Annotated in this window: 50 protein-coding genes (2 of these 50 cut by a window edge); 32 read left to right on the top strand and 18 right to left on the bottom strand. The window is 67.3% G+C overall.

What is annotated here, in order from left to right; translation table 11 throughout:
• Together NMB43_RS19850 and acuI are read right to left on the bottom strand one after the other, a co-directional pair.
• Positions 1–703: the 5' portion of a cysteine hydrolase family protein gene (locus tag NMB43_RS19850; RefSeq protein ID WP_494349907.1), read on the bottom strand. The gene continues 158 nt to the left of window position 1, outside the view; the window shows 703 of its 861 coding nt (coding positions 1–703); the start codon lies at positions 701–703; the stop codon falls past the left edge of the window.
• Positions 704–806: 103 nt separating this feature from the next.
• A complete protein-coding gene (gene acuI, locus NMB43_RS19845; RefSeq protein ID WP_494349906.1) occupies positions 807–1,790 on the bottom strand; it encodes an acrylyl-CoA reductase (NADPH) in 984 nt (327 codons plus the stop codon).
• A gap of 523 nt (positions 1,791–2,313) precedes the next feature.
• Between acuI and NMB43_RS19840 the strand changes: the two genes are divergently transcribed.
• The 8 genes from NMB43_RS19840 (at position 2,314) to NMB43_RS19805 (ending at position 11,784) form a co-directional block, all read left to right on the top strand.
• On the top strand, positions 2,314–3,552 hold the full coding sequence (locus NMB43_RS19840) for a GTP cyclohydrolase II (RefSeq protein WP_494349905.1): 1,239 nt from the start codon (positions 2,314–2,316) through the stop codon (positions 3,550–3,552).
• The gene (locus tag NMB43_RS19835) at positions 3,549–4,799 is read left to right on the top strand and encodes a DUF1688 family protein (RefSeq protein ID WP_494349904.1); all 1,251 of its coding nucleotides are present in this window, start codon (positions 3,549–3,551) and stop codon (positions 4,797–4,799) included. Before NMB43_RS19840 ends, NMB43_RS19835 begins: the two co-directional genes overlap by 4 nt.
• A gap of 12 nt (positions 4,800–4,811) precedes the next feature.
• Positions 4,812–5,456, top strand: coding sequence for a uracil phosphoribosyltransferase (gene upp, locus NMB43_RS19830; protein ID WP_494349903.1), 645 nt, complete (start codon positions 4,812–4,814; stop codon positions 5,454–5,456).
• Positions 5,457–5,608: 152 nt separating this feature from the next.
• A complete protein-coding gene (locus tag NMB43_RS19825; RefSeq protein WP_494349902.1) occupies positions 5,609–6,295 on the top strand; it encodes a TetR/AcrR family transcriptional regulator in 687 nt (228 codons plus the stop codon).
• A gap of 213 nt (positions 6,296–6,508) precedes the next feature.
• Positions 6,509–7,504 carry a BMP family protein gene (locus NMB43_RS19820; RefSeq protein WP_494349901.1) on the top strand — a complete coding sequence of 332 codons (996 nt, stop codon included), beginning with the start codon at positions 6,509–6,511 and terminating at the stop codon, positions 7,502–7,504.
• Positions 7,505–7,762: 258 nt separating this feature from the next.
• The gene (locus NMB43_RS19815; protein ID WP_494349900.1) at positions 7,763–9,307 is read left to right on the top strand and encodes an ABC transporter ATP-binding protein; all 1,545 of its coding nucleotides are present in this window, start codon (positions 7,763–7,765) and stop codon (positions 9,305–9,307) included.
• Complete coding sequence (locus NMB43_RS19810) at positions 9,297–10,364, top strand: ABC transporter permease (protein ID WP_494349899.1); 1,068 nt, start codon at positions 9,297–9,299, stop codon at positions 10,362–10,364. The genes NMB43_RS19815 and NMB43_RS19810 overlap by 11 nt, the downstream gene beginning before the upstream one ends.
• Before the next feature lie 463 nt (positions 10,365–10,827).
• Entirely contained in the window at positions 10,828–11,784 is a 957-nt protein-coding gene (locus NMB43_RS19805; protein ID WP_494349898.1) for an ABC transporter permease, read from the top strand.
• A 17-nt stretch (positions 11,785–11,801) separates the two neighbouring features.
• Here NMB43_RS19805 and NMB43_RS19800 read toward each other — a convergent pair whose 3' ends face one another.
• A complete protein-coding gene (locus NMB43_RS19800) occupies positions 11,802–12,770 on the bottom strand; it encodes a LysR family transcriptional regulator (protein WP_494349897.1) in 969 nt (322 codons plus the stop codon).
• Positions 12,771–12,903: 133 nt separating this feature from the next.
• Between NMB43_RS19800 and NMB43_RS19795 the strand changes: the two genes are divergently transcribed.
• The 5 genes from NMB43_RS19795 (at position 12,904) to NMB43_RS19775 (ending at position 17,956) form a co-directional block, all read left to right on the top strand.
• Positions 12,904–14,052 (top strand): iron-containing alcohol dehydrogenase, encoded by a 1,149-nt coding sequence (locus NMB43_RS19795; RefSeq protein WP_494349896.1) that lies wholly within the window; start codon positions 12,904–12,906, stop codon positions 14,050–14,052.
• 182 nt (positions 14,053–14,234) lie between these two features.
• The gene (locus NMB43_RS19790; RefSeq protein ID WP_494349895.1) at positions 14,235–15,665 is read left to right on the top strand and encodes an MFS transporter; all 1,431 of its coding nucleotides are present in this window, start codon (positions 14,235–14,237) and stop codon (positions 15,663–15,665) included.
• 44 nt (positions 15,666–15,709) lie between these two features.
• A complete protein-coding gene (locus tag NMB43_RS19785; protein ID WP_494349894.1) occupies positions 15,710–16,903 on the top strand; it encodes an aldo/keto reductase in 1,194 nt (397 codons plus the stop codon).
• Complete coding sequence (locus NMB43_RS19780; protein WP_494349893.1) at positions 16,900–17,097, top strand: hypothetical protein; 198 nt, start codon at positions 16,900–16,902, stop codon at positions 17,095–17,097. The genes NMB43_RS19785 and NMB43_RS19780 overlap by 4 nt, the downstream gene beginning before the upstream one ends.
• 187 nt (positions 17,098–17,284) lie before the next feature.
• On the top strand, positions 17,285–17,956 hold the full coding sequence (locus NMB43_RS19775; protein ID WP_494349892.1) for an alpha/beta fold hydrolase: 672 nt from the start codon (positions 17,285–17,287) through the stop codon (positions 17,954–17,956).
• A 6-nt stretch (positions 17,957–17,962) separates the two neighbouring features.
• Here the strand turns inward: NMB43_RS19775 and NMB43_RS19770 are convergent, their stop codons facing one another.
• The 3 genes from NMB43_RS19770 to NMB43_RS19760 all read right to left on the bottom strand — a co-directional run bounded on the left by NMB43_RS19770 (position 17,963) and on the right by NMB43_RS19760 (position 19,989).
• A complete protein-coding gene (locus tag NMB43_RS19770) occupies positions 17,963–18,589 on the bottom strand; it encodes a LysE family translocator (protein WP_494349891.1) in 627 nt (208 codons plus the stop codon).
• Between the two features lie 7 nt (positions 18,590–18,596).
• Positions 18,597–19,553 (bottom strand): 4-hydroxy-tetrahydrodipicolinate synthase, encoded by a 957-nt coding sequence (gene dapA / locus NMB43_RS19765; protein ID WP_494349890.1) that lies wholly within the window; start codon positions 19,551–19,553, stop codon positions 18,597–18,599.
• Positions 19,554–19,701: 148 nt separating this feature from the next.
• Positions 19,702–19,989 carry a hypothetical protein gene (locus NMB43_RS19760; RefSeq protein WP_494349889.1) on the bottom strand — a complete coding sequence of 96 codons (288 nt, stop codon included), beginning with the start codon at positions 19,987–19,989 and terminating at the stop codon, positions 19,702–19,704.
• Between NMB43_RS19760 and ybeY the strand changes: the two genes are divergently transcribed.
• Together ybeY and NMB43_RS19750 are read left to right on the top strand one after the other, a co-directional pair.
• The gene (gene ybeY, locus NMB43_RS19755) at positions 19,988–20,446 is read left to right on the top strand and encodes an rRNA maturation RNase YbeY (RefSeq protein WP_494349888.1); all 459 of its coding nucleotides are present in this window, start codon (positions 19,988–19,990) and stop codon (positions 20,444–20,446) included. The genes NMB43_RS19760 and ybeY overlap by 2 nt on opposite strands.
• A 100-nt stretch (positions 20,447–20,546) precedes the next feature.
• Positions 20,547–21,377, top strand: coding sequence for a CorC family transporter (locus NMB43_RS19750; RefSeq protein ID WP_494349887.1), 831 nt, complete (start codon positions 20,547–20,549; stop codon positions 21,375–21,377).
• Between the two features lie 76 nt (positions 21,378–21,453).
• Here the strand turns inward: NMB43_RS19750 and NMB43_RS19745 are convergent, their stop codons facing one another.
• A complete protein-coding gene (locus tag NMB43_RS19745) occupies positions 21,454–22,446 on the bottom strand; it encodes a TRAP transporter substrate-binding protein (protein ID WP_494349886.1) in 993 nt (330 codons plus the stop codon).
• 292 nt (positions 22,447–22,738) lie between these two features.
• On the opposite strand from NMB43_RS19745, the gene NMB43_RS19740 reads away from it, so the two are divergent.
• The 5 genes from NMB43_RS19740 (at position 22,739) to NMB43_RS19720 (ending at position 27,215) form a co-directional block, all read left to right on the top strand.
• Positions 22,739–23,467, top strand: a complete 729-nt coding sequence (locus NMB43_RS19740) for a CerR family C-terminal domain-containing protein (protein WP_494349885.1) — start codon at positions 22,739–22,741, stop codon at positions 23,465–23,467.
• Positions 23,454–24,416 carry an HlyD family secretion protein gene (locus NMB43_RS19735; protein WP_494349884.1) on the top strand — a complete coding sequence of 321 codons (963 nt, stop codon included), beginning with the start codon at positions 23,454–23,456 and terminating at the stop codon, positions 24,414–24,416. Before NMB43_RS19740 ends, NMB43_RS19735 begins: the two co-directional genes overlap by 14 nt.
• Positions 24,416–25,342 carry an ABC transporter ATP-binding protein gene (locus tag NMB43_RS19730; RefSeq protein WP_494349883.1) on the top strand — a complete coding sequence of 309 codons (927 nt, stop codon included), beginning with the start codon at positions 24,416–24,418 and terminating at the stop codon, positions 25,340–25,342. The genes NMB43_RS19735 and NMB43_RS19730 overlap by 1 nt, the downstream gene beginning before the upstream one ends.
• Positions 25,343–25,432: 90 nt before the next feature.
• The gene (locus tag NMB43_RS19725) at positions 25,433–26,068 is read left to right on the top strand and encodes an HAD family hydrolase (RefSeq protein WP_494349882.1); all 636 of its coding nucleotides are present in this window, start codon (positions 25,433–25,435) and stop codon (positions 26,066–26,068) included.
• A gap of 10 nt (positions 26,069–26,078) precedes the next feature.
• Entirely contained in the window at positions 26,079–27,215 is a 1,137-nt protein-coding gene (locus NMB43_RS19720) for an ABC transporter permease (protein ID WP_494349881.1), read from the top strand.
• 16 nt (positions 27,216–27,231) lie between these two features.
• On the opposite strand, the gene NMB43_RS19715 is transcribed toward NMB43_RS19720, so the two are convergent.
• Complete coding sequence (locus NMB43_RS19715) at positions 27,232–28,182, bottom strand: Nudix family hydrolase (protein ID WP_494352171.1); 951 nt, start codon at positions 28,180–28,182, stop codon at positions 27,232–27,234.
• Positions 28,183–28,294: 112 nt separating this feature from the next.
• Between NMB43_RS19715 and NMB43_RS19710 the strand changes: the two genes are divergently transcribed.
• Positions 28,295–28,903 carry a tetratricopeptide repeat protein gene (locus NMB43_RS19710; RefSeq protein ID WP_494349880.1) on the top strand — a complete coding sequence of 203 codons (609 nt, stop codon included), beginning with the start codon at positions 28,295–28,297 and terminating at the stop codon, positions 28,901–28,903.
• Between the two features lie 19 nt (positions 28,904–28,922).
• Here NMB43_RS19710 and NMB43_RS19705 read toward each other — a convergent pair whose 3' ends face one another.
• Positions 28,923–30,557 (bottom strand): methyl-accepting chemotaxis protein, encoded by a 1,635-nt coding sequence (locus NMB43_RS19705; RefSeq protein WP_494349879.1) that lies wholly within the window; start codon positions 30,555–30,557, stop codon positions 28,923–28,925.
• A gap of 424 nt (positions 30,558–30,981) precedes the next feature.
• On the opposite strand from NMB43_RS19705, the gene NMB43_RS19700 reads away from it, so the two are divergent.
• Positions 30,982–32,346: a TrpB-like pyridoxal phosphate-dependent enzyme gene (locus tag NMB43_RS19700; protein ID WP_494349878.1), complete on the top strand. Its 1,365-nt coding sequence runs from the start codon at positions 30,982–30,984 to the stop codon at positions 32,344–32,346.
• 212 nt (positions 32,347–32,558) lie between these two features.
• On the opposite strand, the gene polA is transcribed toward NMB43_RS19700, so the two are convergent.
• A complete protein-coding gene (polA, locus tag NMB43_RS19695; protein WP_494349877.1) occupies positions 32,559–35,321 on the bottom strand; it encodes a DNA polymerase I in 2,763 nt (920 codons plus the stop codon).
• Between the two features lie 103 nt (positions 35,322–35,424).
• Between polA and NMB43_RS19690 the strand changes: the two genes are divergently transcribed.
• Positions 35,425–36,153, top strand: a complete 729-nt coding sequence (locus NMB43_RS19690; RefSeq protein WP_494349876.1) for an LOG family protein — start codon at positions 35,425–35,427, stop codon at positions 36,151–36,153.
• An 82-nt stretch (positions 36,154–36,235) separates the two neighbouring features.
• Positions 36,236–36,676: a hemerythrin domain-containing protein gene (locus NMB43_RS19685; protein WP_494349875.1), complete on the top strand. Its 441-nt coding sequence runs from the start codon at positions 36,236–36,238 to the stop codon at positions 36,674–36,676.
• 13 nt (positions 36,677–36,689) lie between these two features.
• Here the strand turns inward: NMB43_RS19685 and NMB43_RS19680 are convergent, their stop codons facing one another.
• Positions 36,690–37,136 carry a CBS domain-containing protein gene (locus NMB43_RS19680; RefSeq protein ID WP_494349874.1) on the bottom strand — a complete coding sequence of 149 codons (447 nt, stop codon included), beginning with the start codon at positions 37,134–37,136 and terminating at the stop codon, positions 36,690–36,692.
• 118 nt (positions 37,137–37,254) lie between these two features.
• Positions 37,255–37,851 carry an LON peptidase substrate-binding domain-containing protein gene (locus tag NMB43_RS19675; RefSeq protein WP_494349873.1) on the bottom strand — a complete coding sequence of 199 codons (597 nt, stop codon included), beginning with the start codon at positions 37,849–37,851 and terminating at the stop codon, positions 37,255–37,257.
• 57 nt (positions 37,852–37,908) lie between these two features.
• On the opposite strand from NMB43_RS19675, the gene NMB43_RS19670 reads away from it, so the two are divergent.
• Together NMB43_RS19670 and NMB43_RS19665 are read left to right on the top strand one after the other, a co-directional pair.
• Positions 37,909–39,099 (top strand): class I SAM-dependent methyltransferase, encoded by a 1,191-nt coding sequence (locus NMB43_RS19670; protein WP_494349872.1) that lies wholly within the window; start codon positions 37,909–37,911, stop codon positions 39,097–39,099.
• Between the two features lie 217 nt (positions 39,100–39,316).
• Positions 39,317–40,111 (top strand): hypothetical protein, encoded by a 795-nt coding sequence (locus tag NMB43_RS19665; RefSeq protein WP_494349871.1) that lies wholly within the window; start codon positions 39,317–39,319, stop codon positions 40,109–40,111.
• 114 nt (positions 40,112–40,225) lie between these two features.
• Here the strand turns inward: NMB43_RS19665 and NMB43_RS19660 are convergent, their stop codons facing one another.
• The 3 genes from NMB43_RS19660 to pyrE all read right to left on the bottom strand — a co-directional run bounded on the left by NMB43_RS19660 (position 40,226) and on the right by pyrE (position 41,956).
• Positions 40,226–40,417, bottom strand: a complete 192-nt coding sequence (locus NMB43_RS19660; protein ID WP_494349870.1) for a hypothetical protein — start codon at positions 40,415–40,417, stop codon at positions 40,226–40,228.
• 272 nt (positions 40,418–40,689) lie between these two features.
• The gene (locus NMB43_RS19655; RefSeq protein ID WP_494349869.1) at positions 40,690–41,313 is read right to left on the bottom strand and encodes a hypothetical protein; all 624 of its coding nucleotides are present in this window, start codon (positions 41,311–41,313) and stop codon (positions 40,690–40,692) included.
• 4 nt (positions 41,314–41,317) lie between these two features.
• Complete coding sequence (pyrE, locus tag NMB43_RS19650; protein ID WP_494349868.1) at positions 41,318–41,956, bottom strand: orotate phosphoribosyltransferase; 639 nt, start codon at positions 41,954–41,956, stop codon at positions 41,318–41,320.
• Positions 41,957–41,987: 31 nt separating this feature from the next.
• On the opposite strand from pyrE, the gene NMB43_RS19645 reads away from it, so the two are divergent.
• The 3 genes from NMB43_RS19645 to NMB43_RS19635 all read left to right on the top strand — a co-directional run bounded on the left by NMB43_RS19645 (position 41,988) and on the right by NMB43_RS19635 (position 48,869).
• Positions 41,988–42,782 carry an exodeoxyribonuclease III gene (locus NMB43_RS19645; protein WP_494349867.1) on the top strand — a complete coding sequence of 265 codons (795 nt, stop codon included), beginning with the start codon at positions 41,988–41,990 and terminating at the stop codon, positions 42,780–42,782.
• 50 nt (positions 42,783–42,832) lie between these two features.
• Positions 42,833–44,863 (top strand): diguanylate cyclase, encoded by a 2,031-nt coding sequence (locus tag NMB43_RS19640; protein ID WP_494349866.1) that lies wholly within the window; start codon positions 42,833–42,835, stop codon positions 44,861–44,863.
• Positions 44,864–44,942: 79 nt separating this feature from the next.
• Positions 44,943–48,869, top strand: coding sequence for a DUF3683 domain-containing protein (locus tag NMB43_RS19635; RefSeq protein ID WP_494349865.1), 3,927 nt, complete (start codon positions 44,943–44,945; stop codon positions 48,867–48,869).
• Between the two features lie 63 nt (positions 48,870–48,932).
• Here the strand turns inward: NMB43_RS19635 and NMB43_RS19630 are convergent, their stop codons facing one another.
• Positions 48,933–49,919, bottom strand: coding sequence for an SGNH/GDSL hydrolase family protein (locus NMB43_RS19630; RefSeq protein WP_494349864.1), 987 nt, complete (start codon positions 49,917–49,919; stop codon positions 48,933–48,935).
• 254 nt (positions 49,920–50,173) lie between these two features.
• Here NMB43_RS19630 and pdxH point away from each other — a divergent pair, with 254 nt between their 5' ends.
• Positions 50,174–50,803, top strand: coding sequence for a pyridoxamine 5'-phosphate oxidase (gene pdxH, locus NMB43_RS19625; protein ID WP_494349863.1), 630 nt, complete (start codon positions 50,174–50,176; stop codon positions 50,801–50,803).
• Here the strand turns inward: pdxH and NMB43_RS19620 are convergent, their stop codons facing one another.
• Both NMB43_RS19620 and NMB43_RS19615 read right to left on the bottom strand, forming a co-directional pair.
• The gene (locus NMB43_RS19620; RefSeq protein ID WP_494349862.1) at positions 50,804–52,327 is read right to left on the bottom strand and encodes an EAL domain-containing protein; all 1,524 of its coding nucleotides are present in this window, start codon (positions 52,325–52,327) and stop codon (positions 50,804–50,806) included. It lies immediately after the preceding gene.
• A 246-nt stretch (positions 52,328–52,573) separates the two neighbouring features.
• Positions 52,574–53,698: an ABC transporter ATP-binding protein gene (locus NMB43_RS19615; protein ID WP_494349861.1), complete on the bottom strand. Its 1,125-nt coding sequence runs from the start codon at positions 53,696–53,698 to the stop codon at positions 52,574–52,576.
• 88 nt (positions 53,699–53,786) lie between these two features.
• On the opposite strand from NMB43_RS19615, the gene NMB43_RS19610 reads away from it, so the two are divergent.
• On the top strand, positions 53,787–55,415 hold the full coding sequence (locus NMB43_RS19610) for an ABC transporter permease (protein ID WP_494349860.1): 1,629 nt from the start codon (positions 53,787–53,789) through the stop codon (positions 55,413–55,415).
• Positions 55,416–55,500: 85 nt separating this feature from the next.
• Positions 55,501–55,568, top strand: the start of a protein-coding gene (locus NMB43_RS19605) for a sensor domain-containing diguanylate cyclase (RefSeq protein ID WP_494349859.1). It continues 1,618 nt past the right edge of the window; 68 of the gene's 1,686 nt are visible here — the first part of the coding sequence; its start codon is at positions 55,501–55,503; the stop codon falls past the right edge of the window.

Here is a 55,568-nt window from a genome sequence, read left to right as displayed (position 1 = left end):
GGCCGAAGCATTCCGCGATGTGCTCGGTCGTCGCCTTCACGCAGTGACTGCTCGCCTCGCCGGCGATGAAGACCTGGTCGGCCCCGGCCAGCGAGGCGATCAGTGCGGCGTTGAGCTGGGTAGATGGGTCGGCCGGGTCCGGCACCTCCGCCTTGACCGCGCTGTAGTGCTCGGTCCACGGGTTCGTGCCCTTGAGCACTTTGGCGACCGTGCGGCCGCAGGCGGTCTCCCACTGGTTGTAGGCCGCCACCAGCGCGGGGTGCACGCCGTGGCCCCAGGTGCCGATCTCGCAATGCACCGGCCATACCATGTGGGTGTAGCGGCCGGTCGCCTCCAGCGCCTCCAGGTAGGCCTGGCAGCGTGTCTGCGCAGCGGCCTCGCGTGGCCGGTACTGGCCGGTCCGCAACTGGGCGGCGCTGATCTGGGTGAAGGGCGCCACCGGCGCGCCATCGCCTTGCTGCCAGAAACCCGGGTGGGCGATGTCGAGGTGCTGGTGCGAGTCCAGCGTCACGGTGATCTCGCTGAGCCCGCTGCCGGCCTCGCGCACTACCTCGGCCAGGCGCAGCATGTCGGCATGCGCGCCGCCCACCGGCAGCGCGGGCGCACAGCGCCGGCCGGCGATCTCCGGGCAGTAGTCGGCGGGCAGGTCGCAGAAATCGTTCTGCGGGTCGATGATCAGCAGGTGCAGGGTCTGGCGGGGCATGACGGGCGCGGAGGGCGGATAGGGAGCGTGGCGGACGGTGACGTCATCCTACTCCGGAAGCCTGCTCCGGGCGGCCCTGTCGCGCCACAGGGCTAGGCCGGGATCAGCGATTGACGTCCACCACCACGCGCCCGCGCAGCCGGCCTTCCATCAACACCTGGGCGGTGGCGATGGCCTCCGACAGGCCGATCTCATGCGCGATGCTGCCCAGCCGCGCGAGATCGAGGTCGCGCACCAGGCGGTGCCAGGCCTCGATGCGCAGTTCGCGCGGTGCCATCACGCTGTCGATGCCGGCCAGGGTGATGTTGCGCAGGATGAAGGGCGCCACCGTCGACGGGAAATCCATGCCACCGGCCAGACCGCAGGCGGTGACCACACCGCCGTAGCGCGTGCTGGCGCACAGGTTGGCCAGCACATGGCCGCCCACCACGTCCACCACGCCGGCCCAGCGTTCCTTGGCGAGCGGCTTGCCGGGGCTGGCGAAGGCGGCGCGGTCCAGTACCTCGGCCGCGCCCAGCGCCTTGATGTAATCGGCCTCCTCGGCACGGCCGGTGATGCCCACCACGGTGTAACCCAGCTTGGACAACAGCGCGACCGCCACGCCGCCGACCCCGCCGGCGGCACCCGAGACGGCGATCTCACCCTTGTCCGGCGTCACGCCGTGGCGCTCCAGCGCCATCACGCACAGCATCGCGGTGTAGCCGGCGGTGCCGATCTCCATGGCCTGGCGCGGGGTGAAGGCCAGCGGCAAGGGGATCAACCACTCACCTTTGAGGCGGGCCTTTTGTGCCAGCGTGCCCCAATGCACTTCGCCCACACCCCAGCCATTGAGCAGCACTGCGTCGCCGGCTTTCCACTCCGGGTGGCTGCTCGCTTCCACCACGCCGGCCATGTCCACGCCGGGCACCATCGGGAACTTGCGCACCACCGGGCCCTTGCCGGTGATGGCCAGGCCGTCCTTGTAGTTCAGCGTGGAGTACTGGATACGCACGGTGACGTCGCCTTCGGGGAGGCTGGCTTCGTCCAGCTCGCACAGGCTCGCGCGATACCCGGCCTCGTCTTTCTCGATCAGGATGCCCTTGAACATGTTGTGCTGCCTTTCTGTGTCATGGCGGAAAGCCGGTCAGCGCCGGCGCGATCGGTTTCAGCGTAGCAGCATGCTAGCGGGATGCGTTATGTCCGGGCGCAAGGAAGGGGCCGCTGCCCGGCCAGTGTGGATAAGTCGTTGGGTCCCTGCCTGCGCAGGGACGACGGTGGCGGGGGCGCCGCAATGGTTCCGTCATTCCTGCGCAGAGCCTGCCCTCGACCCGATCGGGGGCAGGCATCCCGTGACTTTGGCATTCTGGCCATGCCCGCTGTGGTCTTGTCGCAGGCACCAAATCCGTACGCAGCACTCGTAAGCGGCATTGTGTCGGTGCATGCCGGATGGGCGAAGGCGATGGGATGCAGGCCGTGTTATGCGGTGGGGTGAATGGCCGCAGAGCCGCTGGATGCCTGCCTTTGCAGGAATGACGGCGTGGGTGGTGGTGGGGGGCTTTCATGGGCTGGCACGCAACTGGCTTTTATGTCGGTGAAAGCTGACCAATCGGTCAGGTTTTGCGGAGATGAAGATGGACCACATCGTGCTGACCTCCCACCCGCGCAGCGGGAAGGGCAACCTGATTCCCGCCGTCCACTGGGGTGCGGCCGACCCGGCCGAGCGCGGCCCGCTGGTGGCAAGCCTCACGCAGCCTGCGCTGCGCAACGTGATCGGCACGCACTCGGGCTCGTACTCGGTGTATCGCGCGCTGGCCGTGGCGGCCGGCCATCTGCAGCGCGACCACAAGCCGGACCTCACCAACACCACGCCGGTCGAATCCATCGGCCCCTTCGCGCAATGGGGCGACCCGCACAAGATCGTGTCGCTGGACCCCTGGGGCCACAAGGTGGCCGAGGTCTTCGGCGGGCAGATTGCGGCGGGCATCGACGTGCGCCCCACCATCGCGATCACCAAGGCGCACATCAACATGCCGGAACTGGTGGCGGCCATCGCGGCCGGGCGACTCAAACCGGACGGCGACATCCTCGAAGCCAATGGTGACGTGCGCGTGACCAAGGCAGCCATTGAGCCGGTGTGGTACCTGCCCGGCGTGGCGGAGCGCTTCGGCATCAAGGAAAGTGCGCTGCGCCGCGCGCTGTTCGAGCAGACCGGCGGCATGTTCCCGGAGCTGGTGACGCGGCCTGACCTCAAGGTCTTCCTGCCGCCCATCGGCGGCATGACGCTGTACTTCTTCGGCGACATCGACAAGCTCGGCAAACCGGAGACGAAAGTCGCCTGCCGCCTGCACGACGAGTGCAACGGCTCCGACGTGTTCGGCTCCGACATCTGCACCTGCCGGCCCTACCTCGCGCACGGCATCGAGGTGTGCATCGAGATGGCGCAGCAAGGCGGCGTCGGCATCGTCATCTACAACCGCAAGGAAGGGCGCGCGCTGGGCGAGGTCACCAAGTTCCTCGTCTACAACGCACGCAAGCGCCAGGTCGGCGGCGACCGCGCCGAGACCTACTTCGAGCGCACCGAGTGCGTGGCCGGCGTGCAGGACATGCGCTTCCAGGAATTGATGCCTGACGTCTTCCACTGGCTGGGCATCACTCGCATCGACCGCTGGGCCTCGATGAGCAATATGAAGCACGGCGCGCTGACCGCACAGGGCATCGAGGTCGTGGAGCGGGTGCCGATTCCGGATGAGCTTATTCCGGCCGATGCCAAAGTGGAGATGGATGCCAAGAAGGCGGCCGGCTACTTCACCGACAAGGTGCCGGAGATCACCGAGCTCTCCATCGCCAAGGGTCGGGGGTTGCACGAATGAACGCGCCACTTGCCACCGGCTGGCATACCCCGGTGCCGCCAGATCATCCGGCCAGCGCCCTGCTGTCGGCGCGTGCGGTGCGTGCCCGCTGTGCGGCGGTGATGGGCTGGGTCGAGCAGGGCGCCTCGCCTCACTTCACCTGGCATCCGGACCGACTGCCCGAGGTGGCGGCGTATGTGGCCGACACCATCCGCCAGCGCTACCCGGAACTGACGGTGCCCTACCATGCGCGCAAGCGTCACTTCGAGGCCGGCAGCGTGGACCGTTGGGCGCAGCTCGTGCATGCCCATGGCCTGGCGGGCGATCCGGCGGAGTGTGCGCGGGTCGCCATCGACCTGACCATTCCCAGCGTGCTGCTGGATGCGGGCGCGGGGCCGGACTGGAAGTTCTTCGATGCCGCCACCGGGCAGACGCATGCGCGCTCCGAAGGCCTGGGCGTGGCGAGTTTCCGCCTGTTCGAGAGCGGCGCCCTGTCGGTTGATGTGCGCCACCCGCTGCGCTGCGATGCGCGCGCGCTGCAATCCTTCACCGAAGAGAAACTCGCGGCCGCGTTCCAGGTCGGCGCCGGCAATCCTCTGGTGGGCCTGCCCGGCCGCGTGGCGCTGTTGCGTGCGCTGGGCAAGGTGAGCGGGGCCACGCCGGCGGTGTTCGGCAAGCCGGCACGCCTGGGTCATCTCTACGATTACCTGCTCAGCCTGTCACATGATGGACGCATTGAAGCCAGCGTGGTGCTCGATACCCTGTTGCGTGCGCTCGGACCGGTCTGGCCGGGGCGTGCCGAGCTGGATGGTGTGCCGCTGGGCGACTGCTGGACACACCCGGCATTGACCGATGGCTGGGTGCCCTTCCACAAGCTCACCCAGTGGCTTACCTATTCGCTGCTGGAGCCGCTGGAGGCAGGCGGGCTCACCGTCACCGGGCTGGACGCGCTGACCGGCTTGCCCGAGTACCGCAACGGTGGCCTGCTGCTCGATGGCGGCCTGCTCGTGCCCAAGGATGCGACCTTCGCCCGCAGCCCCTGGCAGGTGCATGACGAGGCCATTGTCGAATGGCGCGCGGTCACCGTGATCGCCCTGGACCGCATCGCCGAGGCAGTGCGTGCCGAACTGGATCTGAGCGCTGCCGATTTCCCGCTGGCGCGCGTGCTGGAAGGCGGCAGCTGGGCCGCCGGCCGCCGCATCGCCGCCGAGCTGCGCCCCGGCGGCGGCCCCCCGCTGACGCTGATCAGTGACGGAACCGTTTTCTAGAAGGAGAGCCCCATGCCCGCGACAGACTTCACCAACCTGACCGTCATCGACCATCCGCTGCTGCAGCACAAGCTCTCGTACATCCGCAGCGAGGACACGACGACCGACAACTTCCGCCGCCTGGTGCGCGAGATCGCGCAGATGATGGCCTACGAGATCACGCGCGATCTGCCGACCGAGAAGATCACGGTGAAGACGCCGCTGACCAGCTTCGAGTCGCCCGTCATCAGCGGCAAGAAGCTGTGCCTCGTCTCCATCCTGCGCGCCGGCACCGGTATGCTCGACGGCATGATCGACCTGCTGCCGGGTGCGCGCGTGGGCCACATCGGCCTCTATCGTGACCCCGAGACGCTGCAGGCGGTGGAGTACTACTTCAAGGTGCCGGAAGACATCCATGAGCGCCTGGTGATCGTGCTCGACCCGATGCTCGCCACCGGCCACTCGGCCACCGCGGCGGTCGACCGCCTCAAGGAGATCGGCGTGACGAGCATGAAGCTCGCCTGCCTGATCGCCGCACCGGAGGGTGTGCATGCCTTCCAGACCGCGCACCCCGATGTGCCGTTGTGGCTCGCCTCGCTGGACTCGCACCTCAACGACCACGGTTACATCGTGCCCGGCCTGGGCGATGCGGGGGACCGCATCTTCGGGACGCGCTGATGGCGCGCACTGCGCTGCAATCCCCTCTCCCGCTGGCGGGAGAGGGTGGCGCGAAGCGCCGGGAGAGGGGGCTACGCGAAGCGACCCCCAACCCCGCGCTCCGCGCTCCACGGTCGGCCCTGCATGGCCGACCGGCTGCGCAGGCGGATGGCATGCCATCCGAAACCCCCGCTCGCCCCGTCCGCGACGGGAGAGGGGAGCATTCAGCGGCTGCGCCGGTTGTAAAGCCCGGGCGCATCCGCCAGGCGCAGGAGAGCACCATCCTGCAGGCGGCCGAGCAGGTGTTCGCCCGCGCGGGCTTCGCCGGTACCAGCATGAGCGAGCTGGCGTTGGCGGCGGGCCTGCCGAAATCCACGCTGCTGTACTACTTCGGCAGCAAGGAGGCGATCTACCGCGCGGTGCTGGCCAACATCCTCGCGCTGTGGCTGGAGGGAGCCGACGCCATCCAGGTGGGCGCCGAGCCACGCGAGGCCTTGCGCGCCTACATCCGTCACAAGATGCGCCTCACCCGCGAACGGCCGGACGCCTCGCGCGTGTTCGCCAACGAGCTGCTGCACGGTGCGCCGCAGATCGGCGACATCCTGCGCAGCGAGCTGCGTGCACTCGTGGCCGCCAAGGCACGCGTGATCGAGGGCTGGATCGCCGCCGGCCGCATGGCGCCGGTGGACCCGGTGCACCTCTTCTTCAGCCTGTGGGCGATAACCCAGACCTATGCCGATTTCGAGCCGCAGGTTGCGGCGGTGCTGGGCACCTCGCAGCCGCTGTCGGCGCGCGCGCTGGGCCGTGCCGCCGCGCATGTGGAGGATTTCGTGTTGCGTGCCTGTGGCCTGAACGAATGAGCGCCATCGCCCGTCGTTCCTGCGCAGAGCCTGCCCTCGACTTGATCGGGGGCAGGAATCCAGTGTCTTTGCGAGTCTTCCCGCCCCCTGAACCTGAGCGCAAAACCACCCTATTTGCGCCACGCCATAGGCGTGCGCGCTCAAGCCGTCTAAGCTCCAGAGGCTTCTTCGCCTGAGCATGCCCTGTCTCACTTCATCAAGAAAGGACTGTCGATGAACACCCTGTCTCGCCGCGGCCTGCTGTGCGCCGCATTGGCTCTCTCCGCCTCCCTGCTGGCGCCGCTGCCGGCACTGGCCCAGCAGAAACTCAAGGTGGCCGCGATCTATACCGTGCCGGTTGAGCAGCAATGGGTGTCGCGCATCCACAAGGCACTGAACGCAGCCAAGACGCGCGGCGAGATCGAGTACGTGTTCTCCGAGAACGTGGCCAATGCCGACTATGAGCGCGTGATGCGCCAGTACGCCGAGCAGGGTAACGGCCTGATCGTGGGCGAGGCATTCGCGGTCGAGACCGCCGCCCGCAAGGTCGCCAAGGATTATCCGAAGACGGCCTTCCTGCTGGGTTCCTCGGGCAAGCCGCAGGCACCCAACTTCTCGGTGTTCGACAACTACATCCAGGAACCGGCGTATCTCACCGGCATGATCGCGGCCGGCATGAGCAAGAGCGGCCACATCGGCATGGTTGGTGGCTATCCGATCCCGGAAGTGAACCGCCTGATGCACGCCTTCATGGATGGCGCCAAGGAGATCAATCCCAAGGTGAAGTTCACCGTCAGCTTCATCGGTTCCTGGTTCGATCCGCCCAAGGCCAAGGAAGCGGCCTTCGCCATGATCGACAAGGGGGCGGACGTACTCTATGCCGAGCGCTTCGGCGTCTCCGACGCGGCCAAGGAGAAGGGCAAGCTGGCCATCGGCAACGTGATCGACACCCAGCCGCAATACCCCGACACCGTGGTCGCCTCCGCGCTGTGGAACATGGAGCCCACCATCGACGCCGCGCTGAAGAAGGTCAAGGAAGGCAAGTTCGCGGCCGAGGACTACGGCCAGTTCTCGACCATGAAGTTCAAGGGCTCCGAGCTGGCGCCGCTGGGCACGTTTGAGAAGAAGGTCCCGGCTGACATCGTCGCCAAGGTGAAGGCCAAGGAAAAGGCCATCCTCGACGGCAGCTTCAAGGTGAAGGTGACGGAGACCGAACCGAAGTCGAACTGAGGCGTTGGCACCATCGCTCCGTCATTCCTGCGAAGGCTGGAATCCAGTGTCTTCTGTGAGGTCGCGGGATGAGTGGAAGTCCGCAAAGCCACTGGGCCCCTGCCTGCGCAGGGGCGACGGCATTGAGTCAGTTCGGTGGTCAACGACGTCATTCCTGCGCAGGCAGGAATCCAGCGTCGTTGAGCTGTGTACCAAAGTCGCTGAGTGCCTGCCTTTGTAGGACGGACGCCGTGTGAAGTTGATTGAATCTGTAGTGTCATGACCCAAACCCCCCCGGCCCTGCGCCTGACCCACATCACCAAGCGCTTCGGCAGCCTGGTGGCGAACGACGACATCTCGCTGGAGCTGGCGAGTGGCGAGGTGCTGGCCTTGCTGGGCGAGAACGGCGCGGGCAAGAGCACGCTGGTCAGCATCCTGTTCGGGCATTACGTGGCCGACGAGGGGCAGATCGAAGTCTTCGGCCAGTTGTTGCCGCCGGGCGATCCGCGCGAGGCGCTGGCGGCCGGTGTGGGCATGGTGCACCAGCATTTCACGCTGGCCGACAACCTGTCGGTGCTGGACAACGTGATGCTCGGCAGCGAGCCACTGTGGCAGCCCTTCTCGCGCCAGCGTGCGGCGCGCGACAAGCTGCTCGCTACCGCCCAGCGCTTCGGCCTGGGCGTGAATCCCGATGCCCGCGTCGGCAGCCTGTCGGTGGGCGAGCGCCAGCGGGTGGAGATTCTCAAGGCGCTCTATCGCGGCGCGCGCACCCTCATCCTCGACGAACCCACGGCGGTGCTGACACCGCAGGAAAGCGAATCCCTGTTCGACACGCTGGGTCAGCTCGTCACGCAGGGGCTGTCCATCATTTTCATCAGCCACAAGCTGGACGAAGTCTTGCGCGTGTCGCAGCGTGTGGCCGTGCTGCGCAATGGCAAGCTGGTCGCCACGCGTGCGACGCACGAGACGGACAAGGCCGAACTGGCCGAGCTGATGGTGGGCCGCAGCGTGAGCCTGCCCAGCCGTGAAGCGCGCAGCCAGGGAGAGGCGGTGCTGAGTCTGAGTGGTGTCCAGGCGCGGCATGCTGGGCGCAAGCTGCTCGATGCGCTGGACCTCGATGTGCATGCCGGCGAGATCGTCGGGATTGCGGGCGTCTCCGGCAACGGTCAGCTCGCGCTGGCGCAGTTGCTGTGTGGCACCCTGGCCGCCAGCGCGGGCAGCGTGCAGTTGAAGGGCCGCGTGATGCAGGCCAATCCGCGCCACTGGGTCGGCGAGGGCGTGGCGCGCATCCCCGAGGATCGGCATGCCGTGGGCGTGGTCGGCGATCTGCCGGTGTGGGAGAACGCGGTGTCCGAGCGCCTGCACACCGAGGCCTTCTCCAAGTTCGGCCTGGTGCGGCGTGCCGCGGCACGCGAGTTCACGCGGCGCCTGGTCGAGAAGTTCGATGTGCGTCTGTCCAGTATCGAAGCACCGGCGCGTGTGCTGTCCGGCGGCAACATGCAGAAGCTGGTGCTGGGCCGCGCGCTGTCGGTGGCCGGGGAGGGCGGCACTCCGACCCTGATTCTCGCCAACCAGCCGACCTGGGGGCTGGACATTGGTGCCGTCGCCTATGTGCAGCGCTGCCTGCTCGATGCCGCGCGGCAAGGGGCGGCGGTGCTGCTGATCTCGGAGGACCTGGACGAATTGTTCGCCATTGCCGATCGCATTGCCGTGATGTTCAAGGGCCGGCTTGGGCCGGCGCGACCCACCGAGGCGTGGACCCTGGCCGACATCGGCCTGGCCATGGCCGGCACACCGGCCGGAGAGGCGCGCGATGCGGCTTGAGGCGCGGGGCGAGGTCTCGCGGGCGGCGCTGATCGCGGCGCCCTTTGTGGCCGTGCTGTTCACCTTCGTCGTGTGCGCCTTGCTGGTGGCCTGGGCCGGCGCACCGGTAGGCCGCACCTATGCCTTGTTGCTGGATGGCGCCTTCGGCTCGCGCTTTGCGATCTCCGAGACGCTCACGCGCGCCACGCCGCTGATCCTCACCGGGCTGGCGGCGGCCGTGGCCTTCCGCGCGCATCTCTACAACATCGGTGCCGAGGGCCAGCTCTACCTGGGCGCCCTGGCGGCGGTGGCGTTGGGCGGCCTGCATGGCGGCAGCGGATTCGAGTTGCCTGCCTATGTGCTGTTCCCGGCGATGCTGCTGGCCGGTGCGGCGGCGGGCGCCCTGCTGTTGCTGGGGCCAGCCTGGCTCAAGAGCCGGCTCGGTGTCGACGAGGTGGTCACCACCTTGCTGCTGAACTTCATCGCGCTGCTGTTCGTGTCGCTGATGCTCGATGGCCCGATGAAGGACCCGATGGCCATGGGCTGGCCGCAGTCGGTGGCGATCAATCCCGAGCTAGAGTTCGCCAAACTGATGGAGCGCTCGCGCGTGCACAGCGGCCTCATCCTTGCACTGGTGCTGGCGGTCGCGGTGTGGGCCATGGAACGCTTCACCACCTTCGGTTTCGCGCTCCGCGCGGTGGGCGCCAACGCGCGCGCGGCAGCCTTCGCCGGCCTGCCGGTGCGGCGCACGGTGCTGCTGTGTGCACTGATCTCGGGCGCGCTGGCCGGCCTGGCCGGTGTCGGCGAGGTGGCCGGTCGCGCCGGTTACGTCACCCTCGACATGTCGCCGAGCTACGGCTACGCCGGCATCGTGATCGCCATGCTGGCGGGTCTGCATCCGCTGGGCGTGGTGCTGTCGGCCGTGTTCGTCGCCGCCGTGCTGGTCGGCGCCGACAGCATGAGCCGCGCCATCGGCGTGCCGAACTACATCGCGGACGTGATCGTCGCCGTCGCTCTGCTGGCCATGCTGGTCGCGGCGCTGCTGACGCGCTACCGCTTGCGCTGGGGGCGGGCATGAACATGCACCCCCGTACTGCTCCGTCATTCCTGCGCAGGCAGTCGCGTAGGGTGGGTTCGCGCAGCAACCCACAGCCAGCGCAGGCAGTCGTGCCAGCGGTGGTAGTCGTGATGGCGGTTCGCGCGGGTTTGCGGCGGTGGGTTGTCGCTGCGCGCCGAACCCACCCTACGGTGAGCTTGCTACAACCGGCGAAGCCGCAGCCCGCTCCCCTCGCCCGCTTGCGGGGCGAGCAGGGGTTTCGGACAGCATGCTGTCCGCCTGCGCAGCCGGTCGGCCATGCAGGGCCGTCCGTGGAGCGCGGAGCGCGGGGCTGGGGGAGAGGGAATTGCCAGGGATCCAGCGACTTTGTCTTTTCTCGCGACCAGCGCATGGATCAACGACACTGGATTCCTGCTTTCGCAGGAATGACGGTGCGAAGTGCGAGCTCCTGCGCGGAAATGACGGCAAGGAGCGGAGGGCGGGCATGATGGATTTCCTCTCCACCCTGTTCGACATGCTGGGCAGTGCGTCCTTCTGGATCGCCACGCTGCGCATCGCGACGCCGCTGATCTTCGGCACCCTGGGCGTGCTGATCTGTGAGCGCGCCGGCGTACTCAATCTGGGTATCGAGGGCATCATGGTGGCCGGTGCCTTCACCGGCTGGCTGGCGGTCTATCACGGCGCCGACCTGTGGACCGGGGTGCTGGTGGCGGCCCTCACCGGCGCGGTGTGCGGCCTGTTGCACGCGATGCTGACGGTGTGGCTCACGGTGTCGCAGCATGTGGCCGGCCTGGGGCTCACGATGCTGGCGACCAGCCTGGCGTCCTTCGCTTACCGCGTGAGCTTCCCCAAGATCACGACCCCGCCCACGATCACGCCCTTCGCCCCCATGAGCTGGCTGGAGGGTTTCCCACTGATCGGCCCGGTGCTGGGCGCGCAGACCGTCCTCACGCTGCTCGCGCTGCTGCTGGTGCCGCTGCTGGTGTGGTTCATCTACCGCACGCCGGCCGGGCTGGCGCTGCGCATGGTCGGCGAGAACCCGGCCGCGGCCGAAGGGCAGGGCCTCAATGTGCTGCATGTGCGCACCGCGTCCATCGTCGCCGGCTCCACCGTGATGGGGGTGGCAGGGGCCTTCCTCACGCTGTCGGCCTTCAACGCCTTCTTCTTCAACATGGTCAATGGTCGCGGCTGGATCTGCGTGGCCCTGGTCGTGTTCGCCTCCTGGCGGCCCGGCAAGGCGCTGCTCGGGGCCATCCTGTTCGCCGCCTTCGACGCGGCGCAGTTACGTCTGCAGCAGGCGGGCTCCGGTGAGGGGGCGCTGCCCTACCAGCTCTACCTGATGCTGCCCTATGTGCTGTCCATCCTCGCGCTGATCGTCATGGCACGCCGTGCGGCCTACCCGCAGGCGCTGATGAAGCCCTACCGCAAGGGCGAGCGCTAGAAGCCGTCTGGAGCGGCTTAGGATTTCAAAGTGCGCAAGGCCTCACGCTGCAAGCGCTGCAACTCGTCCTGACCGAGCACGAACTCGGCGCTGTTGGCCAGGCGCTCCACAGCCAGGTCGATGAAGCGGCGCACGCGCGCCGGTTGCGCCGCACGGCTGCCGTAGTAGATGAACAGGCTGTAGGCGTCGGCCACGTGTTCCACGAGCAGCGGCACGAGTTGACCGGCACGCAGGTAGGGGGCTGCGGTGGGGCCCGCCAGTTGCCCGATGACCTCGCCGGCCAGCACGCTGCGCAGTTCCAGGATCTCGTCATTGGTGCAGAAGGCGGGCGGGACCGGCCAGTCCTGGATGCTGTCGCCCAGCTTCATGTGCCAGGGCACGACGCGACCATTGTTCGGATTGCGGAACACGCTGCAGCGGTGTCCACTCAGCGCGAGATGGCTGTCCGGCAGGCCATGCTTGCGCAGGTAGCTCGGTGCGGCGCACACGATCAGCTGCAGCGGGAACAGGCGTCGCGCGATCAGGCCTTCCTGCGGTGCTGCGCCCAGGCGGAAGCCCACATCGACGCGATCTTCCACCCAGTTGCCGATGCGGTCGTCGAGCTGCACGTCGGGTTGAACTTCGGGGTACAGGCGGCAGTATTCCTGTAGCACCGGGCTGATGACGGGCTGCAGCACCGAACGCGGGCCAACGATGCGCAGCGGGCCGGCAATCTCCTCACGCGTCTGCCGTGCCGACAGCAGAGCCTGCTGCAAGCCCATCAGCGAGGGCTGGGCCGCCTCCAGGAAGCGCTGGCCCTCCTCGGTCAGCGACATGCTGCGCGTGGTGCGGTGGAACAGCCGCACCCCCAGGTGCGTTTCCAGTTCCCGCAGCGCTTTGCTGGCTGCCTGCGGCGAAATCTGTTGTGCCTCCGCGGCGCGGCTCAGGCTGCCCAGTTCCGCCGTGCGCACGAAGGTGGTGATCGAGCGCAACTCGTTGATTGGCATGCCCGCCTCCTGATTATTTACATCTTTTAGTTGTAAATCATTCAACGATTTGCTGTCTAGTTTGATGTTTGTCGGCTGACTACAGTTCAGTCCATCGGCGCGCAGCCCTGCGCTTCCCCCCAAGGACAAACAAATGGACAACTTCAGCTTCTACAACCCGACCCGTATCGAATTCGGTAAAGACAAGGAACAACAGATCGGCCAGGTCCTGGCTGAGCACAAGATCAAGAAGGTACTGCTGACCTATGGCAGCGAGCGCATCAAGCGCGACGGCCTGTTCGCCACCGTCAGCAAGAGCCTGGACAAGCATGGCATCGCCTTCGTCGAATGCGGCGGCATCGTCAGCAACCCCTTGCTGTCGAAGGTGCGCGAGGCCATCACCGTGGCGCGCGAGCATCAGGTCGACGCCATCCTCAGCGTGGGCGGCGGCTCGGTGCTGGACAGCGCCAAGGCCATCGCGGCCGGTACGCTGTACCAGGGCGATGTGTGGGATCTGTTCATTGGTAAGGGGCAGATCGCGGCCGCCCTGCCGGTGTTCGCCATCCTGACGCTGGCCGCCACCGGCAGCGAGATGAATGCGGGTGCGGTGGTGACCAACGAGGCCACCAAGGAGAAGTTTGCCATCCAGTCGGTGCACACCTTCCCCAAGGTCTCCATCGTCAATCCGGCGCTGATGCAGACCGTGTCGCGCGATTACCTGGTGTATTCGGCGGCCGACATCATCGCGCACTCCATCGAGGGCTATTTCACCGCCACGGTGCAACCGAAGATCCAGTCGCGCCTGGTCGAGTCGGTCATCAGCACGGTGATCGAGACTACCGAGGCCTTGCTCGCCGATCCGCATGACTACAACGCTCGCGCCGAGTTCGCCTGGGCTTCCACGCTGGCCCTCAACGGCATCACCTACGCCGGCACTGCGGGCTTCGGTTATCCCAATCACATGATCGAGCACTCGCTGTCGGCGCTGTTCAACGTGCCGCATGGCGCGGGGCTGTCGGTGGTGATGCCGGCCTGGATGAAGTGGTACCAGGGCCGCAATCCGGCCCAGTTCGCGCGCTTCGCGCAGCAGGTGTTCGGCCTCAAGACGGCGGAGGAGGGCATCGCCGCGCTGGAGAAGTGGTTCGACAAGATCGGCACGCCGACGCGCCTGTCGCAGCTCGGCATCACCGCAGCGCAACTGCCCGCCATTCTCGAAAACCTGCAGGGCAACGCACGCTGGTTCGGCCTGGCCGAGACCTACACGCAAGACGTGCTGGCCGACATCCTGAAGCGCGCGCTGTAAGCGCCCTGACACAGGCGGCGGGCCATAGCTGCCGTCTGTGCCATCCACCCCAGCAGAGAAATACCGCCCATGCCCCGCATCCTGATTCTCGGCGCGAACGGACAAGTCGCGCGCCATACCCTCCCTGTGCTGCAGGAACGCAAGGGCCTAGAAGTCGGACAAAGCCTGGGAGTAAGCCGGGCATGACGAACGTATCCCGACCCGTGCATCGCGGCATGGTGCTCACCATCATCATGGTGAGCTACCTGATGCTGGTGATCGACATTTCCATCGTGCTCACCGGCCTGCCACGCATCCAGGTCGCGCTGGGTTTCACACCGGCCGGCCTGTCGTGGATACAGAACGCCTACACGCTGAGCTTCGGTGGCTTCCTGCTGCTGGGCGCGCGCGCGGGTGACATCCTCGGCCGGCGGCGCATGTTCATCAGCGGACTGGCGATCTTCACGCTGGCCTCGCTGGCCATCGGCGCGGCGACCACGCCGGTCTGGATGATCGCCTTCCGCGCCGTGCAAGGCCTGGGCGCAGCGGTGCTGGCGCCGTCGACGCTGGCGCTGATCTCCACCCATTTCGAGGAGGGCCAGGAACGCACCCGCGCCCTGTCGCTGTACGCGGCGGCGGCCGGTATCGGCGCCACGGTGGGCCTGGTGCTGGGCGGCCTGCTGGCCGATCTGATCTCCTGGCGTGCCGGCTTCTTCATCAACCTGCCCATCGGCGCGGCCCTGATCGCCGGCAGCCTGCGCCATATCCGTGAGACCCCCAGGCACACCGGCCGCTTCGACCTTGCCGGCGCGCTCACCTCCACGCTGGGCATGTGCGCGCTGGTGTTCGGCATCGTCGAAGCGGCCGAAGCCGGCTGGGCCTCGCCGCTGAGCTGGGCCAGCATCGTCGGCGGGCTGCTCCTGCTCGGCGCTTTCCTGTGGATCGAGTCGCACGCGAAGCAGCCGCTGCTGCCGCTGGGGCTGCTGAGCAATGCGCGGCGCAACGGTGCCTATGTCGCACGCCTGCTCTTCCTGTGCGGCATGGCGGGCTTCTGGTTCTTCACCGCGCAATACCTGCAGGGCGTGCTGGGCTTTTCGCCCATGCTGGCGGGCCTGGCCTTCGTGCCGGTGACGATTCCGCAACTGGCGACTTCGCTATCCGTGCCCGCCGTTGCACGCCGCTTCGGTCAGCGTCGCGTGTTGCTGATGGGCCTCGCGCTGTGTCTTGTCGGCGTGGCCTGGCAGGGGCTGGCCGCCACGCAAGCGTCCTACCTGGGGGGCGTGGTCCTGCCGATGCTGCTGATCGGTTTCGGCCAAGGCTGGGTGCTGGCGCCGCTGACGGTCGCGGGCGTGGCCGGCGTCGAGAATCACAACGCGGGCGCGGCCTCCGGTGTGCTGAACGTGGCGCATCAGTTAGGCGCCACGCTGGGGCTCGCAATCCTGGTTGTCGTGTATGCCGGTGGCAAGGCGCCGGTGCACGACACCGCCGGCATGGCCCAGCACACCGGCTACGCGCTGGAGGCGGCAGCCCTGTTCCTGTTCGCAGCCTTGCTGGTGTCGCTGCGCTATATCCGCTTCGAAACGCCGCATCCGGCAACACGTCCCGAAATTAAAGACAGCGGCATCCGCAGCTGAACACCGCCGGCCCAATTCCTCACTACACACACAGGAGCAACACCATGAGCACACATCGAGAACATGGCGCATTGAACAGCGAACAAGCGACCCGCCGGGATTTCATGCTGGGCGGTCTGGGCCTGGCGGCCGGCGCTCTCCTCAGCGGCAACGCCCTGGCTGCGCCGCTTGCCGGAAGTCTGGGTACCGTCGCCGCCAGCCTGCCCAAGCGCAAGCTTGGCACGCTGGAAGTCTCGGCCATTGGCATGGGCTGCCAGTGGCGCCCCGGCAGCCAGCCGCAAGCGGTGAACGACCTCTATGCCAGCAGCACCGACCGGGCGGCCGCGATTGCGCTCATCCGCCGCGCGGCAGACCTTGGCGTGACGCTGTTCGACACCGCCGAAGCCTATGGCCCCTTCATGTCGGAGGAAATCGTGGGTGAGGCACTGCAGGGCAGGCGCGATAGCGTCGTGCTGTCCACCAAGTTTGGCTTCGACATCGACCCGGCGACCGGCCAGCGGCGCGGCGGGCTGAACAGCCGACCCGAGCATATCCGCCAGGTTGTCGAGGCACAGTTGGGGCGCTTGCGCACGGACCGCATCGACCTGCTGTACCAGCACCGCGTCGACCCGAATGTGCCCATCGAGGACGTGGCCGGCACGATCAAGGATCTGGCCCAGCAGGGCAAGGTGCTGCATTGGGGGCTGTCCGAGCCGGGGTTACAGACGGTGCGCCGGGCACACCGCGAACACCCCCTGAGCGTGATCCAGAATGAATACTCGATGCTGTGGCGCGGCCCCGAGGCGCAGGTGCTGCCACTGTGCGAAGAACTGGGCATCGGGTTGGTGCCCTGGAGCCCTTTGGGCATGGGTTTCCTGGCCGGCAGCGTCAACGCCGCCAGCCGCTTCAGCGAGCGCGACTTCCGTGCGATGGTGCCGCGCTTCGCCCCCGATGCGCTAGCCGCCAACATGGCGCTGGCGGAGCTGGTCAAGGCCTGGGCGGCGCGCAAGAACCTGACGCCGGCGCAACTCGCGCTCGCCTGGCTGACGGCGCAGAAGCCCTGGATCGTGCCGATTCCGGGCACCACCAATGTCGCCCATCTGGAACAGAACGTGGCTGCCGCCGCGATCTCCCTCAGCCCGGCCGAACTCACGGCGCTGAATGCGGCCGTGGCGGCCATCACCATCCAGGGCGCGCGTCTGCCACCGGCGGTGCTGGCCGCAACTGGAGTCGAAGCGCCGGCCAAAGCACGCAATTGAACATTGAGCGGCAGCAGTACAAGCCCTGGATCGCGCCGATTCGGGGCTCCACCCCACTGCATCGGCTGGAGGGAAATCTCCGCGCCGCCGCCGTGGTGCAGGGCGAAGCTGAGCAGCAGGACTTCGAGACGGCGCTCGCCGGCATCCAGGTCGAGGGCGCGCTGCCCTACCAGCTCTACTTGATGCTGCCCTAGCGCAAGGGCAAGCGCTGAGGCGGCTGTGTCGCGCTGGGCCCGCGCCAGCGATGCAGTGCAAGCCCAACAGCCGAGCGGCCCATCGTCACCGCGTGGCAACGATGACGGAACTTGCCCGCCGCGCCTGTGTCTCTCTCCCGCAGACCTTGCGGTCCGCGATGTCATCGCAGCATGAGGACAGGAGACAATGAGTTCGAGATCCATCTTTTCCCTGCGTCGGCGGCGCGTCCGCCAGACCCCGCCGGACCAGCTCTTGCCGTCGCAGGCACCTGAACTGGTCGTTCATGATGTGCCTGCATTGCTGTCGGCACCGGCAGATGTCGAGCCTTCACCCGTCTTGCTGGACGAGCTGGGACGCGTGCTCGGGCCCGCGCCTTCCGGCTCGCCTTTGATCGTCTACCCGGGGCTCGCGCGCGATGGCTTCGCGATGCGTCCTCTGCTGCGCCTGGGGCGCCGGCTGGGTTATGCCTCGCAGGACTGGGGGCGTGGCATCAATCTGGGACCGACCGCGCCGATCGACCGTTTCGTGCGGCAGCTTGCGCATGATGTGTGTACCCAGGCCGAACGCAGCGGCCAGCCCGTCACCTTGCTGGGCTGGAGTCTGGGCGCGGTGTATGCACGCGAGGTGGCGCGCCAGGTGCCGGGTGCCGTGAAACACGTGATTGCCGTCGGCAGCGCGGTCCCCTTGGTGCGTGATGCCTTTGGGGTCCGCTGGCTGCTCGCCTGGGCGGCGCGCCTGGGGCCGGGCGAAGTGCGTCGTCTGCTGGTCCGCTTGCGGCGTCCCTTGACCGCTCCGCTGACTTGCCTGCAGACGACCGAGGATGGCTACGTGGCCCGCCTGCCCGGCTTCGCCTGGTAGATAGCCTCAGCGTTCCGCCAGTGCGAGCTTCACCCCGAAACCCAGCAAGGCGATGCCGGCCACGCGCAAGGCAAGCTGGCGCAGGCCGGCGATGTGGGCAAGGCGGCGTGCCACCGCATTGCCCACCAGCACCAGCAGGCCCTGGTAGGCGAGGCTCAGCAGGGTGACGTGCAGCATCATCACGGCCAGCGTGAAGCCGGTCGACTGCGCGTTCATGAACAGCGGGAAGAAGGCCATGAAGAACATGATGGCCTTGGGGTTGGTCAGGCAGACCAGGAAGCCCTCGCGGAAGAAGGCCCAGCCGCTCTGGCGTTTCGCCTCCGTCTCCACCGCCGGGCCGCTACGCGAGAACAGCAGTTGCGCGCCGATCCAGCACAGGTAGGCCACGCCGACCCATTGCAGGCCACCCAGCACCTGCGGGTGGGCGGCCAGCACGGCGGCCAGGCCCAGCACCGCCGCCAGCATGTACAGGAAATCGCCGGCCAGTGTGCCGCCCACCGCGCCCATGCCGGCGCCGACGCCGTTGCGCGCGGTGGCCTTCAGGATGGCCAGGGTGCCGGGGCCGGGGATGAGCTGGAACACCAGCACGGCGGCAATGAAGCCGGGGTAGTTGTGGATGCCGAACATGTTCATGTTCCTTTCATTGCACGATCGAGAGGGATGATGCGCCGCAAGCCTGCTCCAGCGCCAGCATGGCTTCGCGCAGTGCCTGTCGGGTTGCTTGCGAGGCCGGGGTGAGCGGCAGGCGCAGCTCGTCCGCGATGAGATTGCGCCCGGCCAGGCAGGCCTTGATCGGGGCCGGGTTGGGCTCGGCAAACAGGCGTTGGATCACCGGGCGTAGCGCCAGGGCGATGTGGCGCGCCGCCGGCAGATCGCCTTGGGCGATCAGGGCTTGCATGCGCACATACAGCTCGGGGCGGAGGTGCGCGGCGGCGCTGATCGCCCCTTCGGCCCCCTGGCACAGCCCCGCGAAGATCATGCCGTCATCGCCCACCAGCACCCTCAGTGGCGTCTCGGCGATCACCGCCTCCAGGCGCAGCCAGTTACCGGCCGGGCATAGCTTGATGGCCGCCACGCGTGCATCCTCGGCCAGTGCCTTGAGGGTGGGCAGCGCGATCTCGACACCAGTGCGATAGGGGATGTCGTACAGGATCAGCGGCAGGCCGCTGGCTTCCGCCACGCTCTCGAAGTGGCGGCGGATGCCGTCCTGCCCCGGGCGCAGGTAGTGCGGCGTGCTGACCAGCAGTCCGGCCGGCATCCATTCAGCATAGCGACGTGCGGCGACGACCGCGCTGCGCGTGTCGGCGGCCGCGATGCCCATGACCAGCGGGAAGCTGCGACCCAGCGTTTCGCGCAGGGTGCGGAAAACGGCCTCGCGCTCGGCGTCGTCCAGGCTGTTGCCCTCGCCGGTGGTGGCACAGGCGATCAGGCCGCGGATGCCACCGGAGACTAGTTGGCGGGCCAGGCGGGCGAGCGCCGGCAGGTCCGGCTCGCCACGCCGGAAAGGGGTGATGATGGGCACCCAGATACCGCCGAAAATGCTGCCGGCGCCTGGGCGGCCTTGCTGCTGTGGTTCTTCTGCTTCCTGCTGTTCCATGATCGTGCCTCGTGCTTGCGGATGAAGGGCCGCCGCGCGGGAGTACCGGCTGGAACGATCAGGGCAGGGGAGAGTCGGGTGCTGCTGGGTGGCTGGTCTGCGTCTGTTGTCCCGTCCGGTGAGCCCACCGACGGGACGCCAGTGCCCGTCAGGTGAGCGACTGGTTATGCCATTTTTTATTGGCAATGACCGTCGCCGTACGTGCGTACATGGCGCGCGGGTAGCGTGCAATGGCAGTGGCGGCGATGCGGGTGGCGGTCATGGCAAGAAATGGCATGGGTAAGTGACGCGAGGACGCATCTTGCAGTGCATCATCCGGGCCTGTCAATGCGGACGGCATGGCAAGGGGGCCGCAGGCCGGTTTGACTTGGCCTGGTGCTTTCCGGAACATACGCCCCCCGCCCGAGTCCGGGCCGTTTTGTCCGATGTCCAACATGCCTGCCACCAAGTCTGCCCAGTCCGCCCGCCTCGATCTGTCGGTGCAATACGCCCTTAAAGATCCGGCGCTACCCTCGCGCATGCAGTTGCGCAAGTGGATCCGCGGGGTCGGCAACGGCGCCGGCGCGATCACGATCCGTTTCGTCGACCGCGCCGAAGGCCAGTCGCTGAATGCTGCCTGGCGTGGCAAGGATTACGCCACCAACGTGCTGTCCTTCCCCTACGAGACACGCCCGGTGCTGATGGGCGACCTCGTGCTGTGCTGGCCGGTGGTGCTGGAAGAGGCTGCCGCCCAGGGCAAGACGGTGGAGGCGCACACCGCCCACCTGGTGGTGCATGGCATCCTGCATCTGTGTGGGTTCGATCACGAGCGGGGAGAAGCCCAGGCCGCCGAGATGGAGGCCCTGGAGCAGGAGATCATGGCCGGTTTGGGCTATCCTGACCCTTACGCGTGACCCCACGGGCCTCTGACGAAACACGAACTGTCGGGGCCGGGCGGGCACACTGCTTGCGTGAACCCCTGGCCTGACATTTCCCGTTCCGACACCTTGATTCATGGACCCTTCCAGTAGTCGCCCGACTTTTCTTGAACGCCTTTCCGCCCTGCTGACACGCGAACCCGAGGATCGCGAGGAACTGATCCTGCTGCTGCACGGGGCCTACGAACGCAATCTCTTCGACGCCGACGCGCTCACCATCATCGAGGGCGCCTTGTCGGTGGCCGACATCCAGGTGCGCGACGTCATGGTGCCGCGCGCCAAGATGGACGTGGTGGAGGTCGAGGCCCCCATTGCCGACATCCTCGATTTCGCCCTGCGCACCTCGCACTCCCGCTTCCCGGTCGTCGGCACCGACAAGGACGACGTGCTGGGCATCCTGCTCGCCAAGGACCTGCTGCGCGCCAACCAGCCCGGCTTCAACCTGCGTGCGACGCTGCGCCCGGCCGTCTTCATCCCCGAGTCCAAGCGCCTCAATGTGCTGCTGCGCGAGTTCCGCGTCAGCCGCAACCATATGGCCATCATCGTCGACGAGTACGGCGGCGTGGCCGGCCTGGTGACCATCGAGGACGTGCTGGAGCAGATCGTCGGCGACATCGAGGACGAGTACGACTTCGACGAGGATGCCAGCAACATCATTCCCGATCAGGCCGGGCATTACCGCGTCAAGGCGCTGACCACACTGGCGGATTTCCAGACTGCTTTCGACTGTGTACTGGGGCCCAGCGAGGCCGACACCATCGGTGGCTTCATCGTTCAGCACCTGGGTCGCCTGCCCAAGCGCGGCGAGTTGATCGAGCTGGCGGGTCTGCGTTTTCAGGTGCTGCGCGCCGACAGCCGGCGCGTGCATACCTTGCTGGTCGAGCGCCTGCGTGCCGTAGCAAGCTGAGCCTTGCCGTCGGGCGCCGGTGGGGAGAAACGACAAAGGGCCGCACATGCGGCCCTTTGTCATCCGGTGGCGCGGCTTACTTTGCCAGCACGTCGGCCCAGGTCGTCACTGTCCACTTGGTGGCGAACAGGTTGTTGATAGCCGGCTCGGCGGCGGCACGGATGGCCGCGGCGTCGGGGGTGGCGACCGTCATGCCGGCGGCGGCGAGCTGGCCCTGCAGCGTGGACTCCTTGTCCTTCATGGTCTCGCTGCCCCACTTGATGGCCTTCTTCATCGCCTCCTTGAACTTCGCACGGTCCGCCTTCGACAACTCGTTGCGGTAGAAGCAGGCGTTGGCCATGGGCATGCCGAAACCGACCAGGTGGCTGGTCAGCGTCAGGCGGCTCTGCACCTCGTTGAGCTTGAGCGACTGGATCTGCGTCAGGTCGCCTTCGGAGGCCTCGGCTGTGCCGTTCTTGAGCGCGTCATAGATGCCGGTCAGCGGCACCGTCACCGGCGTCACGCCCAGCGAGCTCCATACCGCCACCCAGTCCGGCGTCGGTGGCAGGCGCAGCTTGAGGCCGGTGAAGTCGGCCGGGCCGTTGATTGCGCGGTTCGAGGTGAACTGGCGGAAGCCACGATAGATCGGGTCGAACACCACGAAGTTGCCGTCCAGTTCGATCTTGTCGAGCATCGCGTCGCCGATCTCGCTGTTCCACACACGCTTGAGGTGCTTGAAGTCGCGGATCACATAGGGGCCGTTGAAGAAGAAGTACTGCGGCGCGTAGTCCTGGATCGGCTGGCCGCCGGTCAGCACCACTTCGGCCACGCGCTGCGTCGGGTCGCAAGGCTTGGCCGCCGGGTTGATGGTCTGCTCGTTGAGCACGCTGCTGCTTACCTGCACGGTGATGTGCTTGGCGCGCTTCTCTAGCTCCTCCTTGAACTTGAGCGCGGTGTCGGAAAGGATGTGGCCGCTCGCGAAGGGCGTGGCCACGCGGATGGTCACCGGGGCCGGGGGGGTGGCCAGGGCGAGGGTGCTGCACAGTACCGCCGGGAAAGTCAGAGCGACAGCTTTGAGGCTGGAATGCATGGCTTCCTTCTCCAGATAGAGGTGATGTTGCGGGTGACTGCAGGGGTCGGCGCGGCGCGCCAGCCCGCATCAATTCTATGGCCGGCAGGTGAACGATTGGCTGCATGGCGTGCAACTTTGGTCTGAGTGCCGACAGGTGGGCCGGGACAGATGCGGTGCCGGGATTGGTTTACAGACTGGAAAAAGTTTTCTAAATTGAAGTAGAAAAACTTTTCCAGAGCGCATTTTCAGTCTCCTTCTCAATGACCGATCCATCCTCCTGTCCAATCCATGCGAGTCGCGTGATCACATCATGAGCCGTTCCGCCCCACCCCCTCGGGTTCTGGCTGCCGCCTCCCGGATTGCCGGCGAAGAGACGCGTGCGCGCCTGATCGTGGCCGCCACCGAGGTCTTCCTGGCCGATGGCTTCCGCGCCGCCCGCGTGCAGGACATCGCGGCGCGTGCCGGCCTGCGCCTGTCCGCCATCAACTATCACTTCGCCTCCAAGGAAGGGCTCTACCTCGCGGTGTTGCAGCACCACGCCGCACTGGCGCTCGAACAGGCGCCCCTGCAGGCGCCCGACCCCGCGCTGCCGGTCGAGGCGCGCTTTCGCTTTGCGGTGCAGGCCCTGGTCACACGCCTGCTCGACGAACGCTCGCCCAGCCGCATCGCGCGTCTCATGCTGCGCGAGCTGGTCAACCCGACTGCCGCGCTGGAGCAGATGATCGAGCGCTTCAGCCTGCCCCAGGCGCGCCTCATGCGCGCGCTGCTGCGCGAGGCGGCCGGCCCCGCCGTGCCGGAGCTGGCGGTCAGCCGCGCGCTGGTCTCTGTGTTCGGGCAGTGCGTGGTCTACATTTTTGGCCAGCCCATGGTCCGCCGTGTCGCACCCGAGGTGCTCGACGATCCGGACCGCCTGACCCACCTCGCGCAGCACGTCGCCGACTTCAGTTGGGCCGGCCTGCAGGCCCTGCGCCGTCACTGGGAGTCTTCGTCGGAACTCTCCCCGGAATCCACCCCGGAGCCGAAACATGACACGCCCTGATCCGCGTCTGATGATCCTGGCATCGCTGCTGCTCGCCGCCTGCAACCGCCCCGACCCGAACGTGCTGCCCGGCTACGTCGAGGCCGAGTACACGCGCATGGCCTCGCCGGTGGCCGGTCGCCTGGTCGAGCTGAAGGTCGCGCGCGGCGCCGAAGTCGCGCCCGGCACGCCCCTGTTCGTGCTCGACACTGAGCAGGAGCGCGCTGCCGTCGACGAGGCGCGCGCCCGCGTGCAGCAGTCGCAGGCGAGCGAGGCCGACCTCGCCAAGGGCAAGCGCGCCGAGGAGATCGCGGTGCTGGCCGCGCAGGAACGCGAGATCGCCGCCCAGCTCGCCCAGGCCGAGGCCGACCTCAAGCGGCAGCGTGAATTGGCCGCGCAAGGCTTCACCAGCGGCGCGGCGCTCGATACCTACCAGACCCGCGTCAAGACCAATGCTGCACAACTCGCCCAGATTCGCGCCAACCTCGAAGTCGCACGCCTCGCCGCGCGCAGTGACACACGTGCCGCCGCTGCCGCCAACGTGCAGGCCGCGCGTGCCGCGCTCGCGCAGAGTGAGTGGAAGCGCGACCAGAAGGCGGTGGTCGCCCCCGTTGCCGCGCGTGTGGACGACACGCTCTACCGCCTTGGCGAATGGGTGCCGGCCGGTAGCCCGGTGGTGAGCCTGCTGGCGCCGCAGGCCATCAAGCTGCGTTTCTTCGTGCCGCAGGCCGCGCTGCCGCGCGTGACCCTCGGTCAGACCGTCGGGGTCAGTTGCGACGGTTGCGGCGACGCGATGCAGGCCACGGTCAGCTTCGTCGCGCGCGAGGCCGAGTTCACCCCGCCAGTGATCTTCAGCCAACAGAACCGCGAACGCCTGGTGTTCATGGTCGAGGCCAGACCGGCCGCCCAGGACCTGGCGCGCCTGCATCCCGGCCTGCCTGTCGATGTGCGCCTGCCGGCGGCAAAGTGATGAACGACATCGTCATCGACGTCGAAGGCCTCACCAAGCGCTACGGCGACAAGACCGTGGTGGACCAGCTCTCCATGCAGGTGCGGCGTGGCGAGATCTACGGCTTCCTGGGCCCCAATGGCTCGGGCAAGACCACCAGCATCCGCATGATGTGCGGCCTGCTCACGCCCGATGGTGGCAGTGGCAGAACCCTGGGGCTGGACGTGGTGCGCGAGGCCGCGCAGATCAAGCGCAAGGTCGGCTACATGACGCAGCGCTTCGGCCTCTACGACGACCTTACGATCTGTGAGAACCTCGACTTTGTGGCGCGCGTGTACGGCATGGACCGGCGCCGCCAGCGCGTCGATGAAGCGCTAGCCCGCCTCGGTCTCGCGGGCCGCCAGCAGCAGCTTGCCGGCAAGCTCAGCGGCGGCTGGAAACAGCGCATGGCGCTCGCTGCCTGCATGCTGCACGAACCGGAGCTGCTGCTGCTCGATGAACCCACGGCCGGCGTCGACCCCAAGGCACGACGCGACTTCTGGGACGAGATCCACCAGCTCGCGGCGGACGGCATCACCGTGCTCGTGTCCACCCACTACATGGACGAAGCCGAGCGCTGCCACCGCCTCGGCTACATCGCCTACGGCCGCCTGCTGGCCATGGGCACGCCAGCGGAACTGGTCGCGCGCAGCGGCTTCACCACCTGGCGCGTCAGCGGCGAACACATCGCGCCACTCGCCAACGCACTCGAAGCGCTGCCCGTGGTGGCCATGGTCACCCGCTTCGGTAACGTGCTGCACGTCAGCGGCACCGACGCGGCCGCGCTGGAACAAGCGATCCAGCCCTTCCGCCGCGATGGCCTCGCATGGACCCTGGCCGAGCCAGCGCTGGAAGATATCTTCATTCACCTCATGCGTGGCGCGGAGGACAACTATGCGGCGCGTTGATTGGCGCAGGGTGAGCTACTGCACGAACCCGCCCCAGGATCGGCGTACCCTTCACACTGCCATCCCCCTTCTCCTGAATCCAACCGTGTCATGAACTACGACTACCTCCTCTTCGACCTCGACGGCACCCTCAGCGACCCCATCCTGGGCATCGGCCAATCCATCAACTATGCCTTGCAGGCCTTCGGCTACGCGCCGATCGACCGCGACGAGCAGGCGCGTTGCATCGGGCCCAAGCTCTACACCAGCTTCCAGCGCCTGACCGGGTGCGACGACGAGGCACACCTGGTGGCGCTGGTCGAGAAGTACCGTGAGCGCTACTCCGAGGTCGGCTACGCGGAGAACACGCTGTACCCCGGCATCGCGGAGGCGCTGGATGCGCTGGCGGCGAGCGGAGTGCGCATGGGGCTGTGCACCTCGAAGCGTGCGGACTATGCTGAGCGCATCCTGGACCTGTTCGGCATCGGCCATCACTTTGCCTTCGTTGATGGCGGCGATATCCACATCGAGAAGTGGCAGCAGATCACCCGTCTGCTGGAACAGGGCAAGGTGGCGGGGCGCGGACTGATGATCGGCGACCGCGATATCGACATGATCGCCGCGCAGCGCAATGGGCTGGCAGCCTGTGGTGTGCTGTGGGGTTATGGCTCGCACGCCGAACTGGCGCCGTATGCACCGGCACACCTGCTGGATGCGCCGCCGCAACTGAGCGCGCTGATCGCCTAGGCCATTCGCCATGCGCGCCGCGTTCAGCCTCGCCCGCCTGTTCGCCGTGATGCTCAAGGAGTTCATCCAGTTGCGGCGCGACCGGCTGACCTTCGCGATGATGATCGGCATCCCCATCGTGCAGATGACGCTGTTCGGCTATGCGATCAACAGCGATCCCAAGCATCTGCCGACGGTGATCGTGGCGCATGAGCAGACGGTGTTCACGCGCAGCATCGTGCGCGCGCTGGAGAACACGGATTACTTCCGCGTGATCGACGCGGCGGCGAGCGAGCGCGAGGCCGCGCGTGCGCTGGCCGAGGGCCGCGCGCAGTTCGTGCTGACCATCCCCGCCGGCTTCGCGCGCAGCCTGCAGCGCGGCGAGCGCCCGGCGCTGCTGCTGGAGGCGGACGCGACCGACCCCTCGGCCACCGGCAATGCGGTGGCGGCGGTGCAGAACCTGGGGGTGACGATGTTGCGCCACGACCTGACGGGGACGCTGAGCCCCCTGGTGCCCGGCGTCAGCCCTTTCGAGCTGCGCATCCAGCGGCGTTACAACCCGGAGGGCATCAGCCAGTTCAACATCGTGCCGGGCCTGATGGGCGTGATCCTCACCATGACCATGATCATGATGACGGCATTGGGCGTCACGCGTGAGGTGGAGCGCGGCACGATGGAGAACCTGATCGCTACGCCGGTACGCCCGTTCGAGGTGATGGTGGGCAAGATCGCGCCCTATGTGGTGATCGGCCTGGTGCAGGTTGCGGTGATCCTGCTGTGCGCGCGTTATCTCTTCGCGGTGCCCTTCGTGGGCCACTTCGGCACGTTGATGCTGTGCGTGCTGGTGTTCATCTGCGCCAACCTGACGGTGGGCATCACGATCTCCAGCATCGCGCGCAATCAGACGCAGGCGATGCAGATGACCTTCTTCTTCTTCCTGCCCTCGATCCTGCTGTCGGGCTTCATGTTCCCGTTCCGCGGCATGCCGCAATGGGCCCAGGTGATCGGCGAGGTGCTGCCGCTGACCCACTTCCTGCGCCTGATCCGCGGCGTGATGCTGAAGGGCAACGACTGGCCCGCGCTGTGGCCCAATGTGTGGCCCTTGCTGCTGTTCATGAGCCTGGTGATGGCGGTGGGCCTCAAGCGCTTCCGCCGCACCCTGGACTGAGCGCCCGCGCGCGGGATCAGGCGCAGCGCGCCTCGGGCCAGATGCTGCGGATCGCCGCGATGCCATGCGCGCCGGCCGCGCGCGCGGTGAGCATGTCGTCCTTGCCCAGCCCGCCGATGGCCAGCACCGGCATCGGCAGCTCGCGGACCAGCTCGGCGAAGGCCGTCCAGCCGATGCCACGCCGCCCCGGGTGGCTGGCTGTTTCGCGCACCGCGCCCAGCACGGCGTAGTCGAGGCCGAGGCTGGCGGCGTGCTCCAGTTCCTCGCGCGTGTGGCAGGAGGCGCCGACCCACTCGGCATCCGGGCGGGCATCCAGCGCCATGAGCTGGCGGGCCGGCAGGTGCAGGCCATCGGCGCCGACGCGCTGCGCCATGTCCGCCTCGCCATTGACGATGGCCAGCGCGCCGCTGCTGCGGCAGCGCTCGACCGCGGCGCGGTAGAAGCGTTCGCGCGCGCCGGGCTCGAGAATCGGTTCGCGCAGTTGCACCAGGCGCAGGCCATTCTCCAGCGCGCATTCGAGCGCGCCGAGCTGGGCCTGCACGCCGACCTCGCCGGCCTCGGTGACGCCCATCACGCGCGGCAGGCGCAGCGCCTTGAGCACCGGGCCGTTGGCGGGCAGCATGGGCCCGACCTCGGTGGCGTCGGCGGTCTGCCAGCTCAGCGCGCTATGTACCTTGTCCTGCAGCTCGCCGCTCCAGCCGGCCACTTCGAAGAAATGCAGGGTGACGTTGGCATGCTCGTAGCTGTGACGGCGGGTGATCCACGGGTTGGCGAGGTGCACCTGGATGCCCAGTTCCTCCTGCAACTCGCGTACCAGCGCGTCGCGCGGCGTCTCGCTGGCCTCGACCTTGCCGCCGGGGAACTCCCAGTAGCCGGGGTAGAAGGTGTCGGGCGCGCGCTGGCCCAGCAGGAAACGGCCGTCGCGGGCGAAGATCACCGCGGCGGCAACTGCAACATTCTTTGGCATGGCATGGACAGCGAGGATGGGCGGGGTTAGTTTGCGCACTATCTTCGATTCATCGTCGTAGCTCAAGACGCTGTGCAGCAGCGCCAGTGAGCGATTCAACAGAAGGATGTGCATGAGCGACAGGACTTGGCTGGGGCGTCTGGGTGAGAGGCTGCGGGGCTGGTTCGGCGGCGAACGCAGCGGCCAGCATGACATCGCCTTGCATGCCGCCGAGACCGTGCTGGCGCCGGCCCCGCCGGGCGGCATGCGGCGGGTGTTGCCCAAGCGCAGCAAACCGGTGGCCGAGCAGGTGCCGGCCGCCCCCAGCGACGCGCCGGATCCGGTGCCGGAGGGCGCGCAGCGCGCACGCGCCAACATCGTGACCTTGATCGAGCGTGGCCAGACCGAGCTGGCCCTGCTGGTGTTCACCGGCTGTGTGAAGCTGGACCCGGCATTCGCGGCCGATGCGCCGACCGTGTTGCCCCTGGCACAGGCGGCTGTGCTGCAAGGGCGGCCGCGCCAGGCGTTGCGCGTGATGCAGCGCTTCGATGTGCTCTACCCGGGGCACCCCGACACGCCCGAGGTGATCCTGCTATCGGCGCGCTGCATGCTCGACATCGGTCACCGCGACGCGGCGCGCCTGCTGCTCGCCGCCTTCCGCCAGTACTTCCCGACGCATCCGCTGTCCGCCCAAGCGGACGAACTGGCACAGCGCCTCGCGCCGCGCCCGCCCGCCAGCTGAGGCCGCCGCCGCAGGGTTCTTACACGCGGTACTGCGTGACCGCCTTGCGCATGCGGTCCACGCTGCCCTCCAGACGTTGTGCGGTGTCGTCGGTGGTGTGCGCCACGCCCAGGTTCTCCTCGGTCTGCTGGGCGATGCGCTCGATGCCGCGTGCCAGGTGTTCCATGGCGCCGCTCTGCTCCTGCGAGGAATGGGCGATCTCGCCGATGCGCGTGAGCATGACTTCCACCTCGCCGGTGATGCGCAGCAGGGCGCCCTGCGCGTCGTGCACCAGGGTCACGCTGGTACCCACTTGCGACGCGCTGTGGCGGATGCTGTCGACCGCGCTGCCGGTGTCGGCCTGGATGCGCTGAATCATGGCGTCGATCTCCTGCGTGGCCTGGCGGGTGCGCTCGGCGAGCTTGCGTACCTCGTCGGCCACCACGGCGAAGCCGCGCCCCTGCTCGCCGGCGCGCGCCGCCTCGATGGCTGCATTGAGCGCCAGTAGATTGGTCTGGTCGGCGATGTCCTTGATCACCCCGGCGATCTTGCCGACCTCCTGGGTACGCTGCCCCAACTGTTCCACCGTGCTGGCCGAGTGCCCCACGGTTTCCGACAGGGCGCTGATCGTCTCGCTGGCACGGGAGGACAGCTCGGCGCCGGCGCGAGCCTCCTGCGAAACCTGCTGCGAGATGGCGAGCGTCTCATTTACATGGGAGGCCACTTCGCCGATCGACACCGTCATCTCTTCCACGCTGGCCGCTCCGCTGCTGGTGTCGCGGCTCTGCTGCTCGGACGAACCTACCAGGGTGTGCATGTCGGTGTTGAGGCGGCTGGTGGACTCGGCTACCTCGCGCGTGGTGTCGCCGATGATCTGCAGGGTCGCACGGGTGGCGGCGAGCAGGCTGTCGACGCGGCGCGCGATGTCGCCGATCTCATCCTGACGCGTCGAGTTCAAAGTGTTGAGCAGGTCGCCATGGCTCAGCACTTCGTCCAGGGTGCGTCGCATGCTGCGCAGTTCGCCACACACACGCGGCCCCTGCCAGGCGGCGAGCCACACGCAGGCCACCAGGCTGAGGCTGGCCAGCCCGCCGGCCAATGCGCGCGTGAGCGGGCCGGGCCAGACCAGCAGCGCCAGGCAGGCCAGCGCGGCGAGCGCGCCGATGAGCCCCACGCTGCCCATCTGCACCGGGAAGGCGCTGGCCGCGCGTGCCAGTGCGCCACGCACCGGACGCACCTGGCCACCTTCCACGCGCAGGCTGCGGTCGCCCGCACGCAGGCGCGCGTAGGCCGCGCTGGCAGCGCTGATCTGCTCGCGCGAGGGCCGGGTGCGCACCGACTGGTAGCCGATGACCTGGCCGTTCTCGCGTACCGGCGACACGTTGGCCTCGACCCAGTAGTAGCCGCCGTCCTTGCGCCGGTTCTTGACGATGCCGCGCCAGGGCATGCCCGCCTTGAGCGTGCGCCACATGTCCTCGAACGCGGCTTCCGGCATGTCCGGGTGGCGCACCAGGTTGTGGGGCTCGCCGATCATCTCCTCGCGGCGGAAGCCGCTGATCTCGGCGAAGGCGGTGTTGGCCTCGGTGATGCGACCCTTGAGGTCGGTGCGGGAGTAGATGAAGACGCCGCTGGGAATGACCGTTTCGGCGTCGGTGACAGGAAGATTGCTGCGCATGCTGGGGCTCCGTTGCGGTACCGATGACTGGCAGCCCCTGGGTGGTGATCTTGCCTGGCGGTAGTACTCGATAGTGATGAGTCAGCTTACGTGCGTTCGTCAGGCAACTTGAGGGCCTACTTCACGATATATGCATTTGGTTATAGGCCTGCGAGCATGTGTAAAACGCGATGAAAAACTCTTAAGTCCAACTATTCAAGGGATTATCAGACGCAAATCGACGCGATGAAGCCGTGTGGGAAAGATGAAAACATTTGTAAGTCAAAAACCACTTTCGGACTAGGGTCAGGGCCTGGGGCCATGCCTTGGCCGGCGGCGCCGGGCAGCTCGCCCGGGCCTCTTGCGATGCAGGTCATGCAGCGATGCACGCCCAGACGGTAGGCTTGCGCTTCCTGATCACACGAGACGAGGGGAGAGCCTTTCCATGCCGGACCGCAATCGCTACCTGCTTGAAGAAGCCCGCATGCCACGCCAGTGGTACAACGTGGCCGCCGACCTGCCAGTACCGCCCGCACCGCCGCTGCACCCGGGCACTGGCCAGCCCATCGGCCCGGCCGACCTGGCGCCGCTGTTCCCGCAGGCGATCATCGCGCAGGAGGTCAGCACCGAACGCTGGATCGACATTCCCGAGCCGGTGCAGGAGGTCTTCAAGCTGTGGCGCCCGAGCCCCTTGTTCCGTGCGCGCCGACTGGAGAAGGCGCTGGGCACGCCGGCCAAGATCTATTTCAAGTACGAAGGCGTGTCGCCGGCCGGCAGCCACAAGCCGAATTCCGCCGTGCCGCAGGCCTGGTACAACGCGCAGGAAGGCGTGAAGAAGCTGTCCACCGAGACCGGAGCCGGGCAATGGGGCAGCTCGCTGGCCTTCGCCGGCGGGCTCTTCGGGCTGGATGTCACGGTCTACCAGGTGCGCGTGTCCTACGACCAGAAGCCTTATCGCCGCGCCATGATGGAAACCTGGGGGGCCAAGTGCATTCCCTCGCCCTCCAACACCACCGACGCCGGCCGCGCCATCCTGGCCGAACACCCGGACCACATGGGCTCGCTGGGCATCGCCATCTCGGAAGCGGTGGAGGTTGCCGCCAAGAACGAAGACACCAAGTACGCGCTGGGCTCGGTGCTGAACCACGTGCTGCTGCATCAGACCATCGTCGGGCAGGAAGCCATCCTGCAGATGGAGATGGCGGGTGACGACCCGGATGTCATCATCGGTTGCACCGGCGGCGGCTCCAACTTTGCCGGCATCGCCTTCCCCTTCATGGGTCAGCAACTGCGCGGCGAGCATGCCAAGCGGCGCTTCGTCGCCGTCGAGCCTGCGGCCTGCCCCAGTCTCACGCGCGGCAAATTCGCCTACGACTTCGGCGACACCTCGCACCTCACGCCGCTGGTGAAGATGCACACCCTGGGCTCCACCTTCACGCCGCCCGGTTTCCACGCCGGTGGTCTGCGCTACCACGGCATGGCGCCGATGATTTCGCACATCGCCGAGCTGGGCCTGATCGAAGCCCAGGCTTACCACCAGGGGCCCTGCTTCGAAGCCGGCGTGCTGTTCGCCCGCACTGAAGGCATCGTGCCGGCCCCGGAAGCGACGCACGCGATCAAGGGCGTCGTCGAAGAAGCCCTGCGCTGCAAGCGCGAAGGCAAGGCCGAAACCCTCCTGTTCTGCCTTTCCGGCCACGGCCACCTCGACATGGCCGCTTACCAGGCCTACTTCGACGGCAAGCTCGTCGACCAGGACTATGACGAGAAGGAACTCGCGATGGCGCTGAGCCTGTTGCCGCAGGTGGCTTGAGCTAGGGCGGAACTCCGCAGGAGGTTCCGCCAGCCGCCGCAGGCGGCATCATGTTTCGTGAGGAAAGACCGGCGGATCGCCTGCGGCATCCGCCCTACGGGGCTAGCGTGAGTGCGAGGGCGCGAGACCTAGTGTGTAGGGTGGGCACGGTGTGCCCACGCGGCGCTGCTACGGTCGTAACGCTGTCGTTGCGCGGGATTTTCGGACCGCCCTCAGTGCGCCTCATCCCAGTTCGCTCCCGATCCAGCCTCGACCAGCAGCGGCACGCGCAACTGCGCCACGCTGCCCATGATGTGGGGCAGGGCTTCCTTGACGCGGGCGAGTTCGGCGTCCGGCACTTCGAGGATCAGTTCGTCATGCACCTGCAGCAGCAGGCGACTCTGCAGACCTTCGGTGATGAGCCAGTCGTGCACCGCGCGCATCGCCAGCTTCACGATGTCGGCGGCGGTGCCCTGCATCGGCGCATTGATGGCGGCGCGTTCGGCGCCCTGGCGGCGGCCGGCGTTGCTGCTCTTGATCTCGGGCAGGTAGAGGCGGCGGCCGAACACGGTTTCGACGTAGCCGCGGTTGCGCGCCAGCGCGCGCGTCTCTTCCATGTAGCGGGCCACGCCCTGGTAGCGCGCGAAGTAGCGGTCGATGTACATCTGCGCGGCGCTGCGCTCGACGCCGATCTGCTTGGCCAGGCCGTGCGCGCCCATGCCGTAGATGAGGCCGAAGTTGATGGCCTTGGCATAACGACGCTGCTCGCTGGTGACCTCTTCCGGCTTGGCGCCGAAGACTTCGCCGGCGGTGGCGCGGTGCACATCCTCGCCACGTGCGAAGGCTTCCAGCAGGCCATCGTCCTCCGACAGGTGGGCCATGATGCGCAGCTCGATCTGTGAGTAGTCGGCCGACACGATGTGCCAGTCGCGCGGGGCGATGAAGGCCTGGCGGATGCGGCGGCCTTCCTCGGTGCGCACGGGAATGTTCTGCAGGTTGGGCTCGGTGCTGGCGAGTCGGCCGGTGATGGCGCCGGTCTGCGAGAAGCTGGTGTGCACGCGGCCCGTCTTGGGGTTCACGCTGCGTGGCAGTTTGTCGGTGTAGGTGCTCTTGAGCTTCGACATGCTGCGGTGTTCGAGGATCAGGCGCGGCAGCGGGTAATCCAGCGCGAGCTGCGCCAGCACTTCCTCATCGGTGGACGGCGCGCCGGTGGGCGTCTTCTTCAGCACCGGCAGCTTGTCGCGCTCGAACAGCAGTTCCTGGATCTGCTTGGGGCTGCCGAGGTTGAAGGGCTGGCCGGCGACCTCGAAGGCTTCCTGCTCGATGGCCATCATCTTGCGGCCCAGCTCGTCGCTCTGCTGGGCGAGCAGGAAGGCGTCGATCAGCACGCCGTTGCGCTCCATCTGCCACAGCACGTCCAGCACCGGCATTTCGATGTCGCGGTAGACGCGGCTCAGCCCGGCTTCGGGCGCCAGCTCGGCAGACAGGACTTCATGCACGCGCAGCGTGACGTCGGCATCCTCGGCGGAATACTCGGTGGCCCGTTGCAGCTCGACTTCGCCGAAGCCGATCTGCTTGGCGCCCTTGCCGCAGATATCGGCGTAGGACAGCACCTTGAGACCCAGGTGGCGGTTGCTGAGCGATTCCAGGTCGTGGCTCTTGTCGCTCTCGTAGGCGGCCGATTCCAGCAGCGTGTCGTGGGCGATGCCGCGCAGCGTGATGCCGTGGTTGGCCAGCACATGCTTGTCATACTTGAGGTTCTGCCCGACTTTGGCGTGTGAGTCGGATTCCAGCCAGGGCTTGAGGCGCGCCAACACCTCGTCGATCGGCAACTGGTCCGGCGCGCCGGGGTAGGTGTGGGCCACCGGCAGGTAGGCCGCTTCGCCCGGCGTGACGGCGAAGGAGAGGCCCACGATGCGCGCCGTCATCGGCTCCAGGCTGTCGGTCTCGGTGTCGAAGGCGGTCAGCTCGGCCTGGCTGATCTTGTCCAGCCAGTGCTCGAAGGCCGGCCAGTCGAGGATGCATTCGTAATCCTTGCGCTGCTCGGCGTTGTCGACGAGCTCGCTGCGCGCGGCCTCCTGTGCCGAGGTTTGGCGCACGCTGTTAGCCGCTTGCACTTCCAGCTTGGGCTTGGGCGCCTCGCTCTTGTCGCCGCCCTCCAGCTCACGCAGCCAGCCCTTGAATTCGTAGCGGCGGAACTCGGTCAGCAAGGTGTCGCGGTCGGCCTCGCGCCAGGTCAGCGCCTCCAGTGGCTCGGCCAGGGGGACATCGGTAGCGATGGTCACCAGCTTGCGGCCCAGGGGCAGGAAGTCCAAGGCCTTGCGCAGGTTCTCGCCGACCACGCCCTTGATGCTGGCGGCATTGGCCACCACTTCATCGAGCGAGCCGTACTCGGCGATCCACTTGGCGGCCGTCTTGGGGCCGCACTTCTCGACGCCGGGTACGTTGTCGACGGTGTCGCCCATCAGCGTGAGGTAGTCGATGATGCGATTCGGCGGCACGCCGAACTTGGCCTGCACGCCGGCCTCGTCCAGCGTCTCGTTGCTCATCGTGTTGATCAGCGTGACACGCTCGTTGACGAGCTGCGCCATGTCCTTGTCGCCGGTCGAGATGATCACGCGGAAGCCTTGCTCGCTGGCGATGCGCGCCAGGGTGCCGATCACGTCGTCGGCCTCCACGCCGTCCTGCATCAGCAGTGGCCAGCCCATGGCGCGCACGCAGCGGTGGATCGGTTCGATCTGCGCGGCCAGGTCTTCCGGCATCGGCGGGCGATGCGCCTTGTACTCGGGGTACCAGTCGTCGCGGAAGGTCTTGCCCTTGGCGTCGAACACGCAGGCCGCGTGCGTCGCACCCTGGGCCTCGCGCAGGGTACGCAGCATCGACAGCACGCCACGCAGTGCGCCGGTCGGTTCGCCTGCGCCATTGCGCAAGTCGGGCAGCGCATGGAAGGCGCGGTACAGGTAGCTGGAGCCGTCGACGAGCAGGAGGGTGTTCATGGGGGCGACAAGTGGAGTGGGGCGAGGCGCACATTATGCCGGCTTGCACCGCGCGCCAGCCGCGGCGTAGCATCGGGGCGACCCATCCCCTCAGGATCACTCCATGTCCGCCAAAGACAAGCTGCCGCCCTTCACCGCCCCGTCACTTTCCAGCGAGACGCGCGTCGCCCGCGAAGCCTGGCGCATTCTGGGCATCATGTCGGAGTTCGTGGAGGCGACCGAACGCCTGCAGGCGATTCGGCCCGCGGTCAGCATCTTCGGCTCGGCGCGTACGCCGGTCGATCATCCGTACTACGCGCTGACCGAGAAGATCGCGCGCCTGCTGTCGGACGCCGGCTTCGCCGTCATCTCGGGCGGCGGCCCCGGCATCATGGAGGCCGCCAACAAGGGCGCCTTTGCCGGCAAGGGCCTGTCGGTGGGGCTGAACATCCAGTTGCCGCACGAACAGAGCGGCAACCCGTATCAGGACATCTCGCAGACCTTCCGCCATTTCTTTCCGCGCAAGGTCATGTTCGTGCGCTTCGCTGCGGCCTACGTGGTGATGCCGGGCGGCTTCGGCACGCTGGATGAGCTGTCGGAGGCGCTGACGCTGATCCAGACGCGCAAGGGGCGCCAGATTCCGGTGATCCTGGTCGGCGCCCACTTCTGGAAGGGGCTGGTCGACTGGTTCAAGACCACGCTGGTCGACGAGAAGATGATCTCGCCCAAGGACCTGGACCTGATCCAGGTGATCGACGAACCCGAGGAGATCGTCGCCGCGATCTTCAAGCACTACGAACGGCGCGGTTTCGAGCCCCTGCCCGAGGAACACGAGTCGATGCTCAACTTGTGAGCCGGTCGGCGTTGATGGGAGTCAAGCCAGCCGGCGGGTGAGGGGAGAACAATGGCGCGGTCTGTTCATTGCGGAGGCCGCCATGCCGATCACCCAGCCCTTCCTGGACGCCCACCAGCACTGCATCGCGTTGTTCGAGCGCCTACGTTCTTGCCAGACCAGTGGTGACTGGGCCCGCACCCAGCCGCTGTATTGGCACTTCCGTCACGTCATGGAGGCGCACTTCGCAGCCGAGGAGCATGGCCTGTTCCCCGCCTTTGAACTGGCGACCGGCGTGCGCGTGGGGCCGACCTCGGTGCTGCGTAGCGACCACGAGGCCATGCGTGCCCTGCTGGAACACATCGGCGGCGCGCTGGCGGTGCGCGACGAGGTCTCCTGCGCGCAGCAGTTCGACGAACTGGCACGGCTGATCGCAGGGCATACGGCGCGCGAGGAACACATCCTGTCCGCGATGGACACGCGCCCGCTCGACGGCCTGCCCGAGCGCCTGCTGCGCCAGGCCACGACGGAACTCAGCGCCTGAGGGCGCCGGCGCCTCAGGTCGATAGCTCGCCCGAGATGTAGGAGGAGAGCTGGTCGATGGTGCGCTTCTGCTCGTCCATCACCGCCTTCACCGCATCGCCGATGGTGATGATGCCGACCAGCTTGCCCTTCTCGACCACCGGCAGGTGACGGATGCGGTTGTTGGTCATGATGGCCATCACGTCGTCCACCGTCTGATTCGGCGAGATGGTCAGCAGGTTCTGCGTCATCAGCTCGCCGATGCGCGTCTCCTTCGAGCTGCGGCCTTGCAGGATCACCTTCCGCGCATAGTCGCGCTCGGTGAAGATGCCGACCAGGCGTTCCCCCTCGGTGATCAGCAGCGCGCTGATGTCCTTGCCGGCCATCAGGGCCAGCGCGTCGTACACCGTACTGTCCGGGGCCACCGTGATGACGGTGGCGGAGGGCTTGTCCTGCAGCATTTGCTTGACCGTTGCAGTCATGGCTTTTCCTTCTGGTGTAGGGGCGTTAGAGCGTGTCGCGGTTGCTGTACAAGCGGCGCAGCGGCTGGGAACACGTCTTATAAGCTTGGCGTGAAGCGCCGCGCGCTGCAATAGGGAATCACGCGGCCTTGAGCAGGCCGTGGCTCAGCAGGTACTCGTGGATGATGGACAGGCGCAGCTCCGCGTCGTCCAGCTCCAGCAGCCTTTGCCGCGCCAGCGGCGGGATCGGCAGCACTTCGGCGTAGCGGTAACCGACCCAGCTCGCATTCTCGAACTGCAAGGGGGCGGCGATGATCTTCTGTCCCGGGTCGGCCGCAATCGCACGCAACAGGGGCAGGACATCGGCATGGGCGGCGCTGACCGGCATCGGCGTGGGCTCATCCAGCCAGCTCACCTGGGCCACCACGCGTTGCTGCGCGTCCACCTCCTGCGCTGCAATGCGGAAGCGGCGCTGGCCACGCACCGTGATGCCCAGCACGCCGGGCGTCTCCATGTCGAAGTCTACGATGCGCGCCTCGACGCCGACCGGATGAGGCAGGGCGGCGCTGCCGACTTCGTGGCCCTCGGCGATCAGGCAGATGCCGAAGCAGGTCTGGTCCTGCATGCAGCGCGCGATCATGTCCAGGTAGCGCGCCTCGAAGATGCGCAACTGGAGGCGACCGAAGGGGAACAACACCGAGTGCAGCGGGAAGATCGGGAGGCTTGCCGTGGGCATGACGCAAGGGTGAGGGCGTGGAAAGCCGATTCTACCGGCGCGGGTACAATCGCGGCGATGAATCCCAACCATCCCCGCCCGCCGTCGGCGACCCTGCCGCCGCCTGAAACCGAGGCGCTCGCCCAGTCGACCGCATTGCTCGCGCTGATTCAGGACGAGATCGCGCGCAGCGGCGGCTGGATCGGCTTCGACCGCTACATGGAGCTGGCGCTGTATACCCCGCGCCTGGGTTACTACAGCGGCGGGGCGCACAAGTTCGGCCCGGCCGGTGACTTCATCACCGCGCCCGAACTCACGCCCCTGTTCGGCCAGGCGCTGGCGCGTCAGGTCGCCGAAGTCATGCGCGCCAGCGCGCCCGTGCTGCTGGAGGCTGGCGCCGGTACCGGCCTGCTGGCGGCGGACCTGCTGGCCGCGCTGGCCGAACTGGACTGCCTGCCGCAGGAATACCTGATCCTGGAACTCTCTGGCGAGCTGCGGGCGCGTCAGGCCGAGACTCTGGCGCAGCGCGTGCCGGCGCTGGCCTCGCGGGTGCGCTGGCTGGACGACCTGCCGCAGCAGTTTGCCGGCTGCGTGGTGGCCAACGAAGTGCTCGACGTGATGCCGGTGCGTCTGCCCGTATGGCGCGCCGAGGGCCTGTTCGAGCGTGGCGTGAGCGTTGTCGACGGCGGGCTGGTGTGGGCCGAACGACCGGCCGACGCGGCCTTGCAGGCCCTTGCGGCGCCGTTGCCGGTACCCACGCCGGCACAAGGCGAGTACATCAGCGAGGTGTGCCCCGCCGCCGCCGCCTGGGTGGCCGAATGGGGGCGGCGTCTCGTGCAGGGCGCGCTGATCCTCATCGACTATGGTTATCCGCGCGCCGAGTACTACCTGCCGCATCGCGCGCAGGGCACGCTGCAGTGCTACTACCGCCACCGCGCCCATCCCGATGCCCTGCTGTGGCCGGGGCTCAACGACATCACCAGCTTCGTCGACTTCACCGCGGCCGCCGAGGCCGGATACGACGCCGGTCTCGACGTGCTGGGCTACACCAGCCAGGCCAGTTTCCTCACTAATTGCGGCCTGCTCGAACTGCTGGCCCGCCGCGGCCCGACGGAGTCTGCCGACTACCTGCGCGCCGCCCGCGCGGCCCAGCGACTGATCGCTCCGCACGAGATGGGCGAGCTGTTCAAGGTTTTGCTGCTGGGGCGCGGCCTGGGCGGCCTGCCCTTGCTCGGCCTCGCCCGTGGCGAGCGTACCCATGCCTTGTAGCCCAGTGTTGCCGTTGTCATAAAAGTTCAATTAAATCAATGATTTTGACAGATCCGGCAAGCGCGATCTGTCGCGCGGGGCGTGCCGCGCATCGGCTTCCCGCTGGCCGCTGAAGCCAAACCCCTCCACTATCGCGCGACACCAGAACACGGCGCCGCGCGCGGCAGCCGGACGACAAAGAGGAGGAGGGGGAGTGATGAATTGCTTCAACAGAGCCATGCTGGCCATGCTTCTGGCGGCCTGCACGTTCGTTTCACACCATGCGGCCGCGCGCCAGGTGGCGCCGGCGGGGCCGCTGGAACAAAGCCTGCGCCTGCAGGTCATGGCGCAGCGCCAGGCCAAGCTGTTCCTGCAACTGCGCATGAGTGTCGATGCCGAGACTTCGCAGCGCAAGCTGGACGAGGCCGTGCGCGCCTTTGACCAGGGGCTGGCGCAACTGGCACAGAGCAAGGGCCCCAGCGGCACGGCGCCGAACCTGGAGACGGTCAATGCGCTGTGGTCTGGTGCTCGCAACACCTTGGGCGAGGCGGCGGATCCGATAACCACCGCGCGCGCCGCGCGCGAGGCGGAGCAACTGACCCAGGCACTGGGCAAGGTGGTCACGCAGATGCTCCCGGGCAAGCCTGGCCCGGCCCTGCAACTGACCCTGCTGGCCGCGCGCGATGCCATGCTGGCCCATCGCCTGGCCAAGCTCTACCTGCAACTGCGCGGCGGCGACGGTGATGCCGAGCGGCGCAACGAACTGGCGCAGGCGCGCAAGGATTTCCTGCAGGCGGTGGATGTAATGGAACAGAGCCCGCTGAGCCAGGGGCAGATCCGCGCCAACATCGACCTGGTGCGCCAGCAATGGGCCTTCTTCGACGGCGCGATCAGCTCGTCCAGCGTGGAGAACAAGATACTGAAGGTGGTGGTGACGACCAGCGAGCGCCTGGGCCAGTCACTGACGGATATCGCTGGAGCCTATGGACAACTGGCGGTGGGGGATCCGCTGCTGGCCCAGACTGCGCCGTAGAAGCGGGCGTGGCAAGGGTGGACAGGCTGGCTACCCGCTGGTGCTGAAGGCGGGTCAGGAAGAGTCGGGTGAGCTTGGGGGCGCCAATCGGCGCCCCGATTTTTTGCCGACCGCTTATTCCTGCGCCTGGTACAGGCGGCGCATGAAGGCGTCCGGGTCGCTGATGCTCGCCTGGCTCCAGTGAGACGTGTCGTGCGCCTCCTGCAGGCCAAGCTGCAACACGGCCTGGGGTAGCCAGTTGGCGTTGAGGACTTCGTCGCCGTAACGGTCGACGTCGCTGATGCGCTCTGCTGTGGTCATGTCCATGATCGTCACCATCTTATTTCTCCCGGTCGGGGCGTTCCGGGGGGGTGTCGCCTGCACAAAACACCGGCCCTGTGATTCATAACGGACCATGCGCGCAAAAGTTGAAAGCCTTGAACGGGAAAGAATGCGACTTGGCTCACGCTTGCGCGCAGGCAGGCGTGACGGCATTGCAGCACGCAGGGGTTACAGCTTGAAGATGACAAATGGGCATCTGCCCGAGTGGACAGGCGGCGAGCCCTGTTTCAGGGCCGGCTTCGAGGGATAACCCGCAGTCAGGGGCGGGGGGTGCTGCTGCTGTGCTGGAGCAGTTCGACGTAGCGCTTGCGGTCTTGCGCGAAACGGTTGCGGATGTTGTCGATGTCGCGCTGCTTGCTGGTGATCACGGAGCGCACGGCACGCAACTCCGACGCCACCGTATCGAGGTCGACCGCCAGGTCGCGCGGCATCGGGCCACTGGCTGGCTTGAGCTTTTCCAGCTTGGCCTGGGTGGCCAGCAGGTCGGCCTCGCGGGTGCGGGCGTGCTTGATCTCGGCTTCGATCACGGTGATCTCGCGGTCGCGCCGTACGTCGATCTCCTCGACCGAGGCGTAGGAGTCGAGCAGAACCTGGTCGCGCCGCTTGGCTTCGGCCTCGCGCGCAGCCTGTTCGCGTTGGGCGCGCAGCTCGGCTTCGCGACGTGCACGCTGCTCCGGCGTCAGCGGGGCCTCGACCTCGCGGATCGTGCGGCCGCTTGGGGCGACGATGCGATAGGCGCGGTTGAAACAGGCCGGCGGCAGTGTGTCGCCGCAGATGCGCGAACCACCGCCGTCGACGCAGCAATAGGTGGTGGTCTGCGCGGCCGCGCCTGCCGGCAGGGCCAGCAGCATGAGCAAGGGAAGCAGACGCGGCGCCTTCATGTCCTCATTGGACTCCGTAGGTGTCCCGGTAAGCCTGCACGGCAGGCAGATGGGCCGCCAACTGCGGGCTGTCGGCGATGAAGCTCAACAGGTCGCGCAGGCTGGCGACCGCGATCACCGGTACGCCGAAGCGGGCCTGCACCTCCTGTACTGCGCTCAGTTCGCCGCTGCCGCGCTCCATGCGGTCCAGCGCGATCACCACGCCGGCCAGTTCGGCGCCGGCGGCGCGGATGATCTCGACCGACTCGCGCACCGAGGTGCCGGCGGATATGACATCGTCGAGCACCAGCACACGGCCTTTCAAGGGGGCGCCGACAAGCGTGCCGCCTTCGCCATGGTCCTTGGCTTCCTTGCGGTTGAAGCAGAACGGCAGGTTCTGGCCCTGGGTGGCGAGCTGCATGGCGGTGCCGGCGACCAAGGGGATGCCCTTGTAGGCCGGGCCGAACAAGGTGTCGCAGGGGAGCCCCGAGGCGCGGATGGCCTGGGCGTAGTAGCCACACAGTTCGCTGAAGGAAGCGCCGTCGTCGAATAAGGCGGAGTTGAAGAAGTAGGGTGACAGGCGACCCGCCTTGGTCTTGAACTCGCCGAAACGGAGCACGCCTTTGCGGACGGCGAGGGCGAGGAATTCGCGACTAAAATCCACGATTCTCTTTCATCGTTCTTGGGGTCGCCCGATGTTACGCGTCATCACGCTCAACCTCAACGGCATCCGGTCGGCTGCCAGCAAGGGTTTTTACGCATGGCTGGCAGAGCAGCAGGCCGATGTGGTGTGCTTGCAGGAGGTCAAGGCGCAGGAGGCAGACCTCAGCGCGGAGATGCTCGCGCCGGCTGGCTTTCAGGGTTTCTTCCATTGCGCCGAGAAGAAGGGCTACAGCGGCGTGGCGGTGTATACCCGACTGCCGCATGCCGGCTTGAGGACCGGGGTGGGGGATGCCCAGTTCGATGCCGAGGGGCGCTACCTGCAGCTCGACTTCGACTTGGCCGGCGGGCCGCTGAGCGTGGTGTCGCTGTACCTGCCCTCGGGCTCCAGTTCCGAGGAACGGCAGGCCGCCAAGTTCCGCTTCATGGACCATTTCTTCCCGCAACTGGCAGCGCTGCGCCAGTCTGACCGCGAAGTGATCATCTGCGCCGACTGGAACATCGCGCACCGCGAGATCGACCTCAAGAACTGGAAGAGCAATCAGAAGAACTCCGGCTTCCTGCCCGAGGAACGGGCCTGGATGAGCCGGGTGCAGGACGAGCTGGGCTGGGTGGATGTGTACCGCCGGCTGCATCCTGAGGCGAGCGGCGAGAGCTACACCTGGTGGTCCAACCGCGGTCAGGCCTGGGCCAAGAACGTGGGCTGGCGCCTGGATTACCAGTTGGCGACCCCGGCGCTGGGGGCCACCGCACAGCGTGCGGCGGTCTACAAGGACACGCGTTTCTCCGACCATGCGCCGCTGACGGTCGACTATGCCTTCAAGACCTGAGCGCTGACTGCCGATAGACAGATAGTCCCCTGTCCGGCGCCACCCTCGCCATGCGACCCGTCCTGCTGCCGCGCATCCTGTTGCTGTTATGCCTTGCCTGCGGTGCCGCTGGAGCGGCCGAGCCGGAGCAGGTGACGCTGCAGCTCAAGTGGAAGCATCAGTTCCAGTTCGCCGGCTACTACGTGGCTCAGGCCAAGGGTTATTACCGCGATGCCGGCTTTGAAGTGACGATCCGCGAGGCGCAGAGCGGCCGCTCGCCGGTCGACGCGGTGCTGCGCAACGATGCGCAGTACGGCGTGGGGACCTCGGAGTTGCTGCTCGATTACGCGCAGGGCAAGCCGGTGGTGGCGCTGGCGGTGGTCATCCAGCACTCACCGCTGGTGCTGTTGGCCAAGGAGGGCGCGGTGCGCAGCGTGGCCGACCTGCGCGGCAAGCGGGTCATGCGGATGGCGACCGAGCGCGAGCTGGAGGCGCTGCTTGCCCGGTCAGGGCTGGGCGAGGACACCATCGTGCCGGTCGATCACAGCTTCGATCCTGCCTCCTTGCTCAAGGGCGAGGTGGATGCGATCTCCGGCTATTCCACCGACGAAACCTGGTTGTTGCAGCAGGCCGGCTTCCGCTACGTGCTGTTCTCACCGCGCTCCTCCGGCATCGACTTCTACGGTGACACACTGTTTACCTCGGCCGCCATGTTGCAGCAGCGGCCGGAGCGGGTGGCCGCGTTCCGCGAGGCGAGCCTGCGTGGCTGGCGCTATGCGATGACCCATCCGGAGGAAGTGGCTGACCTGATCCTCCAGCAGGTGTCGCAGCGCCATACGCGCGAGCACCTGCTGTGGGAAGCCGAGGAGATGCGCAAGCTGATGCTGCCGGACCTGGTGGAGCTCGGCTATATCAGCCGCCAGCGTTGGGAGCGCATCGGCGCCGTCTACGCTGAACTGGGTTTGATCGACGGTAACTTCAACCTGGATGGCTTCCTGCCGGAGGTGAAGAAGTCTGCGCCGGCCTGGATGCTGCCCGTGCTTCTGGGCGGCCTCGGATTGACCATGCTGGCGGCCTTCCTCGCCTGGCGCTTCGCCGCGCTGGCGCGGCGTCTGCGCGAGGAGATGCGGGCCCGCCAGGCCACCACCGATGCGCTGCGTGCGAGCGAGCGCAAGTTCCGCAGCCTGATGGAGGATGCGCCGCTGCCGGTGGTGATCGCCTATGTCGAAGACAACACGCTGGCCTACGTCAACAAGACGGCCGGTGACATGTTCGAGACGCGGCGCGAGGACGCGGTCGGGCAACTGGCGCCGGACTACTGGGTCGACCCCGAGGCGCGCGCGGCCTTCGTCGACGCGGTGCGCAAGGAAGGCGGGGTGCGCGACTACATCGGCGAACTCAAGGGGCCGCAAGGCCAGCATTTCTGGGCCTACATCTCGGCCCAGCTGACCGAGTTCGAGGGACGTCCGGCAATCTTCACCGCCTTCAGTGACATCACCCTGCGCAAGCGCTATGAACAACAACTGCGCGAGGCCAACCTGGCCCTGAGCGAGCAACTGGAAGAGATCGGCCAGCTCCAGTCCAAGCTGGCCGAGCAGGTGGTGCGCGACCCGCTGACCGGCCTGCACAACCGGCGCTACCTGGACGAGACCTTTCCGCGCGAGATCGTGCGTGCGCAGCGCGAGGGCTACCCCCTGGCCCTGATGGTCATCGACATCGACCACTTCAAACAGGTCAACGACACCTATGGCCACCCCGCCGGCGACGAGGTTTTGTGCAGCCTGTCGCGCCATTTGCTGCAGTTCGCGCGGGCCAGCGACGTGGTGTGTCGCTATGGCGGGGAGGAATTCATCCTGCTGCTGTCCGACATGAGCCTCGCGGTGGCGGCCGAGCGCGCCGAGCAGTTGCGCCAGGAATTCGCCCTCAGCACGGTGCGCTACGGCCGCTTCGAGATCCGCTGCACCCTGTCGATCGGCGTCTCCAGTTTCCCCGAACACGGGGCCCATGCCGACGCCCTGATCGCCTCGGCCGACCGGGCGCTGTACCAGGCCAAGCACGCCGGGCGCAACCGGGTGCTGCGCGCCGAGGGCTGGCCGGACTAGAAACCCTGCCGGCCGAAGGGCAAAGATTCGGCCCGGACGCGATAAAATGCGTCTTTAAACGGCAGCCCCCAGGCCGAACATGCACGCAGCCCCCGACTTCGCCCCCCACGCTCCTGCCGCAGCGCCCGTGCGCCTGCGCGAGATTCCCTACAACTACACCTCCTTCTCCGACCGCGAGATCGTGATCCGCCTGCTCGGGCGAGACATGTGGGACGTGCTGGAGACCCTGCGCGTCGAGCGTGTCACTGGCCGCTCCGCGCGCATGCTGTACGAGGTGCTGGGCGACATCTGGGTGGTGCAGCGCAATCCCTACCTGGAAGACGATCTGCTCGACAATCCGAAGCGCCGCCGCGCGCTGATCGAGGCGCTACGCCATCGGTTAAGCGAGGTCGAGAAGCGTCGCCAGGAGTCCGAACGCGAAGATGTCGAGCGCGCCGGCAAGGTCGCCCTGCTGGTGCAGGCGGCCCACAAGGCGGTGGATGCCTTTGAGGCGCACTTCCAGCGGGCGGCCGACATGCGCCGTCGTGCCACGCGGCTGCTGACCCGTTTCACGCGCAAGGACAATGTCTGCTTCGACGGCTACGCCCGTGTGGCCCACGTCACCGACGCCACCGACTGGCGCGTCGAGTACCCCTTCGTGGTGCTCTACCCGGACACCGAGGAAGAGATCGGCCACCTCGTGCGCGCCTGTATCGAGCTGGGCCTGACCATCATCCCGCGTGGTGGTGGCACCGGCTATACCGGCGGCGCGGTGCCGCTCACCGCCATGTCGGCGGTCATCAACACCGAGAAGCTGCTCGACCAGAGCCGCGTGGAGATGACGACGCTGCCTGGCGTAGCGCAGCCCTATGCCACCATCTTCACCGGCGCCGGCGTGGTCACGCGCCGCGTCATGGATGCGGCCGAGGAAGCCGGCTTCGTGTTTGCCTGCGACCCGACCTCGGCGGACGCCTCCTGCGTCGGCGGCAACGTCGCCATGAACGCGGGCGGCAAGAAGGCCGTGCTGTGGGGCACGGCGCTGGACAACCTGGCCTCGTGGCGCATGGTCACGCCGGACGGCAACTGGCTCGAGGTCGAGCGCCTCAACCACAACCTCGGCAAGATCCACGACCAGGCCGAGGTCACGTTCCGCCTCAAGCGCTTCGATGCCTCTGGCAAGAAGCAGCTGGCGGAAGAGTTCCTGACCATCCCCGGTGAGCGCTTCCGCAAGGTGGGCCTGGGCAAGGACGTGACCGACAAGTTCCTCGGCGGGCTGCCCGGCATCCAGAAGGAAGGCTGCGACGGCATCATCACCTCGGCCACCTGGATCCTGCACAAGATGCCGCCGCATACGCGCACCGTGTGCCTGGAGTTCTTCGGCCAGGTGCGGGAAGCCGTGCCCGCCATCGTCGAGATCAAGGACTATATCGACAGCCTGCCCAAGACGGGCGAGGCGCGCGTCATGCTGGCCGGCCTGGAGCACCTGGACGAGCGCTATGTGAAGGCGGTCGGCTACGCCACCAAGGCCAAGCGCCACGGCCGGCCCAAGATGGTGCTGATCGGCGACATCGTCGGCGATAGCGAGGATGCGGTCGCCCAGGCGGCCTCCGAGGTCGTGCGCCTGTGCAATGCGCGCAGCGCCGAGGGCTTCATCGCCGTGTCGGCCGACGCGCGCAAGAAGTTCTGGCTCGACCGCGCCCGCACCGCCGCCATCGCGCGCCACACCAACGCCTTCAAGATCAACGAAGACGTGGTCATTCCGCTGCCGCGCATGGGCGACTATTGCGATGGCATCGAGCGCATCAACACCGAGCTGTCGATCAAGAACAAGCTGCGCCTGTGCGACGCGCTGACCGGTTTCCTGCATGGCGACCTGCCGCTGCGCGTCAACGATAGCGGCGTCGACAAGGAAGAACTGATCGGCGATCGCCGCGCCCGCGCGCTGGAGCTGGTGTCGCAGGTGCGTGCGCGTTGGCAGTGGATTTTCGATCACCTCGACATGCCCTTGGCCGAGGCCGAAGCCCAGTTCGCGGCGCAAGGGATCGAGGCCGGCGAGCTGAGCAACAAGGCGGCCAGCCCGGTGCTGTTCCATCGCGTGCAGGACCACTCGGTGCGCATCTCGTGGAAGCGCGAGCTGAAGGGCGCGCTCGAAGACATCTTCGAAGGCCCCAACTTCCGCCCCACGCTGGAGCGTATCGAGGCCGTGCACAAGGATGTATTGCGCGGCCGCGTGTTCGTGGCCCTGCACATGCATGCCGGCGACGGCAATGTGCACACCAACCTGCCGGTGAACTCGGACCACTACGAGATGCTGCAGGAGGCCAATGCGGCGGTCGAGCGCATCATGCACCTGGCGCGTGGGCTGGGCGGCGTGATCTCGGGCGAGCATGGCATCGGCATCACCAAGTACGAATTCCTGACGCCGGAAGAGGTCGCCCCCTTCCACGCCTACAAGGCCAAGGTGGACCCCGAGGGCCGCTTCAACAAGGGCAAGCTGATGCCCGGCGCCGACCTGACCGGCGCCTACACGCCCTCGTTCAACCTCATGGGCCACGAGTCGCTGATCATGCAGCAGAGCGACATCGGTGCCATCGCCGACTCGGTGTCGGACTGCCTGCGCTGCGGCAAGTGCAAGCCTGTTTGCTCGACGCATGTGCCGCGCGCCAACCTGCTGTACAGCCCGCGCAACAAGATCCTGGCGACCTCGCTGCTGGTCGAGGCCTTCCTGTACGAGGAGCAGACGCGCCGTGGCGTGTCGATCAAGCACTGGGAAGAGTTCGAGGACGTGGCCGACCACTGCACGATCTGTCACAAGTGCTACAACCCCTGCCCGGTGGACATCGATTTCGGCGACGTGTCGATGAACATGCGCAACCTGTTGCGCAAGATGGGCAAGCAGAGCTTCAACCCGGCCAAGACCCTGGCCATGGCCTTCCTCAACACCACTTCGCCGGAGAAGATCAAGTTCCTGCGCAAGCTGTCGATCGAGTGGGCCTACAAGGCGCAGCGCCTGGGCAACCGCGTGCTGGGCACGCTGGGCCGCGCGCAGACGGCGCAGCCGCCTTCATCGCTGGGCAAGCCGGCCATGAAGGCGCAGGTGATCCACTTCATCAACAAGAAGATGCCGGGCAACCTGCCCAAGAAGACCGCGCGTGCGCTGCTGGACATCGAGGACGACCACGTCGTGCCGGTGATTCGCGATCCGCAGAAGACGCGCGTCGACTCCGAGGCCGTCTTCTACTTCCCGGGCTGCGGCTCGGAACGCCTGTTCTCGCAGGTCGGTCTGGCCACGCAGGCCATGCTGTACGAGATCGGCGTGCAGACCGTGCTGCCGCCGGGCTACTTGTGCTGCGGTTATCCGCAGCGCGGCGGCGGCCAGTACGACAAGGCCGACAAGATCACCACCGACAACCGCGTGCTGTTCCACCGCGTGGCCAACACGCTCAACTACCTCGACATCAAGACCGTGGTGGTGAGCTGCGGCACCTGCTTCGACCAGCTCACGATGTATGAATTCGACAAGATCTTCCCCGGCTGCCGCCTGATGGACATCCATGAATTCCTGCTGGAGAAGGGCGTCAAGCTGGAGGGGGTCACCGGCACGCGTTACATGTACCACGACCCCTGCCACACGCCGATGAAGCAGCAGGACGCGATGAAGACGGTCAACGCGCTGATCCAGACCAGCGATGGCAGCAAGGTCGAGAAGTCCGACCGCTGCTGCGGCGAGTCCGGCACTCTGGCCGTGGCGCGCCCCGACATCTCCACCCAGGTGCGTTTCCGCAAGGAAGAGGAGCTGAAGAAGGGGGCCGACAAGCTGCGTGCGGACGGCTACGACGGCCCGGTCAAGGTGCTGACCTCCTGCCCCGCCTGCCTGCAAGGCCTGCAGCGCTACGAAGACGATGTCGACAAGATGGACGCCGATTACATCGTCATCGAGATCGCCAAGCATGTGCTGGGCGCGGACTGGCTGCCGAAGTACGTGGACAAGGCCAACAACGGCGGGATCGAGCGCGTGCTGGTGTGAGCGGAGTTCCGCCCATAAAAACGGCAGCCCGCGGGCTGCCGTTTTTATGGGTGATGTCCAGGCTCAGCTTGCGCGACGGCGTACCCACAGCATCATGCCCAGGGCGAGACCGATCAGCAGCAGCACCTGCGGCTCCGGCACGGTGCTCAGCACGGCGGCGGCGATGAACTGGTGGCCAGCCGCGGTCGGGTGCATCAGGTCCCAGAACAGGGTCTCGTCCGGGTTGCTGCAGACGCTGCTGCCGGGCACCAGCACGAAGCCGTCGTAGCAAGGCGTGCTGACGTTGGTGAAGCCGTAGTCGGTCGGGTTGGCGACGGCGGCATTGAGCAGGCCATAGATGTCCGGGCGGGCGATGCGCAAGTCTGCGAAATTGCTGGTGAGCCCCAGGATCACGTTGTCGATGATGCTGTTGAAGCTGCTCGCCAGCGCACTGGCGAGCGCCTTGCCCGTGTTCGGGACCATCGGCGTCAGGCCCAGGTCGGTCACGGTCGGCACCACGATGGTCTGCGCGCCAAGGGCGGCCAGGTTGTACAGCGACTGGCCGACCAGTGTGGCCGCATTCACCATGACGTTGATCCCGGCGTTGAGGTCGCCCGTGTTGGCAATCAGTTCGACGGCGTCGAACAGGTCATTGGACCCCATGTAGACCGTATAGAGCGCGTTGGGATCGGCCACTCCGCCGTGGCCGGCGAGGTAGGTGCCGATCTGGCCTTGCAGGCTGGCGATGGGGTTCAGCGCCGGGGCCAGCACATGGCCGGTGGTGCGCGCGCCGCCGATCGCGTAGTTGGTGCCCTGACCGTCAAACCAATAGGGGTTGGCCGTCAGGCCCAGGCTGGCCGAGACCAGTTCGGAATAGACCGGGCCATTGCTGAAGCGCCCTTGCCAGTACGGGGCCGTCAGGACCTGGCCGCCGGTCAGGGCATTGAAGTTGCCACTGTCGGACAGGCTGTCGCCGAATACGTAGTGGGCGGTGTAGGTGGCTTGCGCCGGACCGCAGAGCAGAAGGGCTCCAAACAGGCCGGCGATGAAGCGGGTGAGACTGCGACGCATGATTCCCTCTCCTGAATGACGGGAACGCGGACGTTCCGTGATTTTTCGTTGTGGGTGCTGCGCGCGCGGCCGGGACGGCGGGGGGCCACGTGCTTGCTGGACGGCTGGTTCGATTATGCAAGCAATTAATTGCCCAGTCTTGTGCGATCAAGGGTTTGCATATGGACGAATGGGCGAACAGGCAGTTTTTCCGACGAACGCCGGCGACGGCTTGGGGCACAATGCAGGCTTGATCTGCATCGCTCCGCACCGAAATGAACACCCTGCCTCAGGACGCGCCCAGCCAACACATCACTGATCTGGTGGCGCGCTTTAAGACCTGGCTGGAGGAAGCCTCAAGCCAGGAGCCCAACGATCCCGATGCCATGTCGCTCGCCACCGTCGATGCGGACGGCATGCCTTCGCTGCGCATGGTGCTGTTGAAGGAGGTGGATGAGCGCGGCTTCGTGTTCTACACCAACCTGGGCAGCCAGAAAGCGCGCGAGCTGCTGGCCAATCCGCGTGCGGCACTGTGTTTCCACTGGAAGTCGCTCAAGCGCCAGGTGCGGGTGCAGGGCATGGCGAGCCTGGTTTCGGCGGCGGAGGCGGACGCCTACTTCGCCAGCCGTGCGCGCGATTCACGCATCGGCGCCTGGGCCTCGAAGCAGTCGCAAGCGATGGAGGGGCGCTTCGAGCTGGAGCGCCGGGTGGCCGAGTACGCGCTGCGCTTCCACATCGGCGCCATTCCGCGGCCGGAGTTCTGGTCCGGCTTCCGCATCGAGCCGCAGGTCATCGAATTCTGGCAGGACCGGCCGTTCCGCCTGCACGAGCGGGTGCGCTGGGAGCGCGAGGCCGGGGTCGCGCTGGCGCAGGCCCGCTGGGCGGGGCGTACGCTGTTCCCCTGATCAGGCAGGCTGGGCGGCGCCGTCGCGCAGCCAGTACAGCACTTCTTCATGCGGCATCGGCCGCGCGAACACATAGCCCTGAACCTTGGCTGCACCCTTGGCACGCACGATGCCCAGGTCGGCCTGGGTCTCCACCCCTTCCACCGTGATGCTGAGGCCCAGTTCGTGGGCCAGCGCACACAGGTGCTGCAGCAGGGTCTGGCGGGCCGGATCGCCGGACAGGGCGCGTACCAGCGCCTTGTCGCACTTGATGCCCTGGATCGGCAGGTCGACCAGGCTGCCCAGCGAGGAGAAGCCGGCGCCGAAGTCATCCATCACCGTGCCCACGCCGGCCGCCTTGAGTTCGCGCAGCACCCCGGCCAGCCGTTCGGCGTGCAGGATCATGGCATGCTCGGTGATCTCCAGTTGCAGCCAGCCGGCCGGCCAGTTGCCGCGGGTGAGCAGGGCCTGCAGCCAGGGCAGGAAGTCGCTTTCGAGCAGGGTCTCGTGTGAGATGTTGACCGAGATGCCGCTGCACGGCAGCCGCGAATCCAGCCATTGAACCGAGCAGCGCAGCGCCTCGACGAGGATCGCGCGGTCGGCGCGGCTGGTGCGGTGGCTGCGCTCGCAGGCGAGCAGGAACTGCTCCGGGTCGATGCGTCCCAGGGTGTCGTCGTGGAGGCGCAGCAAGGCCTCGAAGCGCAGGCCGGTGGGCGGCCCCGAGAGCGGCGTGATGGGCTGGAAGTGCAGGCGCAGCCGGTCCGGCTGGAGCAGGCTGTCGACGCGCTCCGCAATGAGGGCGAGGCGGCGATGGTCCTGGCCCGCGTGCACTGCGCGCGGGCGGTCCAGGGCACGCGTGAACAGGCGCTGGCGGGTGGCCTCGATGCCTTGCGAGAAGAACTGCTCAGCGCACACCAGCACGGCGAACAAGCACAGCACCAGCAAGGGCAACTGCGTGTCGCCACCGTCGCCGGCCAGGGGCGGGATGGCATCGGCCAGCAGGAGTTGCTGGGCCAGGATGGCGAGCCCGCCGAACAGGATCTCACCCGGCCGCAGCCGCACCGGCTCGTCCTGCAGGCGCCGCGCGCGCGCGCGCAGCGACAGGATGGTGATCATCAGCGCGCAGATGCCCCAGGCCGCCAGTACGGGTGCCCAGCGCGTGGTGGCGCTGGTGATGCCGAAGGCCGACAGCAGGGCGAGGTGGTTGGCGATGTAGCCGCTGGCCAGGCCCAGGCCGGCCAGTACCACGCTGCGGCGCAGGCGCGTGCTGGCCAGGGCCGGGATGCAGAAGCGCGCGCTGACCAGCAGGATGCACAGGCCCAGCATGGCCGGCCACAGGCGCGCCTGGGCCAGGTCGAAGGGGGCCAGGATCACCAGGCCGCACAGGTCGATGGCCCAGGCCAGGCTGCCGATGCCGCTGGCCACGCGCACGAAGCCGGCCTGGCGCTCGATCGGCTCCACAGCACCGGCGGCCTGCGTCACCAGGCGGGCGCTGAGCAGGGTCAGCAGTGCGGCCAGGCCGGTGAAGACCAGCAGGGCGAGCATTCCGGGAAACGGGGAGGTGAAGGGCTGCAGCAAGGGATCCATCCTGGTGGGACCGTCGCCTCGGCGAGGGCCATGGTGGTTCGTCAGCGGCTCCGCACATGCTGGCGCGGAGCGACGGTCTGCGACCGCCAGTGTAGAGACGGGCTAAGGGAAAACCCTAGTATTTTAGGGGGTAAGGCGTGAAGCCGTTCCGATTTTGTCAATAAATGACATTTTATCGTTCCGGGCGCCCGCCTGCGGGCCAGCTCAGGCCACGGGATCGCGCGGGAAGGTCACTACATGGTCCACGTCCAGGCGGATGCCGATGCGTTCGCCGATCGCGTGGTTGTGGTGGCTGGGCACCAAGGACAGGAGTTGTGCGCCGCTCGGCAGGCGCAGGGTGTATAGGAACTCGGCGCCGCGGAAGGCGCGGTTCACCACCTCGGCCTGCAGCGGGCTGGCATCGTCGTGCACCACGTCGTCGGGGCGCAGCAGGATGTCGACAGCGCAGCCACCCTCGACCTTGCAGCACTCGATCGGCAGCTTGGCGTGCAGTTCGCCCAGCTCGAAGGCGACCCGCCCGCTGTCGAGGATGGTGCCTGACAGCAGCGCGCCCTGACCCACGAAATCGGCCACGAAGCGCGTGGCTGGCTCATGGTAGAGGCGGTAGGGGCTGTCCCACTGGCGGATGTGGCCGGCCTCCATGACACCGATCTCGTCGGCCATGGCGAAGGCTTCGTGCTGGTCGTGGGTGACCAGGATGGCGGTGGCCCCGCTGTGCTTGAGAATGTTGCGTACCTCGCCCGAGAGGCGCTCGCGCAGGTCCACGTCGAGGCTGGAGAAGGGCTCGTCGAGCAGCACCAGGCGCGGCCGGGGCGCCAGCGCGCGGGCCAGGGCCACGCGTTGCTGTTGGCCGCCCGACAGCTCGTGCGGGTAGCGCCGCTCGCTGCCCTGCAGGCCGACCAGGTGCAGCAGTTCTTCGACGCGGGCCTGGCGCAGCGGCGGTGGCAGGTCACGCAGGCCGAAGGCCACGTTGTCGGCCACGCTCAGGTGCGGGAACAAGGCGAAATCCTGGAACACCATGCCGACCTGGCGTGCTTCCGGTGCCTGGTGCAGACCCGGGCGCGATACCACCTGACCGGCCAAGCGGATCTCGCCGGCGCGCGCCGGCTCGAAGCCGGCGATGGCGCGCAGCAGGGTCGTCTTGCCGCAGCCCGAGGGGCCCAGCAGGCAGCCGATCTGCCCTGCGCGCAGAGTGAAATCCGCGCCATGCACCACGCGCTGCGCGCCGTAGGCGAGCTGTAGTCCGGCGACCTCCAGCACGAGCTCGGTCGGGGTGGCGGCCGGTGCGGCGGAGGGGGTGGGCGCGAGGGGCTGGAGCGAGGCGTACATGGCAAGGGCGAACGCACAGATTTGAGAATCGTTATCATTGTAGCCAGTCTGCCCCTTCACCCCCATTCTTCCGCACGCATTCCGCTTCATGTCCGAGCACCGTTTCCGTGTGGCCGACCTGGCCGCCAGCCTGATCGCGCTCCTCCTGGCCATGCCGGTGCTGGTCGTCTTCGGCAGCCTGGCAGCCGGCCATACCGGCGAGATCTGGGGCCACATGGCGGCCACCGTGCTGCCGGAATTCGTGCGCAACACGCTGTACATGGTTCTGTGGGTCGGCCTCGGCACGGCCGTGGTGGGCGTCGGCTGCGCCTGGCTCACCACCATGCTCGACTTCCCCGGCCGGCGCGTCTTCGAGTGGGCTCTGGTGCTGCCCCTGGCCATGCCGGCCTACGTGATGGCCTATGTGTACACCGACTTCCTGCAGTTCGTCGGCCCGCTGCAGAGCTTCCTGCGCGAGAGCTTCGGCTGGCGCCGCGGTGATTACTGGTTTCCCGATGTGCGCAGCGTGGGCGGCGCCTGCCTGATGTTCGTGTGCGTGCTCTACCCCTACGTCTACATGCTGGCGCGCACCGCCTTCCTGGAGCGCGCCGGCAGCGTGCTGGAGGCGGCGCGCTCACTGGGCGAGGGGCCGTGGCGTGCCTTCTTCCGCGTGTCGCTGCCGCTGGCCCGGCCCGCCATCGTGGCCGGCGTCTCCCTGGTGCTGATGGAGACCCTGGCCGACTTCGGCACGGTGGCCTATTTCGGCGTGCAGACCTTCACCACCGGCATCTTCCGCGCTTGGTTCTCGTTCGGCGACCGTCTGGCCGCGGCCCAGCTCGCCGCCGCCCTGCTGGGGGTGGTGGCCCTGGTGCTGGCGCTGGAGCGCCTGAGCCGTGGCCGCGCCCGTTTCGGTGGCGGGCAGCGCGGCCGCGTGGCGCATCGCCTGCCGCTGGGGGGCGGGGCGGCGCTGGCGGCCTGGCTGGCCTGCGCCTTGCCGCTGTTCCTGGGTTTCCTGCTGCCGGCTGGGCTGTTGCTGCAGATGGCCTTCAACGACGGCGATGCGCAGTTCGGCGCGCGCTACCTGATGCTGGTGCGCAACAGTGCCGTGCTGGCCGGGGTGAGTGCCGTGCTGGCGGTGGCCCTGGCGCTGGTGCTGGCCTATGCCGCGCGGCGCGCGCGCAACCGCCTGCCGCACCTGCTCAATCGCGTGGTCGGCCTGGGCTATGCGGTGCCCGGCGCGGTGATCGCGGTGGGCATCCTGATCCCGGTGACGCGCCTGGACCATCTGCTGGCCGAGGTGATCCGCCAGCTTACCGGGGCCAGCCCGGGCCTGCTGCTGACGGGTGGCATCGCCGCGCTCGTCTATGCCTACCTGGTGCGCTTCCTGACCGTCGCGCTGGGCAGCGTGGAAGAGGGACTGGGGCGGATCCGTCCGAGCATGGACGAGGCCGCGCGCAGCCTTGGCAGCGGCCGTGCCGAACTGTTACGGCGGGTGCACTGGCCGCTGCTGCGTGGCAGCCTGCTGACGGCCGGCCTGCTGGTGTTCGTGGATGTGATGAAGGAGTTGCCGGCCACCCTGGTGATGCGCCCCTTCAACTTCGACACCCTGGCGACCCAGACCTACACCCTGGCCTCCGACGAGCGCCTGGCGGAAGCCTCCACCGCTGCCCTCACCATCTTCGTCGTGGGCCTGCTGCCGGTGATCGTGCTGTCCTGGCGCATCGCGCGCGGGCGCTGAGCGCGCGGCGCCGGGTCGCGCAAGCCCGGGAAAGCCGCAGTTATTCGGGGTTTCGATTTGCCGATCCATTCACCACAATGCGGGGATGGATAGGACAGTGGTCACGGCCGAGCATCAGACGCTGCGGCGGATTCTGATAACACGGCTCACTCT

The organism is Uliginosibacterium sangjuense, from assembly GCF_059132465.1.
The sequence above is the reverse complement of the archived record's forward strand: the minus strand, read 5'-3'. Positions and strand labels throughout refer to the sequence as shown.

Bases quoted from the DNA above. Each gene is read 5' to 3' on its own strand.
- acuI (WP_494349906.1), bottom strand. From the start codon at position 1,790: ATGTTCAAGGGCATCCTGATCGAGAAAGACGAGGCCGGGTATCGCGCG.
- NMB43_RS19840 (WP_494349905.1), top strand. From the start codon at position 2,314: ATGGACCACATCGTGCTGACCTCCCACCCGCGCAGCGGGAAGGGCAAC.
- NMB43_RS19835 (WP_494349904.1), top strand. From the start codon at position 3,549: ATGAACGCGCCACTTGCCACCGGCTGGCATACCCCGGTGCCGCCAGAT.
- upp (WP_494349903.1), top strand. From the start codon at position 4,812: ATGCCCGCGACAGACTTCACCAACCTGACCGTCATCGACCATCCGCTG.
- NMB43_RS19825 (WP_494349902.1), top strand. From the start codon at position 5,609: ATGCCATCCGAAACCCCCGCTCGCCCCGTCCGCGACGGGAGAGGGGAG.
- NMB43_RS19820 (WP_494349901.1), top strand. From the start codon at position 6,509: ATGAACACCCTGTCTCGCCGCGGCCTGCTGTGCGCCGCATTGGCTCTC.
- NMB43_RS19815 (WP_494349900.1), top strand. From the start codon at position 7,763: ATGACCCAAACCCCCCCGGCCCTGCGCCTGACCCACATCACCAAGCGC.
- NMB43_RS19810 (WP_494349899.1), top strand. From the start codon at position 9,297: ATGCGGCTTGAGGCGCGGGGCGAGGTCTCGCGGGCGGCGCTGATCGCG.
- NMB43_RS19805 (WP_494349898.1), top strand. From the start codon at position 10,828: ATGATGGATTTCCTCTCCACCCTGTTCGACATGCTGGGCAGTGCGTCC.
- NMB43_RS19800 (WP_494349897.1), bottom strand. From the start codon at position 12,770: ATGCCAATCAACGAGTTGCGCTCGATCACCACCTTCGTGCGCACGGCG.
- NMB43_RS19795 (WP_494349896.1), top strand. From the start codon at position 12,904: ATGGACAACTTCAGCTTCTACAACCCGACCCGTATCGAATTCGGTAAA.
- NMB43_RS19790 (WP_494349895.1), top strand. From the start codon at position 14,235: ATGACGAACGTATCCCGACCCGTGCATCGCGGCATGGTGCTCACCATC.
- NMB43_RS19785 (WP_494349894.1), top strand. From the start codon at position 15,710: ATGAGCACACATCGAGAACATGGCGCATTGAACAGCGAACAAGCGACC.
- NMB43_RS19775 (WP_494349892.1), top strand. From the start codon at position 17,285: ATGAGTTCGAGATCCATCTTTTCCCTGCGTCGGCGGCGCGTCCGCCAG.
- NMB43_RS19770 (WP_494349891.1), bottom strand. From the start codon at position 18,589: ATGAACATGTTCGGCATCCACAACTACCCCGGCTTCATTGCCGCCGTG.
- dapA (WP_494349890.1), bottom strand. From the start codon at position 19,553: ATGGAACAGCAGGAAGCAGAAGAACCACAGCAGCAAGGCCGCCCAGGC.
- ybeY (WP_494349888.1), top strand. From the start codon at position 19,988: ATGCCTGCCACCAAGTCTGCCCAGTCCGCCCGCCTCGATCTGTCGGTG.
- NMB43_RS19760 (WP_494349889.1), bottom strand. From the start codon at position 19,989: ATGTTGGACATCGGACAAAACGGCCCGGACTCGGGCGGGGGGCGTATG.
- NMB43_RS19750 (WP_494349887.1), top strand. From the start codon at position 20,547: ATGGACCCTTCCAGTAGTCGCCCGACTTTTCTTGAACGCCTTTCCGCC.
- NMB43_RS19745 (WP_494349886.1), bottom strand. From the start codon at position 22,446: ATGCATTCCAGCCTCAAAGCTGTCGCTCTGACTTTCCCGGCGGTACTG.
- NMB43_RS19740 (WP_494349885.1), top strand. From the start codon at position 22,739: ATGAGCCGTTCCGCCCCACCCCCTCGGGTTCTGGCTGCCGCCTCCCGG.
- NMB43_RS19735 (WP_494349884.1), top strand. From the start codon at position 23,454: ATGACACGCCCTGATCCGCGTCTGATGATCCTGGCATCGCTGCTGCTC.
- NMB43_RS19730 (WP_494349883.1), top strand. From the start codon at position 24,416: ATGAACGACATCGTCATCGACGTCGAAGGCCTCACCAAGCGCTACGGC.
- NMB43_RS19725 (WP_494349882.1), top strand. From the start codon at position 25,433: ATGAACTACGACTACCTCCTCTTCGACCTCGACGGCACCCTCAGCGAC.
- NMB43_RS19720 (WP_494349881.1), top strand. From the start codon at position 26,079: ATGCGCGCCGCGTTCAGCCTCGCCCGCCTGTTCGCCGTGATGCTCAAG.
- NMB43_RS19715 (WP_494352171.1), bottom strand. From the start codon at position 28,182: ATGCCAAAGAATGTTGCAGTTGCCGCCGCGGTGATCTTCGCCCGCGAC.
- NMB43_RS19710 (WP_494349880.1), top strand. From the start codon at position 28,295: ATGAGCGACAGGACTTGGCTGGGGCGTCTGGGTGAGAGGCTGCGGGGC.
- NMB43_RS19705 (WP_494349879.1), bottom strand. From the start codon at position 30,557: ATGCGCAGCAATCTTCCTGTCACCGACGCCGAAACGGTCATTCCCAGC.
- NMB43_RS19700 (WP_494349878.1), top strand. From the start codon at position 30,982: ATGCCGGACCGCAATCGCTACCTGCTTGAAGAAGCCCGCATGCCACGC.
- polA (WP_494349877.1), bottom strand. From the start codon at position 35,321: ATGAACACCCTCCTGCTCGTCGACGGCTCCAGCTACCTGTACCGCGCC.
- NMB43_RS19690 (WP_494349876.1), top strand. From the start codon at position 35,425: ATGTCCGCCAAAGACAAGCTGCCGCCCTTCACCGCCCCGTCACTTTCC.
- NMB43_RS19685 (WP_494349875.1), top strand. From the start codon at position 36,236: ATGCCGATCACCCAGCCCTTCCTGGACGCCCACCAGCACTGCATCGCG.
- NMB43_RS19680 (WP_494349874.1), bottom strand. From the start codon at position 37,136: ATGACTGCAACGGTCAAGCAAATGCTGCAGGACAAGCCCTCCGCCACC.
- NMB43_RS19675 (WP_494349873.1), bottom strand. From the start codon at position 37,851: ATGCCCACGGCAAGCCTCCCGATCTTCCCGCTGCACTCGGTGTTGTTC.
- NMB43_RS19670 (WP_494349872.1), top strand. From the start codon at position 37,909: ATGAATCCCAACCATCCCCGCCCGCCGTCGGCGACCCTGCCGCCGCCT.
- NMB43_RS19665 (WP_494349871.1), top strand. From the start codon at position 39,317: ATGCTGGCCATGCTTCTGGCGGCCTGCACGTTCGTTTCACACCATGCG.
- NMB43_RS19660 (WP_494349870.1), bottom strand. From the start codon at position 40,417: ATGGACATGACCACAGCAGAGCGCATCAGCGACGTCGACCGTTACGGC.
- NMB43_RS19655 (WP_494349869.1), bottom strand. From the start codon at position 41,313: ATGAAGGCGCCGCGTCTGCTTCCCTTGCTCATGCTGCTGGCCCTGCCG.
- NMB43_RS19645 (WP_494349867.1), top strand. From the start codon at position 41,988: ATGTTACGCGTCATCACGCTCAACCTCAACGGCATCCGGTCGGCTGCC.
- NMB43_RS19640 (WP_494349866.1), top strand. From the start codon at position 42,833: ATGCGACCCGTCCTGCTGCCGCGCATCCTGTTGCTGTTATGCCTTGCC.
- NMB43_RS19635 (WP_494349865.1), top strand. From the start codon at position 44,943: ATGCACGCAGCCCCCGACTTCGCCCCCCACGCTCCTGCCGCAGCGCCC.
- NMB43_RS19630 (WP_494349864.1), bottom strand. From the start codon at position 49,919: ATGCGTCGCAGTCTCACCCGCTTCATCGCCGGCCTGTTTGGAGCCCTT.
- pdxH (WP_494349863.1), top strand. From the start codon at position 50,174: ATGAACACCCTGCCTCAGGACGCGCCCAGCCAACACATCACTGATCTG.
- NMB43_RS19620 (WP_494349862.1), bottom strand. From the start codon at position 52,327: ATGCTCGCCCTGCTGGTCTTCACCGGCCTGGCCGCACTGCTGACCCTG.
- NMB43_RS19615 (WP_494349861.1), bottom strand. From the start codon at position 53,698: ATGTACGCCTCGCTCCAGCCCCTCGCGCCCACCCCCTCCGCCGCACCG.
- NMB43_RS19610 (WP_494349860.1), top strand. From the start codon at position 53,787: ATGTCCGAGCACCGTTTCCGTGTGGCCGACCTGGCCGCCAGCCTGATC.